Source organism: Methanobrevibacter wolinii SH (genome assembly GCF_000621965.1).
Lineage (GTDB): Archaea > Methanobacteriota > Methanobacteria > Methanobacteriales > Methanobacteriaceae > Methanarmilla > Methanarmilla wolinii.
In genome coordinates this window covers 1-57671 of record NZ_JHWX01000007.1, presented here as the reverse complement: position 1 = coordinate 57671, position 57671 = coordinate 1, and the positions used below count along the sequence as shown (strand labels likewise).

The 57671-nt window shown below is 23.6% G+C and carries 46 protein-coding genes, 2 tRNA genes and 1 rRNA gene (1 of these 49 running past the window's edge); 41 read left to right on the top strand and 8 right to left on the bottom strand.

The window, feature by feature from the left end:
* From dapB to T523_RS00240, 3 genes are all read left to right on the top strand, one after another.
* Positions 1–202: the 3' portion of a 4-hydroxy-tetrahydrodipicolinate reductase gene (dapB, locus tag T523_RS00250; RefSeq protein WP_042706846.1), read on the top strand. 620 nt of this gene lie to the left of the window's left edge; the window shows 202 of its 822 coding nt (coding positions 621–822); the start codon falls outside the window, past its left edge; its stop codon occupies positions 200–202.
* 39 nt (positions 203–241) lie between these two features.
* Entirely contained in the window at positions 242–1291 is a 1050-nt protein-coding gene (gene asd / locus T523_RS00245; protein WP_042706845.1) for an aspartate-semialdehyde dehydrogenase, read from the top strand.
* A gap of 304 nt (positions 1292–1595) precedes the next feature.
* Complete coding sequence (locus T523_RS00240; RefSeq protein WP_042706844.1) at positions 1596–3659, top strand: coiled-coil domain-containing protein; 2064 nt, start codon at positions 1596–1598, stop codon at positions 3657–3659.
* 1022 nt (positions 3660–4681) lie between these two features.
* Here T523_RS00240 and T523_RS00235 read toward each other — a convergent pair.
* Both T523_RS00235 and T523_RS00230 read right to left on the bottom strand, forming a co-directional pair.
* Entirely contained in the window at positions 4682–4945 is a 264-nt protein-coding gene (locus tag T523_RS00235; protein ID WP_394296268.1) for a hypothetical protein, read from the bottom strand.
* Between the two features lie 17 nt (positions 4946–4962).
* Complete coding sequence (locus T523_RS00230; RefSeq protein WP_042706842.1) at positions 4963–5250, bottom strand: hypothetical protein; 288 nt, start codon at positions 5248–5250, stop codon at positions 4963–4965.
* Between the two features lie 599 nt (positions 5251–5849).
* Between T523_RS00230 and T523_RS00225 the strand changes: the two genes are divergently transcribed.
* Both T523_RS00225 and T523_RS00220 read left to right on the top strand, forming a co-directional pair.
* Positions 5850–5924: transfer RNA gene (locus T523_RS00225), tRNA-Gly, on the top strand.
* A 2-nt stretch (positions 5925–5926) separates the two neighbouring features.
* Positions 5927–6000: transfer RNA gene (locus T523_RS00220), tRNA-Gly, on the top strand.
* 262 nt (positions 6001–6262) lie between these two features.
* On the opposite strand, the gene T523_RS00215 is transcribed toward T523_RS00220, so the two are convergent.
* Positions 6263–7744, bottom strand: a complete 1482-nt coding sequence (locus T523_RS00215) for a sodium-dependent transporter (protein WP_042706840.1) — start codon at positions 7742–7744, stop codon at positions 6263–6265.
* 967 nt (positions 7745–8711) lie between these two features.
* On the opposite strand from T523_RS00215, the gene mtrH reads away from it, so the two are divergent.
* Positions 8712–9653: a tetrahydromethanopterin S-methyltransferase subunit H gene (mtrH, locus tag T523_RS00210; protein WP_042706839.1), complete on the top strand. Its 942-nt coding sequence runs from the start codon at positions 8712–8714 to the stop codon at positions 9651–9653.
* Between the two features lie 719 nt (positions 9654–10372).
* On the opposite strand, the gene T523_RS00205 is transcribed toward mtrH, so the two are convergent.
* Both T523_RS00205 and thsB read right to left on the bottom strand, forming a co-directional pair.
* Positions 10373–11053 carry a class I SAM-dependent methyltransferase gene (locus T523_RS00205; RefSeq protein ID WP_084486328.1) on the bottom strand — a complete coding sequence of 227 codons (681 nt, stop codon included), beginning with the start codon at positions 11051–11053 and terminating at the stop codon, positions 10373–10375.
* A 469-nt stretch (positions 11054–11522) separates the two neighbouring features.
* A complete protein-coding gene (thsB, locus tag T523_RS00200; RefSeq protein WP_042706838.1) occupies positions 11523–13142 on the bottom strand; it encodes a thermosome subunit beta in 1620 nt (539 codons plus the stop codon).
* Between the two features lie 932 nt (positions 13143–14074).
* Between thsB and T523_RS00195 the strand changes: the two genes are divergently transcribed.
* From T523_RS00195 to T523_RS09325, 7 genes are all read left to right on the top strand, one after another.
* The gene (locus T523_RS00195) at positions 14075–15115 is read left to right on the top strand and encodes a hydroxymethylglutaryl-CoA synthase (protein WP_042706837.1); all 1041 of its coding nucleotides are present in this window, start codon (positions 14075–14077) and stop codon (positions 15113–15115) included.
* An 11-nt stretch (positions 15116–15126) separates the two neighbouring features.
* Entirely contained in the window at positions 15127–16293 is a 1167-nt protein-coding gene (locus T523_RS00190; RefSeq protein WP_042706836.1) for a thiolase domain-containing protein, read from the top strand.
* A gap of 235 nt (positions 16294–16528) precedes the next feature.
* Positions 16529–17089, top strand: a complete 561-nt coding sequence (locus T523_RS00185) for a TetR/AcrR family transcriptional regulator (protein WP_042706835.1) — start codon at positions 16529–16531, stop codon at positions 17087–17089.
* Positions 17090–17244: 155 nt separating this feature from the next.
* Positions 17245–17724 carry a flavodoxin gene (locus tag T523_RS00180; protein WP_042706834.1) on the top strand — a complete coding sequence of 160 codons (480 nt, stop codon included), beginning with the start codon at positions 17245–17247 and terminating at the stop codon, positions 17722–17724.
* Between the two features lie 164 nt (positions 17725–17888).
* Positions 17889–18515: a sugar O-acetyltransferase gene (locus T523_RS09330; RefSeq protein WP_042706832.1), complete on the top strand. Its 627-nt coding sequence runs from the start codon at positions 17889–17891 to the stop codon at positions 18513–18515.
* A 175-nt stretch (positions 18516–18690) separates the two neighbouring features.
* Positions 18691–19824 carry an aldo/keto reductase gene (locus T523_RS00170; RefSeq protein WP_042706831.1) on the top strand — a complete coding sequence of 378 codons (1134 nt, stop codon included), beginning with the start codon at positions 18691–18693 and terminating at the stop codon, positions 19822–19824.
* 220 nt (positions 19825–20044) lie between these two features.
* On the top strand, positions 20045–20596 hold the full coding sequence (locus T523_RS09325; protein ID WP_042706829.1) for an acyltransferase: 552 nt from the start codon (positions 20045–20047) through the stop codon (positions 20594–20596).
* 278 nt (positions 20597–20874) lie between these two features.
* On the opposite strand, the gene T523_RS00160 is transcribed toward T523_RS09325, so the two are convergent.
* Positions 20875–21534 carry a YczE/YyaS/YitT family protein gene (locus tag T523_RS00160; protein WP_156929567.1) on the bottom strand — a complete coding sequence of 220 codons (660 nt, stop codon included), beginning with the start codon at positions 21532–21534 and terminating at the stop codon, positions 20875–20877.
* Positions 21535–21795: 261 nt separating this feature from the next.
* Here T523_RS00160 and cobQ point away from each other — a divergent pair, with 261 nt between their 5' ends.
* The 3 genes from cobQ (at position 21796) to lonB (ending at position 26921) form a co-directional block, all read left to right on the top strand.
* Positions 21796–23367, top strand: coding sequence for a cobyric acid synthase CobQ (cobQ, locus tag T523_RS00155; RefSeq protein ID WP_042706828.1), 1572 nt, complete (start codon positions 21796–21798; stop codon positions 23365–23367).
* Between the two features lie 652 nt (positions 23368–24019).
* Positions 24020–24277: a hypothetical protein gene (locus T523_RS00150; protein WP_042706827.1), complete on the top strand. Its 258-nt coding sequence runs from the start codon at positions 24020–24022 to the stop codon at positions 24275–24277.
* A gap of 760 nt (positions 24278–25037) precedes the next feature.
* A complete protein-coding gene (gene lonB / locus T523_RS00145; protein ID WP_232228988.1) occupies positions 25038–26921 on the top strand; it encodes an ATP-dependent protease LonB in 1884 nt (627 codons plus the stop codon).
* A 125-nt stretch (positions 26922–27046) separates the two neighbouring features.
* Here lonB and T523_RS00140 read toward each other — a convergent pair whose 3' ends face one another.
* Positions 27047–27664 carry a 5-formyltetrahydrofolate cyclo-ligase gene (locus T523_RS00140; protein ID WP_042706826.1) on the bottom strand — a complete coding sequence of 206 codons (618 nt, stop codon included), beginning with the start codon at positions 27662–27664 and terminating at the stop codon, positions 27047–27049.
* 287 nt (positions 27665–27951) lie between these two features.
* Here T523_RS00140 and T523_RS00135 point away from each other — a divergent pair, with 287 nt between their 5' ends.
* The 24 genes from T523_RS00135 to T523_RS00015 all read left to right on the top strand — a co-directional run bounded on the left by T523_RS00135 (position 27952) and on the right by T523_RS00015 (position 55193).
* Positions 27952–29097, top strand: a complete 1146-nt coding sequence (locus T523_RS00135) for a hypothetical protein (protein ID WP_042706825.1) — start codon at positions 27952–27954, stop codon at positions 29095–29097.
* A 325-nt stretch (positions 29098–29422) separates the two neighbouring features.
* Positions 29423–29911 carry a helix-turn-helix domain-containing protein gene (locus tag T523_RS00130; RefSeq protein WP_042706824.1) on the top strand — a complete coding sequence of 163 codons (489 nt, stop codon included), beginning with the start codon at positions 29423–29425 and terminating at the stop codon, positions 29909–29911.
* A gap of 553 nt (positions 29912–30464) precedes the next feature.
* Complete coding sequence (locus tag T523_RS09210; RefSeq protein ID WP_052334565.1) at positions 30465–30734, top strand: transposase; 270 nt, start codon at positions 30465–30467, stop codon at positions 30732–30734.
* 324 nt (positions 30735–31058) lie between these two features.
* Positions 31059–31220 carry a hypothetical protein gene (locus T523_RS08920; protein ID WP_156929566.1) on the top strand — a complete coding sequence of 54 codons (162 nt, stop codon included), beginning with the start codon at positions 31059–31061 and terminating at the stop codon, positions 31218–31220.
* Between the two features lie 287 nt (positions 31221–31507).
* Positions 31508–33553, top strand: coding sequence for a hypothetical protein (locus tag T523_RS00115; RefSeq protein WP_042706822.1), 2046 nt, complete (start codon positions 31508–31510; stop codon positions 33551–33553).
* 522 nt (positions 33554–34075) lie between these two features.
* Complete coding sequence (locus T523_RS00110; protein WP_042706821.1) at positions 34076–34867, top strand: DUF4013 domain-containing protein; 792 nt, start codon at positions 34076–34078, stop codon at positions 34865–34867.
* Between the two features lie 499 nt (positions 34868–35366).
* Positions 35367–36260 (top strand): ribose-phosphate diphosphokinase, encoded by an 894-nt coding sequence (locus T523_RS00105; RefSeq protein WP_042706819.1) that lies wholly within the window; start codon positions 35367–35369, stop codon positions 36258–36260.
* A 137-nt stretch (positions 36261–36397) separates the two neighbouring features.
* The gene (gene hypA, locus T523_RS00100; protein WP_042706818.1) at positions 36398–36775 is read left to right on the top strand and encodes a hydrogenase maturation nickel metallochaperone HypA; all 378 of its coding nucleotides are present in this window, start codon (positions 36398–36400) and stop codon (positions 36773–36775) included.
* 310 nt (positions 36776–37085) lie between these two features.
* Positions 37086–37745 (top strand): hydrogenase nickel incorporation protein HypB, encoded by a 660-nt coding sequence (gene hypB, locus T523_RS00095; protein ID WP_042706817.1) that lies wholly within the window; start codon positions 37086–37088, stop codon positions 37743–37745.
* 376 nt (positions 37746–38121) lie between these two features.
* A complete protein-coding gene (locus tag T523_RS00090) occupies positions 38122–39000 on the top strand; it encodes a hypothetical protein (RefSeq protein ID WP_042706816.1) in 879 nt (292 codons plus the stop codon).
* 1490 nt (positions 39001–40490) lie between these two features.
* Positions 40491–41528 carry a DUF354 domain-containing protein gene (locus T523_RS00085; protein ID WP_042706815.1) on the top strand — a complete coding sequence of 346 codons (1038 nt, stop codon included), beginning with the start codon at positions 40491–40493 and terminating at the stop codon, positions 41526–41528.
* 436 nt (positions 41529–41964) lie between these two features.
* On the top strand, positions 41965–43047 hold the full coding sequence (locus tag T523_RS00075; RefSeq protein WP_042706814.1) for a hypothetical protein: 1083 nt from the start codon (positions 41965–41967) through the stop codon (positions 43045–43047).
* Positions 43048–43643: 596 nt separating this feature from the next.
* The gene (locus T523_RS00070) at positions 43644–44579 is read left to right on the top strand and encodes a 3-hydroxyacyl-CoA dehydrogenase (RefSeq protein WP_042706813.1); all 936 of its coding nucleotides are present in this window, start codon (positions 43644–43646) and stop codon (positions 44577–44579) included.
* 477 nt (positions 44580–45056) lie between these two features.
* Complete coding sequence (locus T523_RS00065) at positions 45057–45524, top strand: DUF1890 domain-containing protein (protein ID WP_042706812.1); 468 nt, start codon at positions 45057–45059, stop codon at positions 45522–45524.
* A gap of 43 nt (positions 45525–45567) precedes the next feature.
* Positions 45568–45876: a DUF1894 domain-containing protein gene (locus T523_RS00060; protein WP_042706811.1), complete on the top strand. Its 309-nt coding sequence runs from the start codon at positions 45568–45570 to the stop codon at positions 45874–45876.
* Positions 45877–46128: 252 nt separating this feature from the next.
* Positions 46129–47103, top strand: coding sequence for a methionine synthase (locus T523_RS00055; RefSeq protein WP_042706810.1), 975 nt, complete (start codon positions 46129–46131; stop codon positions 47101–47103).
* Between the two features lie 86 nt (positions 47104–47189).
* A complete protein-coding gene (locus T523_RS00050; protein WP_042706809.1) occupies positions 47190–47603 on the top strand; it encodes a hypothetical protein in 414 nt (137 codons plus the stop codon).
* A 422-nt stretch (positions 47604–48025) separates the two neighbouring features.
* Positions 48026–48751, top strand: coding sequence for a thymidylate synthase (locus tag T523_RS00045; protein WP_042706808.1), 726 nt, complete (start codon positions 48026–48028; stop codon positions 48749–48751).
* A 93-nt stretch (positions 48752–48844) separates the two neighbouring features.
* Complete coding sequence (locus tag T523_RS00040; RefSeq protein ID WP_042706807.1) at positions 48845–49195, top strand: VOC family protein; 351 nt, start codon at positions 48845–48847, stop codon at positions 49193–49195.
* A gap of 494 nt (positions 49196–49689) precedes the next feature.
* Positions 49690–50448: a precorrin-4 C(11)-methyltransferase gene (gene cobM / locus T523_RS00035; protein ID WP_042706805.1), complete on the top strand. Its 759-nt coding sequence runs from the start codon at positions 49690–49692 to the stop codon at positions 50446–50448.
* A gap of 720 nt (positions 50449–51168) precedes the next feature.
* The gene (locus tag T523_RS00030; protein ID WP_042706804.1) at positions 51169–53130 is read left to right on the top strand and encodes a heavy metal translocating P-type ATPase; all 1962 of its coding nucleotides are present in this window, start codon (positions 51169–51171) and stop codon (positions 53128–53130) included.
* A 275-nt stretch (positions 53131–53405) separates the two neighbouring features.
* On the top strand, positions 53406–53858 hold the full coding sequence (gene cfbA / locus T523_RS00025) for a sirohydrochlorin nickelochelatase (RefSeq protein ID WP_394296267.1): 453 nt from the start codon (positions 53406–53408) through the stop codon (positions 53856–53858).
* Between the two features lie 320 nt (positions 53859–54178).
* Complete coding sequence (locus tag T523_RS00020) at positions 54179–54625, top strand: hypothetical protein (protein WP_042706801.1); 447 nt, start codon at positions 54179–54181, stop codon at positions 54623–54625.
* A gap of 70 nt (positions 54626–54695) precedes the next feature.
* Positions 54696–55193: a hypothetical protein gene (locus tag T523_RS00015; protein ID WP_042706800.1), complete on the top strand. Its 498-nt coding sequence runs from the start codon at positions 54696–54698 to the stop codon at positions 55191–55193.
* Positions 55194–55222: 29 nt separating this feature from the next.
* Here T523_RS00015 and T523_RS00010 read toward each other — a convergent pair whose 3' ends face one another.
* The gene (locus T523_RS00010; RefSeq protein WP_042706799.1) at positions 55223–56245 is read right to left on the bottom strand and encodes an MraY family glycosyltransferase; all 1023 of its coding nucleotides are present in this window, start codon (positions 56243–56245) and stop codon (positions 55223–55225) included.
* Positions 56246–57405: 1160 nt separating this feature from the next.
* Between T523_RS00010 and T523_RS00005 the strand changes: the two genes are divergently transcribed.
* Positions 57406–57671: ribosomal RNA gene (locus T523_RS00005) — 16S ribosomal RNA — on the top strand; the annotation flags it as partial.

Here is a 57671-nt window from a genome sequence, read left to right as displayed (position 1 = left end):
AGGAGTACATTCTATTCGTGGTGGAGATATAGTTGGAGATCATACTGTACTTTATGTCGGTGACGGTGAAAGATTAGAAATTAAACATATGGCACATAAAAGAGCAGTTTTCATCTCTGGTGTAATTCGTGCTATTAGATATATACCTAATGCTGAAAAAGGTAAAGTATCTGGTATGGCGGATGTTTTAGGATTTAATTAGATAATCTTTAATTTAATTTATATTTTTTGAGTTGATTAAATGGTAAATGTAGGTATTCTTGGTGCTACTGGTATGGTAGGACAAAGGTTTATCCAACTTTTAGATAAACATCCTGATTTTGAAATTACAGCACTTGCTGCTTCTTCAAGATCTGCAGGTAAAACTTATGAGGATGCAACAACTTGGTATTTAGATGAATCTATGCCAGAATCAGTTAAAGATATTGTAGTAAGTGAGACTACTCCTGAAGCAATGTCTAATGATGTAGAAATTTTATTTTCATCACTTCCAACTGATTTTGCTGCTAAAGTTGAACCTCAATTTGCACAAGATTATATTGTAGCATCTAATGCTAGTGCAATGCGTATGGTTCCAGATGTACCTCTTGTTATTCCTGAAGTTAATCCTGAAGCTTTAGATTTAATTGAAGTGCAACAAAAAAATAGGGGTTGGAATGGTTTTATTGTAACTAATCCTAATTGTTCAACAATTGCATTAACTTTAACTTTAAAACCAATATATGATGCATATAAAATTAATAAAGTATATGTTTCTACTATGCAAGCAATATCTGGTGCAGGTTATAATGGTGTTCCTTCAATGGCAATAGTTGATAATGTTATTCCATATATTGGTAATGAAGAAGAAAAAATGGAAACTGAAACATTAAAACTTTTAGGAAACTTTGATGGAAAAGAAATTAAAGATGCTGACTTTAGTTTATCTGCTTCTTGTCATAGGGTTGGTGTTGTAGATGGACATACTGAAGCAGTATTTGTTGAACTTGATAAAGAAGAACCTATTGATGAAATTAAACAAACAATGTCTAATTTCAAAGGATTACCTCAAGAATTAGGATTATATTCTGCACCTAAAAATCCAGTTATTGTTAAAGAAGAATCTGACCGTCCTCAACCTAGATTAGATAGAGGAGCAGATAATGGTATGGCGGTTACTGTTGGTCGTGTTAGAAAAGATAATGCTATGGATAATAGTTTTAAATATGTTCTTGTAGGCCATAATACTATTCGTGGTGCAGCAGGTGCTTCAGTATTAAATGCTGAGCTTATTAATGAAAAATTCCTTTGAATTTATTCATTTATTTTTTTCTTTTTTTCTTAAATTTTTTTAAATCACTTATTCTTTATTAGTTTTTCTTAATTTTTTGTAATTAACTTTAAATATAATTAAAATAAATAATAATAATAGTTAATTCTATAAAAGTGTCTTATGTATTTATTAAAATATTATTTTAAAATTTTAGTTTATAATTTTTGAACAAATTTTAAAATTAATGTTAATTTTACTATATTAGAACTTTTATTATCTATTGGTTTTTTAAATTTTTATTAAAATTTAAAATTTATTTAATTAAGGTTTTTTGGGTATTAAAATGGCTTTTACGAATGATGAAACTGAAACATTACAAGCATTAGTTAGATCTTGTTTATTAGAGATAAATAGATTAAAAACAGATTTAGCTGCTTCTGAAAAAGAACGATTTGACTTAGAAAGTGAAAAAGTTCAGATTGCACATGATGAAACTATCAATGAATTAAATGCACAATTATCTAAAAAAGATAATGATTTTGCTATTTATAGAAATGATGTTCAAGATAAAATTGATGATTTGAAATCTGAATTATTTGAAAAAACTGAGGAATTAAATGTTAAAAATAAGATTATCATGGATAATGAGAATCTTATTAGTAATCAGGATGAAAAAATTCGTAAATTAAGCGATTTTGATGCTAATATTAAATCAGTTAGAACTGCTATTGAGGATGATATTTCTTCAATTAAATCTTCTCTTGAAGAGGTTTTAAATGGTTTTAGAGAAGGTGAAGAATTAACTGATGAAGAAATTAAAGAAAAATCTGATATTATAAACCAAAAAGATTCTGAAATTAAATCATTATCTAAAAATATTGAAGAATATAAAATTCAAGTTTTAAACCTCCAAAACCAATTAGATTCAAAAGATAATTTCATTGAATTAAAAGATGAATTATCAATTACTAAACATAAATTAGAAGAAAAAGAAATTGAATTAAACAATTATAAAGAAGATTCAATCCCAAAAACCACTTATGATGAATTAGTTAAAAAAGTCAATGACCTTAATAATTTAATAAAATCTAAAGATGAGATTATTGTAAGTTTAAAAGAATCGAATAGTAAAGTTCAAAATATCCAAAATGAATTAGATCATACTAAAGAATTACTTGAATCTAAAAATCATGAATTAGAAACGGTAAATAATAATATGGTTTCTTCTGAAGAGTATATGAATTTAAAATCTGAAGTTAATTCATTAAACACAATTTTAAATTCTAAAGAAACTGAACTTCAATCTTTAAAAGAGAATTCTATTTCAAAAAATGAATATAATTCTTTACAAGAGAAATATGATGAATTAGAAAATGATTATGTTCCTAAATCATCTTATGAAGAATTAGGTAATGAGTTACAACTTATTCGTGATGGTACTGTTGATAAAGATAAATATGAAAAAATATTAAAAGATTTTGAAAATTATAAAAAATTAGCAATACCTCATGAAAAATATGAGAATCTTCAAAATGAGTTATATCATTTAAAAGAATCTTCTGTTTCTAAAGAAGATTATACAAATATTGAAATTGAATTATCTAATATTAAAAATTTATCTTCTGAAAAAATTAAAAATTTAAAAGATGAATTAGATAATATTAAATCAAATTCAGTTTCTAAAGAAGAATATGATAGACTTAAACTAGAACTTGATTCTACTAAAGAAAGAGTTTTAAATAAAGATAATGAAATTGCATCTGTTAAAAATAATACAATTAATAAGGATGATTTTAACAAAGTTCAAAATGAACTCAATCAAGTTAAAAGAGTATTATCTGAAAGAAACAGTACAATTGAAAAACTAAATAAAAATACTGTAAATAAATCTGAGTATGATAAATTAGTGAAAGAAAATTCTCTTAAAGATCAAAAAATTGATCGTCTTGAAAAAATTAAAGATTTATTTACTGAACTTGAAGCTAAAAATAATGCTGATAGTAAAGATGTTGAAAAACTTCAAAATAAAGTTAAAGATATTGAATCAGGTAATGACGAAGATTTAATTAAAGAAAATGAGGTTCTTAAAGAGGAAATTCAATCTAAAGATAATGATATTGAAAGACTTAAAGAAATTGAAACTTTATATCATAAGTTAATTATTCCTCCTAAAAATGATTTAACTTCTTTCCAATCACAAGTATTTAATTTAATACCTGATGAACCATCTACTGCTGAAGAGATTCATAAATATATTAAAAGAGTAGCTTTTGATAAAATTTCACTTAAAAGTATTGAAAATATATTGAAAAAATTAATTAGAAAAGGATATATGGAATCTCATGAAGATGGTGATAAATTAGTATATACTAAAATAGCAGAGGATATTACTACTGATGAATCTTAGGGATATTCCTTATTTTTATTTTTTTATAATTTTTTCAATTATTTTTAAAAAATCTGTTTTTTGTTAATTTAAGTTTTTTTGTGGTTTTTTTTATTTTTTCTAGGTTTTTTCTATTTTTTTATTCAGGTTCTGTTTAAAAATATTTTATTTAAAATTTTATTTTTTAAATTCTTTTTATTTTTTAAATTGAAATGATTCACATCTTAAATTTAAATAACTTTAATGAATTATTTTTTTATTTTATTTAAGTTTTTTTTATAGGGATTATTTTAAATATTTTTTTAATATTGGATTTTATATTTCATCTTTGAATTGTTTTTTATTAATTTTTAGTTTGTATAGGGATAATGTTTTTAATTTTTAATTTTTATTTTATCTATTAATTTTTTTATAGTTTATATTAATAATTATTATTATTTTACTTATACTTTTAATTAAATTAATTAATTTATTATTTTTTAGTATCATGGATAATGTACTGTATATGCTTATATCTTTTTTCAATATTTTTTAAAATTTTATTCTTGGATGCATGTTTAAAATGTATTTATTTTTAGTTTTAATTTTCTCTTATTTTTTTTTTGAAAATTCGTTCATTTGGTTTTTAGTTTTAGAATAAACTTCTTTTGATTTTAAAACAAGATTTTAGGTTATGAATTTTAATTTTTTTAATAAATATTTGATCTTAATTGGGAATTTATCATAAAATTTTATAGTTATTTAATTCCAATAATAATATTTTAATTAAATTCAGTTATTATTAAAATTGTGGAATATTAAATATTTTTTAAAATTATTTGTAGAATTAGTTAAAAGGAGTTTCAATTAATATAATTTTTTTTTAAAAATAGTTTTAATTATAAATAGTTATTAATTTAAGATATTATCTTAAATTTAATATTCTATTATAAAATTTATTAAAAAGAATAAATAACTTTACGTTGTTTATTGAAAAATTACATTTTTTCTTAAAATAATAATAAGTAATTTCATAAATTTTAATTAGTTAAGTCATAATAAATCTAAATTATGTGAAATGCGCCTAACATTGATTGAATACCTAAAATAAATATTGCTAAACCACCAATAAATTCAATTGCATCTGCATGTTTAATAGCAGCAGCAGTACCATAGGTTCCAATGAGTAACCATATAATTACAAAAATTAAACTTAATCCACCTAAAATAATTGGATTAACTCCTGCAGTAACTCCTTGAGAAGCTAGTACTAAGTTTTCAATGTTTCCAAAGATTATTAAACCTAAAAATGGGGTAATTTCTTTCATTGACATTCTTAACACTCCTATTCTTTTTTATCTCCAATTACATGTGTTGCTTGAAGCATAGATTGTAAACCTAAAATGAAGATTGCTAAACCACCTATGAAATCAATTGCATCTGCATATTTAATAGCAGCAGCAGTAGCAAGAGTACCTATTAATAACCATATAATAACTGCGATTATACTTATTATACTAAGTTTTTTAACATTTGCACCAGCAACTACACCTTGAGATGCTAGAATTAAGTTTTCAATGTTTCCAAAGATTAATAATCCGAGGAATGGTATATATGCACTTAAATCAAACATTTTTACTCATCATCCTATATATTATAATTATTTTTAGATAAAAATAATATTATTAATATATTCTTATTATTTTTGTATTACTCTAAATTCTAGAGTAAATAATATTAAAAAGGAATTGAACCTTTTATAAATCACCAGATTAATATTTATTCCATTTTATTCTTTAATTTAATCTTTAAAAGATTAATAATCATATAATGATATAACTAAAAAGTAAATAAATATTTTATATTTACAACTAAAATATATAATTTTATTATATTTAAATGTTGTTGTAAAATAAGGTATATTGTTTATAATCTTAATTTAATTTTATTTTAAAAAATTAATAAGCTTTAATTGTTTTATTACTATGTTTATGGACTATGTTTTTTATTTTTAAAATTTTAAAGGATTTAAGAAATTTAAATTTAATATTAATCTTTTTTATTTATTTTAACATAATCTATACATTTTCATATACTTTTGAATATTTTGTTAAACAAATCTATTTTATTATTTATATATTTTTTCATTTGATTTTCCTATAAAAAATAGAAAAGTTTATATATTAGTAAATATAATATTATAATGTTGTATGAAATCATACAATTGATTATGCGGTGTTAGTCCAGCCTGGTTTAAGACTCTAGCCTGCCACGTTAGAGACCCGGGTTCAAATCCCGGACGCCGCATTGCATCCGTGGTATAGTCTGGTTATTACTTTGGCCTTCCAAGCCAAAAACCCGGGTTCGAATCCCGGCGGTTGCATATCTTTTTATCTATTTATTTATTTTTTATTTTTTCTTGTTTTATACGTTTTTTGTTTTTTATTTGTTTTTAGATTTTTTGAGTTTTCTAGATTTTTACATATGGTCTTTTTTTTAGAAATGAGGTATTTTAGATTATTAATTTTTAATAAATAATTTTGCATTGATCTAAGATCGTATATTTAAAATTAGTTTTTTTTAATTAAAGTTTAGAATTAGTCTTTTGTAAAAATAGTAAAAAATGTTTTAAAAATATGCAATTATTATTGCATATTTGTTTTTTTCTCTGGAAGTATAGTAACAATTATTGGACATACTATAAGTACAATTGCTAATAATCCTTCAACTAGTGCGGATATGAAATTATTACTTGTAATTAATCCATATACTCCATCTGCCCATAGACATATGAATATTAATGGGATTAAATATTTAATGAGGTATGTCCACCATATACCTAAATTATATTTTGAATAGTTTTTATTTATGATAGCTAATATTTTATTAGTATTATATAACCATCCAAAGGTTAAACATTCAAGTATTATTCCAAATAACACTGCAAATTCGTTAAGGAATGAATCAGTTATTGTTAATAAATAACTTCCTGTTCTAGTTGCATATATTATAGATATTGCAAATCCTATAATACAAAGGATAGTTACTATTTTTTCTCTTTTTATACCAAATTTATTGCTTATACCATATGAAATTGGTTCAAGTAATGATATTGTTGTTGTAATTCCAGCAAAGAATACACATAAAAAGAATATCGGTCCTAAGATATATGCAAAGTTTCCCATTACATTGAATATTGTTGGAAGTGCTACAAATATAAGTCCTGACCCTTGTGTTACTAAGTTGTTAAGTGCTTGTCCTTGGTTTAGTGACATGAATCCAAGGATTGAGAATATTCCTATCGCCGCAAAGAGTTCAAATCCACAGTTTGCAATGGTTACTATTATACCATTTTTAATGAGGTTTGTATCTTCTGGAAGATAACTTGTATATGTTGATGCAACTCCCCATCCTAAACTTAACGAGAATAGAATTTGTCCTGCAGCTGCAAGCCAGATTTTTGGGTTTGTTAATGCACTCCAGTTTGGAGTAAATAATGCACTGTATCCAATGCTTGCACCAGGTAAGCTGAGTCCATAAAATACTACAATTGCCATCATTATTATTAATGAGGGAATTAGTATCTGACTGTATTTTCCAATACCATTGTTAAGGTTTTGATGTGAAATATACCATATTATAAACCAAATTACTACTAGACTTATTGCTATTGGCCAGACAATGCTTGTAATTCCTGCTAGTGATGTTGTACTATGCAAAACTCCGGCTGTATAAAATGCATTAGGGTTTGTTCCCCATCCTTTAGTAAAACTAAGTAATAAGTAGATTAAGTCCCATCCAATAACTACTACATAATATGTTAGGATTAAAAATGAAGTAAAACATATAAACCATCCTATTACTTCTAGTTTACCTTTTACCTTTTTAAACATTTCTGGAACAGCAGATTTAAATTCATAACCTACTCCATATTCTAAATATAGGTAAGGTAATGCCATAAATATAATTGAAATAAGATATGGAAGTAAAAACGCTCCACCCCCATTACTGTATACAACATATGGATATCTCCATATATTTCCAAGACCTATAGCGGATCCTATCATGGCCATGAGAAAGCTTAAAGTGCTCTTCCATTGATTATTATTTTCTTCTTCCTTTTCCATATTTTCACCTAAGAATATTAAAAATAATATCCTTATAATTTTTTTATACTATAGAACTTTTGTTATTTATAATTTTTATACTTATTTTATTTTCTTTAGATTTTAATGTATTTTTTTGTTTTTAATTTTTTTTTAGTAATTAGATTTGCCTATCTTATTAAATTAAACAATGGATTTATATACTATTGATTATTTTTTCTTTTAAATTTTTAATATTTTGAATTTGTTGAAAAATCATTTATCTAAATTTTAAGTTTTTATATCTAATTAGATTGAATTATATCTTAAACTAAGAATTTTAACATTGTTATTATTCCTTTATTTTAAATTTAATTTTTTTATTTTTGCTTATTTATTATTGTTTATCTAAAATTTTTTTCTTTATATCATGTCTTCAATCTTTTTTATTTATTCAAAATATTTCCATTTATCTACATTTTATTTTATTCTTTGAAATGTATTTCTCTAATCGATTTTTTTATTAAGAAATTTAAACTAATGGTTTTTGATTTTAAAACTAATGGGAACTTATTTATCTTTTAATAAATAAGTTTATATACTATTAAATTTAAAATAACTTTTATCTCATTAATATTTTGAATTAATTAATGGTATACATGGTTGAATAAAAATTATACTTATTTTGCTTATTGTTTATTTCTTTTAATTTATTTTCAAACTATTAGGTATTGAACAATATTTTTAAAGTATATTTTAATTTTATTCAATTTAATTTTATTAATTTTAATATAGTTTTTTAAAATCTTAATATTCTTAATAAAATTATAATTTTTTAATAAAATTACCTTTATAAATATATTATTAATGCCATTAGAAGTATCTTATTAAATGTTTTGATGTTTTTTAACTTAAGATTCATTATTTTATCTTATTAAATGTTTTGATGTTTTTTAACTTAAGATTCATTAATATTTCTGAGATTATTTAAATTATTAGAGGATAAACTATGTTTAAATTTGATAAAGAACAGACAGTATTTGATTTTGCTGGCGTAAAAATGGGAGGTCAACCTGGAGAATACCCTACTGTTTTATGTGGTACTATTTTTTATGGTGGCCATAACATTGTCAATGATGAATTGACTGGTGATTTTGATAAAGATCGTGCAGAACAATTACTTTTAGATATGATTGAAATTTCAGACACAACTGGAAACCCTTGTATGGCACAAGTTTTTGGTCAAACTGAAGAAGCAATTACAAAATATTTAGAATTTGTTGGAGATATTTGTGATGTTCCTTTCCTTATAGATTCTACATCAGCAGATGCTAGAATCGCTGGAGCTAAATATGTTGATGAAGTTGGTTTAACTGATAGAGCAATATATAACTCTATTAATATGTCAGCAAATCAAGATGAATTAGATGCTCTTAAAGAATCTAAAATTGATTCATCTATTATATTAGGATTCAACCCAATGAATTCTACTGTAATGGGTAAAATGGCTATGTGGGAAAATGGTGACGATGGTGCTTATGAAAAAGGTTTACTTGAAGTTGCTGAAGATTGTGGTATTACTAAATTTATGATGGATACTGCTGTAACCCCTCTTGGTCAAGGTGGAGGAATCGCAGGAAGAACTTCATTTGCAGAAAAAGCTAAATGGGGTTACCCTGTAGGTTCTGGAATTCATAATATTCCATCTGCATGGGATTGGTTAAGAGATCACAAAAAAGAAACTGGTAATAAAACTATTTTCACAGTTTGTGATATTGGAGCTAATATTCTTCAAGTTATGGTTGGTGGAGACTTCGTTCTCTTTGGACCTATTGAAAACTCAACTTACTGTTTCCCAGCAATTGCTCAAACCGATATGTTTATTGCAGAAGCAGCTAAAGAATTAGGTACTGAACCTGTTGAAAATCATCCTATTAATAATTTATTATAAGTTTTTAATTTTTAATAAATTAAAAACGATTTAAGTAGATAAATATTAGTTATATTCTCCACACATTTTTGTAATTAATATTTATTTTCTTAACTATCAAACCTAAACTAAAATAGTAGTGTTAAATTGTTAATCCAATCATAAACACTTAATAGTTAACAGTTTAATTTCACTACTATTTTTAATCTTTAAAAAAAGTTTATAATTTTTGCTGTTTTTTGGTTTTTTTTCTAGAGAAGTGTTATTTTTTTTATTGTTTTTTCTAAAAAGTGTGTTTATTTTTTTTGCTGTTTTTTGGTTTTTTTTCTAGAGAAGTGTTATTTTTTTTATTGTTTTTGGTTTTTTCTATAAAAGAATGTTTATTTATATTTTTATTTACTAAAAAATTTATTTTTATATTATTAAGATTCTTAACTTTTAGAAAATTTTTCTTAAATTTAATTTTTAATTGTAAATATTGTTATATTATATAAAAAATAGTATTTTTAATAATCTTTTTATTATTTAAGCTTATTTAATTAGTTTATTTAGAAAGATAAATTTTATATTTTTAAAAGCTTTTAATATTATTTTTAATTTTATAAAAATAGTTTTTTATTATTATTTTTTAATTTAAATATTTTAAAAATATGATTAATATAATTAATTTTAAGTTTTTAAAATTAATATAATTAATCGTTTTTTAATTAATTCTAAAGATATCAATTTTAGATTAGTTTTTATATTTTTCTAGCTACAGCACATAACCAATGGGTGTCTTTTTTAGTAAAAGTTGTAACATTTCTAAATCCTGCATCATATAATAAGTGACCTAATTCATCTTCAGATAAAACAGTCATTCCAAGAAGTTTAATTCTTTCACCCATTCTTTCTTCAAGATTTTCATCTTTTGATTCTTCATTACAAATAAATATAGCACCATCTTCTTTAAGAACACGATAAATTTCTTTAAAATCATTTTTTAAATCTGGCCAGAAATAAATAGTTTCAAAACCAGTAACAATATCTAAACTATTATCTTCAAATGGAAGTTCTGATACAGATCCTTCATATATTTCAACTTGACCATTATCAATATTTTCTTTATTATATTTTTTAGATTCTTCAACACTTTTTGGAGAGTAATCTATACCATATACTTTTCCTTTAGTCATTTCTGAAAATCTTTTAACATTAACTCCACCACCACATCCAATATCTAAAATATCATCATCTTCACATATATTAAGGTGACTTACTCCCCATCTTGCAAGACTTTCATGTGATTTGTTCATTCTTTTAATCATTTGTTCTCCAAGTTCACCTTCTGGTTTACGGCAGTTAATAAGTAATTCATCACTTTCATTTTCTTTTATTCTTTTGATTTCTTCTTCGCTCATTGGTTTTTCTTTATTAACCATAATATAACCTTCTTTGTATAAACTTTTTATAAATTTTTTAATTTTTTTAAATAATTTAAATTTAAGTTATTTTTTTATTAAATTTGTTTTTAATGTATAAATCTTAATTATATATTTATATTTTTTAGATTATTTATATAAATTATTTAATTTAAATAAAAATAGTTAATAAAAAATTTAAGAATTATTTTTTTTAAAAAAACAGAATCTTATTGTTTTTCGTGTTTTAGTAAATTTTAAAATTATTTTTTTATTATAATTTTAAATCTTTTTTTAGATTATTATAATATTTTTTTTATTGCTTGCTATTATTTATTTAACTATTATAATAATTATAATAAGATTTTAGTTAGTTCTATAATAAGATTAATTTAAGTAAAAAAAGCAGTATGATTTAAAGTTGAAAAATAGTTTTAATAAAAAGATTAGAGATAGATTAAATCTATCTCTATGATTTGTCACATTGTGACTACATCATTCCTGGCATTCCGCCCATTTGTTGTTGAGCAGCAGCTGCTGCAGCAGCATCGTCACCAGATCCACTTGAGGAGATGACATCATCAATTCTTAAAATCATTTCAGCTGCTTCAGAAGCAGATTGAATTGCTTGTTTTTTAACACGTTTTGGTTCAATTACTCCAGCTTCTTTCATATCAGTAACTTCACCATTGAATACATTTAATCCCATAGTGGTTGATTTTTCATGAGCAGCTCTTAAATCTACTAATGAGTCAATACTGTCAATACCTGCATTTTCAGCTAATGTTTTAGGAACAACTTCTAAACTTTCTGCAAATGCATTTACAGCTAATTGTTCTCTTCCACTAATAGATTCTGCATAATCTTTTAATCTTTTTGCGATTGCTACTTCTGGAGCTCCTCCACCAGCAACAACTTGACCATCTTCAACAGTAGCAGCTACTACACCAATAGCATCTTCAATTGCTCTTTTGATTTCATCTGCAACATGTTTAGTACTACCTCTTACAAGGATAGTTACTGCTTTAGGTTCACTACAATTTTCTACGAAAATCATATTTTCTCCAGAAACTTTTTTCTCTGTTACAGATCCAGCATTACCTAAATCATCAGAAGTTAAATCTTCTACATTACTTACAATAGTTGCACCAGTAGCTTTGGATAATTTTTCAATATCTGATTTTTTAACTCTTCTTACAGCTAAAATTCCTTCTTTAGCTAAGTAATGTTGAGCTAAATCATCAATACCTTTTTGACAGAATAAAACATTTGCTCCAGCATCGGAAATTTTTGAAACCATGTCTTTGAGCATTTGTTCTTCTTGTTCAATAAATGCTTGCATTTGGTTAGGATCAGTAATTCTGATTTCTGCATCTACTTCAGTTTCTTTTACTTCAAGTGCAGAGTTTAAGATTGCAATTTTTGCATCTTTAATTTCAGAAGGCATACCTTGGTGTACTCTTTCTTTATCAATGATTACACCTTGTACTAATTTGGTATCTTCAACAACTGCTCCTTCTTTTTTCTCAATTTTAATATGATCAGTGTCTACTTCACCATTGTCAGCAACTTGTTCTACAGCTTTAACAACAATTTCTGCAAGAGGTTCACGAGCTTTTTCAGTTCCTTTTCCAGTCATAGCAGTCATAGCTACTTTTTCTAACATTTCAGTGTCAATATCACTAATTGCAATTTCATCTAAAATTTCTTGAGCTTTTTCAGCAGCTTGTCTGTAACCCATTGCAATAATAGTTGGGTGAATATCCATGTCAAGTAAATCTTCAGATTGTTTTAATAATTCTCCTGCAATAATAACAGCAGTAGTAGTTCCGTCTCCTACTTCATCTTCTTGTGTTTTTGCTACTTCTACAAGCATTTTTGCTGCAGGATGTTCAATATCCATTTCTTTTAAAATAGTAACTCCATCGTTAGTTACTACAATATCTCCAAGATTATCTACTAACATTTTGTCCATACCTTTTGGACCTAAAGTAGTTCTTACAGTTTCAGCAAGTACTTTTCCTGCTAAAATATTTGTTCTTTGTGCATCTCTACCTAATAACCTTTGAGTTCCTTCAGGTAAGACAAAAATTGGTTGTTGTTGTGCCATCATTTCACCTCAATATTTATAATGATTTAATAATCATAATCTAAATAGTTATTTTTTTTATTTAGATAATTAGGATGTTTTTAAAGTATTTTATGCTTTTTCTAGACTTATAGAAAATACTTTAATTATATTTTTATAAAATTTTTAAATTTTATTAAGTAAACATCTACATTATAAAGTGGGTTTGAGGTTATATAAATACTTTACGATTAAAAGTATATTTTAGTAACTAAATTAAATAAATTATACTTTTTTTAATTTTATTTAATTAATTATTTTAATTTTTTATTAGATTATTAAAATTTATTTTTTTTAAATATTAATACTTAATATATTTTATTTTACTTTATAATGTTCTATAATTAATTTTAGAAAAATAGTATTTTAATATAGTATATTAATATTTTATTTTTGTATAAATAATTATTATCTTTCTTTATTATAATAATATATTATAATATAAATTATTTTGAAAATATTTTTTATTAATTTATTAATATTTTTTGCTTGTTGAAATTTTTAAAATTTTTATAAATAAATTTTCTTAAAATTGATTTTCAAGTATTAACTTATTTAAAATTTTTATAAAAAATAGTTTTTAAGAGAGTTTTTTTTTAAATTTTTTATTTTTGTTTGATGGTAAGTAATTTTTATTTTAAATTTAAATGATTTTAATAAAGTCTATTTTTAAATAAAACATATAATTTATATGTTTAAAAAATCTTATTATATATTAATATAAAATTTTAGTTAATTATTTAACTAAATTTAAATAAATAAGAAATTTCAAAATTTTATGTTTTTCGATTTTTTAATCGTTAAATAAAAGATTTTTATAAATACAGAATTTTTAATTCTAATTATTATAATCAAAATTTTTTTTAATTTTTTATTTAAAAAATTTTTATTAATCAAATTTACGGTGTGATTTTATGGTAGGAATCGTAGGTTATGGTGCTTATGTACCTTCTTATAGAATAAAGGTAGAAGAAATTGCCAAAGTTTGGGGAGATGATGCTGAATCCCATAAAAAAGGTTTGGTTGTTAATGAAAAATCAGTACCTGCTCCTGATGAAGATACTGTTACTATTGCTGTTACTGCAGCAAGAAACGCATTAAAAAGAGCTGAAATTGATCCTCAGAAAATTGGGGCTGTTTATGTTGGATCTGAATCTCATCCATATGCAGTAAAACCAACAGCAACTATTGTAGCTGATGCTATTGGTGCTACTCCTGATTTAACTGCAGCAGATTTAGAGTTTGCATGTAAAGCAGGAACTGCAGGTATTCAAATGAATATGGGTTTAGTTGAATCTGATATGATTGAATATGGTTTAGCAATTGGTGCTGATACTTCACAAGGTGCACCTGGAGATGCTTTAGAATATACTGCATCTGCTGGAGGAGCAGCTTATATTATTGGTAAAAAAAATACTATTGCAGATATTAAAGATACATATAGTTTTACTACTGATACTCCTGATTTTTATAGAAGAGAAGGACAAATTTATCCTTCACATGGTGGTAGATTTACAGGTAAACCAGCATACTTTAAACATGTTTTAAATGGTGCAAAAGGAATGTTTGAAAAATCAAACACTAAACCTGAAGATTATGATTATGCTTGTTTCCACCAACCTAATGGAAAATTCTATTTAAGAGCAGCAAAAAAATTAGGTTTTACTCCTGAACAATATAAACAAGGTCTTTTAACACCTAATATAGGTAATACTTATTCTGGCGCAGTACCTTTAGGATTATCTAATATTTTAGATATTGCTAAACCTGGAGATAAAATATTTGTTGTAAGTTATGGTTCAGGTGCAGGTAGTGATGCATTTATAATTGAAGTAAATGATAGAATTGAAGAAGTAAGAGATTTAGCTCCTAAAACTGAAGATTATATTGCTGAAAAACATTATGTTGATTATGCAGTTTATGCTAAATACAAAGGAAAAATTAAAATGCAATAGGATGTGTTAAGATGAGAGATGTAGCAATTATTGGAGTTTCACAAACAAAATTTGGAGAGTTATGGGATTCATCATTTAGATCTTTAGTAGCTGAAGCAGGTATTGGTGCTATTAATGATTCAAATATTGGTGGAGACGATATCGATGCAATGTATGTTGGAAATATGTCATCTGGTCTTTTTGTAAACCAAGAACATATTGCATCACTTATTTCTGATCATATGGGTTTAAATCCTATTCCTTGTACTAGGGTAGAAGCTGCATGTGCATCTGGAGGTTTAGCTTTAAGACAAGGTATTTTAGCAGTAGCTTCTGGTTATCATGATGTTGTTGTTTCTGCAGGAGTAGAAAAAATGACTGATGTTGTAGATGCAACACCTGCTATTGCAACTGCTTCTGATGTTGAGTGGGAAGCTCAACAAGGTGCAACTTTCCCTTCATTATATGCAATGATAGCTAAAAGACATATGTATGAATATGGAACTACTAGGGAACAACTTGCAGAATTTTCTGTTATTGCTCACCATAATGCTTCAAACAATCCTAAAGCACAATTCCCATTTGAAGTAACAAAAGATAAAGTTTTAAATTCTACTATGGTAGCAGATCCATTAACCTTATTTGATTGCTCACCAGTTTCTGATGGTGCTGCAGCAGTAGTTTTATGTCCTGCTAAAGATGCGCATAAATATACAGATACTCCTATTTATGTAAAAGCTTCTCAACAAGCATCTGGTACTATTGCACTTCATGATAGACGTGATATTACTACTATTGATGCAACTAGGATTGCTTCAAGAAAAGCTTATAAACAAGCTGGAGTAAGTACTAAGGATATTGATTTAGCTGAAGTTCATGATTGTTTCACAATTAATGGATTACTTGCTGTTGAAGATTTAGGTTTCTGTGAAAAAGGTCAAGGTGGAAAAGTCATTGAAGATGGTCAAACACGTATTGATGGTGATTTCCCAATTAACCCATCTGGAGGATTAAAAGCTAGAGGACATCCACTTGGTGCAACTGGTATTGCTCAAGCTGCTGAAGTTGTATGGCAGTTAAGAGGAGATGCTGGTAAACGTCAAGTAGATGGTGCAGAAATTGGACTTACTCATAACGTAGGTGGTACAGGAGGAACCTGTGCTGTACACATATTTGGAAGAGAACCTAATAATAATTAGGTTATCTTTTTTTACTTTTTTTATTTTTTATTTAATTTTATTCATATTTTGATTATTCTAACTATTTTTTAAGCTAATAGATATATTCCTCTTATTTTTTTAAATAATTATATTATTTTTTAATTTAATTACAAATCTTTATATATTATAAGTTTTAAACTATATATTATACTGACCAGTCAGTCATTTTATTTTTTAAATTAATTTTTAAATAATTAATTTAAAGGGTGTTTATATGAATGATAAAGAAATTAAAATTCTTGAAACAGCTATAAAACTTTTTAATGAAAAAGGTTATGGTGCAACTACAACTGCAAGTATTGCAAGTTATGCAAATGTTGCAAAGGGAACAGTATTTAATTATTATCATAATAAAGAGTATTTATTTAATCAATCTTTACTTTATGCTAATAATGATTTAGTAAAATATGTTAGTAATTTAAAAGAGAAAAAGGATTTTAAAAAAGGCATGATTGAAGTTTGGGATAGAACAATTAATTATGGTTTAAAATATCCTAGTAAATTTAATTTTATAATTAAATATTCTAACTCTCCATTAATAAATAATGAAGTTAAAGATGAATTAAATAATCAAGGTAAGTTCTTTTTATATGTATATAACAAGTTTCATACAAAAGGTGAAGTTAAAGAACCATTTGGTTTATTCTGTAACTTTATGATGCAAGATGTTGTTGCAACTATTAATTATTTAAGGGAAAATCCTAATGAAAATATTGAAAAAATTAAAGAAATTTCATTTGATTTATTATGGGCTGGAGTAGGTATTGAAGTTTAAAGATATTTATTTTAAATTTAAAAATTATTTTATTTAAAAATTGACTTTTAAATAGTATACTAAAAATGATTTGTTTTTTAAATTTAAAGTATTTTAAAAGAAGTTTAAAAAATTTTAATTTATTAAATTATTTATAAAAAGTTAGAGGTAATACAATGACAAGTTTAGTAGCATATTTTTCAGCAAGCGGTATAACAAAATTTGTAGCAGAAAAACTAGCAAAAGTAACTAATTCAGATATTTATGAAATTGAACCCGAAGTAAAATATACTTCTGAAGATCTTGATTGGACTAATCCAAAAAGTAGAACTACTATTGAAATGAAAGAAAATAAAGAATTTAGACCTCCAATTAAAAATAAAGTAGATAATATAGATATTTATAATACTATATTTTTAGGTTTTCCAATTTGGTGGTATACAGCACCAACCATTGTTAATTCTTTCTTAGAATCTTATGATTTAAAAGATAAAAAAATTATAGTCTTTGCAACATCAGGTTCTAGTCAATTAGGTGAAACTATTAATGATTTAAAACCTTCTGCTCCTGGGGCTAAATTTATAGATGGGGATAGATTAAATTCATCTATTTCTGAGGATGATTTAAAATCTTGGGTTAATAATTTAAATTTATAAATATATTATGGTTTTGTTGAAATCCTCAAAATTTTTATAAATAAACTTTCTTAAGATTGATTTTCAAGTATTAACTAAGTTTAAATTTTTATAAAAAATTGGTTTCAACAGACCTTATATTATTAAATTATTAATTTCATTTTTATTATTACTTAGGTGTATTTATGGATAATAAATGGTCAATTAAAGGTCCTATGGAATTACATGAAGAATGGGGTAAAAAGTTTTCAAGAGCATTTAATATTTTATATAAATTAAATAATCTTGGCCCATCTAATATAAATCAAAAAAATGAGATATTAAAAGAATTATTTGGGGAAATTGGTGAAAATACAGAAGTTTTAATTCCATTTTATTGTAATATTGGTACTAATATTAAACTTGGAAAATCTGTGTTTATTAATCAAAATTGTATATTTTTAGATACTGATGATATTGAAATTGGTGATTATACACTGCTTGCTCCAGGTGTAAATATTATATGTGCAGATCATCCAGTTTCTACACGTGAAAGAATTTTACCAATTGATGATGAATTAGAAGATGAAAATTATTCTTATATTGATGATAATGGAAATTTTGATGAATCAATTAATTATACTTTTGTAAATACTAAAAAACCAGTTAAAATAGGTAAACGTTGTTGGATTGGTGTAAATAGTATTATTCTTCCTGGTGTAACAATTGGTGATAATGTGGTAATAGGTGCAGGAAGTGTAGTTACTTCTGATATTCCATCTAATATGATAGCTGTAGGTTCTCCTGCGAGGGTTATTCGTAAAAATCTATAAGTATTTTATATTTGAAATCTTAAAATTTAAAATTATTTCTTTTAATATATTAATTGATATAATTTGATTAAATTCTTAACTAAGATGATTTTTTAAATTAATCTTTTATATCTTATTGTTTTTTATTTAGGTTTATAATTTAAGTATATAATTTAAAATAAATGGGGAAATTATTATGAAAAAATTTGGATTTGGATTAATGAGGCTTCCACTTAAAGATGATGATGATCTAGCAAGTATTGATTATAATAAGGTTAATGAAATGGTTGATGAATATATTAAACGAGGTTATAATTTTTTTGATACAGGTTATCCTTATCATAATGGTTTATCTGAAGTTGCTTTTAGAGAATGTGTTCTAAAAAGATATCCACGTGAAGATGTAATAATCTCTGATAAAATGCCTCTTTTTTCACTTGAAAAAGAAGAAGATCTTGAAAGATTTTTCAATGAACAATTAGAGCGATGTGGAGTAGATTATTTTGATTATTATATGTTACATAACTTTTCAACATGGACTAAAAAAGTTACTTTTAATTTAAAAGCTTTTGAATTTATTATTAAAAAGAAAAAAGAAGGAAAAATTAAACATATTGGAATTTCTCTTCATGATAAACCAAAGCTTCTAAAATTAGCACTAGATAAATATCCAGAGATTGAATTTGTTCTTTTACAAATTAATTATTTAGATTGGCAAAGTAATACAATTGAATCAAGAAAATGTTATAATTTAGTTTGTGATTATAATAAAGATGTTTTTATTATGGAACCAGTTAAAGGTGGGAATTTATTAAATATTCCAACAAGTGTTAAAACTTTGTTTAAAGATTATAAAGAAGATTCAACACCTGCAGAATGGGCATTAAGATTTTGTGGAAGTTTGGACAATGCTAAAGTTATTTTTTCTGGTGTAAGTAATATGGAACAATTAAAAGAAAACCTTGATATTTTTGATAATTTTAAACCATTATCAAACCAAGAATATTATATGTTAGGTCAAGCAGCAACTTTAATTAATCAAGATGTAGTTGTAGATTGTACTGGATGTAATTATTGTGTAGGTGAATGTGACCATAATATACCTATTCCAAAATATTTAAGAACATATAATGATTACTTCAGATTACCTGAAGATAAAAATTTCTCAGCAACAGGATACTATAGAACACTTTCATTAAATCCAGAATATGGTAATGCTTCAGATTGTGATGCTTGTGGTGATTGTGTAAAACAATGTCCACAAAATATTAAAATACCTAAAATAATGGAAAAAATAGTTGAAGTCTTTGAAGAAAATGAAGAAAATTAAATTTTATCTCTTATTTTTTTATTTTAATTTAGTTTTAAATTTGTATATTTTATTGTTTCTAATTTAGTAAATTGGTATATTTTATTTTTCTAGAAGTATGTTGAAATTCTATTTTTATAAAGATTTAAACAATATTAATACTTTAAATCAAATTTAATAAAGTTAATTTTAAAAAATTAAGGAGTTTAAACAAGTTTATTAATAAAATTATGGTGATAATATGGAGTGTGAAGAATTAAAAGTAGATTTATTAGAATCATCTGAAAATCATGCTAAAAACATGGAAAAACTTAGAAAATTATTATTTAAATTTAATAATATTATTCCTAATACTGAAGAATCTCATAAAATATTAAATGAAATATTAGAAGGGAATATTGGTGAAAATTCAACAATTATAGCACCTTTAAATGGTGCAGCTTTAGATAAACTAAAATTAGGTAATAATGTTTTTATAAACAGTGGTTGTTTGGCAATGGCTCGTGGTGGTATTACTATTGAAGATAATGTAATGTTAGCATCAAATGTGCAATTATTATCAAATAATCATGATTTATATAATAGATCAATTTTATTATGTAAACCTATTTTAATTAAAAAAGGAGCATGGATTGGAGCAGGAGCTACAATTTTGCCTGGTGTTTGTATTGGTAAATATGCAGTTGTAGGTGCAAGTGCTGTTGTTACAAAAGATGTTCCAGATTATGGTGTTGTGGTAGGTAATCCTGCTAAGCTTATTAAAACTCTTGATAAATCTAAATTTGAAAATTAAATATTTTTAATTTTAATTTTTATTTAATAATTATCATCTAAAAGCAGATACTCTTTTTTATAACTTGTTTTAAAGTTATTTTGTTTAAAAATTAAATTTTTTTATTTTTTAGTTGAGAATATATTTCTTAATTTAAATTCTCTTAACAAACCTTATTTTATCTATGTTTAAATAGTTTTATTAGTGTGTTTATATTTTAAATTTAATTTTATTGGTAAATTTATCTTAAATGGTTTTATTAGTTGTTTTAAATTTAATTTTATTTAACAAACTTTATTTTATTTTAAAAATTTAAAATGTTTATTAATAAAATTATCACAATATTTTTTATAAAATCCAACAAGTGGACCTACAAATATTGCTGCAAATATTGTACCTTCTCTTACTCCAACAAGATTATTAGTATAATATAATGATATAATTACTGCAATAATAATTAATGATATGTCTACAAATGGTTTAATCTTTGAATATATGCTATTTTTAACATGTGCAATGGATAATACAAATCCATCAATTGGTAAATAGACTACTGCAGATTTTAATTGTAGATAAATTCCAAAAGCAAGAACTAATGCACCTACAATACAGAAAATCCATTGTGTAAAATAGTCATATGGATTTAAGCATTTTATTAAGTATAATGCTATGTCTATGAAGTATCCATATATAATAGCAATAAAAAATTGTAGATATTGTAATTTTGGAAATTTCTTTTTTAAAATAATTAATTCAAATAAAATAAGAATTATATTAAAAATCATTGAGTATGTACCAATACTAATAATAGGAAATATTATACTTAATACATTTGGAATTGCTACAAGAGGTGAAGTTCCAAGGCTTGCTTTTACTGAAAATGCTACTCCTAATGAAGAGATAAACAATGAAATTATATAAAAAATATATAATTTATAGTCTCTTAATTTTTTATTCATAGATTATATTATATTTTTTAGTTTATTTAAATAGTAGAATTATTAAATAATTTTTATTATTTATAAAAATTTAAACTATCTTTAAAATTTTAAATATAAAGTTAAATTGAATAAATATAAAAATTATAAGTATCAAAAATTAAGTTTAGTTTAATAATAATCTTGTTGGAATTATTTAATTATATTTGAAAAAATTAATATTATTTAAAATAACTTAGACATTAATTTCAACATAAAAAATATTTAATTATAGGTAAAATTATGACTAAAGCATTAATGATTCAAGGAACCTCTTCAAATGCAGGAAAAAGTCTTTTTGTAACTGCATTATGTAGAATATATATGAAAAGAGGATATAAAGTAGCACCATTTAAATCACAGAACATGTCATTAAATTCATATACAACTAGTGAAAATGGGGAAATAGGAATTGCACAGTATATACAAGCACTTGCTGCAAAAAAAGAAGCTACTGTAGATATGAATCCAATATTATTAAAACCTAAAGGAGATTTTAAATCACAAGTTATTATACATGGAAAAGCAGTTGGGGATATGGATTTTTATTATTATCAACATAAGTATCATGATACAGCAGTTAAAGCAATACATGAATCATATGATAAGCTTGCAGCAGAAAATGATATACTATTTATTGAAGGAGCAGGTTCACCTTCAGAAATAAATATGAGAAAAGAAGACATTGCAAATATGGAAGTTGCACATATGGCAGATGCAAATGTTATTCTTGTTGCAGATATAGATCGTGGAGGAGTATTTGCTGCAATTGCAGGTACTTTTGTACTTCTTGATGATAGGGACCTTGCAAGAATGAAAGCAGTTATTATAAACAAGTTCAGTGGAAATATTGATATATTAAAACCAGGAATTGATAAAATAGAAAAAATTATTAATGTACCAATTCTTGGAGTTGTTCCTTATGATAAAACATTAAAAATTCCTGAAGAAGATTCCCAATCATTAAGAGAACATAATTTTGTTGAAAGTGAAAAAGATATTAATATTGCTGTTATTAAACTTCCAAAGATAGCTAATTTCACAGATATTGATCCATTTGAAGTAGAACCTGATGTTGGTTTAAAAATGATAGAATTAACTGATTCACCTACATTACTTGATGATGTTGATGCAATTATTATTCCAGGTACACGTTCATCAACAGGAGATGCAAAAGAATTAATGGATAGTGGATTTGCAAGTAAAATTATAGAGCTTTCAGATAAGATACCTGTAATAGGTATTTGTGGTGGTTATCAAATACTTGGTAATGAAATTACTGATGAACATATGAAAGAATCAAATCTTAAAAATGTAAAATGTTTAGGACTTTTAAATATAAAAACAGAATTTACACATACAATTAAAGCAGCTTGTCAAACTAAAGCAATTATTCCAGATAATGATTATTTATGTGGACTTGCTAAAGTTTTATTTAAAGACCTTGAAAACACAGAAATCACAGGTTATGAGCAACATGAAGGTACAACAAAATTAATTAATCCAAGTATTGATACTACATTTCCATTATTTATTGTTAAAGAAGGGGTAGGTAATGATTATGATAGTCCTTTTGATGGTGCTACAGGGCAAGGATTATGTTTTGGAACATATATGCATGGAATATTCCATAACTACTCAGTACGTAAAAACTTTTTAAATTATTTACGTAAGAAAAAAGGAATTAAACTTGATGATGGAAGTAAAGATCCTTATGAAGATAGTATTGATAATGCAATAGAACAACTTGCAAAACTTATTGAAGATAATGTAGATATGGATTATATTGATAAACTTATCTTTGGTGAAGATTAAAACACTTAGTTTAATAATTTTGGAATCATTTATAGGATAGAATTTATTTTATTTAAATTATTGGTTTTAAATTATAGTTTTTAGTTTAAAATAAGTTTTAATTAGAGTTTTTTGGGTTTTAAATTATAGTTTTTAGTTTAAAATAAAATCTAATTAAGTTAAGTGATTCTAATATTTTAAATAATTTTTATAAAGTTTGAAAAATATTTAATTTTTTGATATTAAAATTCTAATTTTTTATAATTTTCTCTTTTTGACTCTATTTTTTTTAAAGATTTAAACAGTATTTAATAATTAAAAATCAAATTTAAAAATCTTTTAAAAAATTATAATGATTTTTAAGAAAATTCTATATAAAAATATTTTTTTATAAAAGTATACATGAATTAAAATTAGCTATTTCTAGTTTAAATATATTATAATAGAATAACATCACATATGATAATTTTTTAAAATAATTGAACTTTTAAAAAATTGTTTTAGATTAAAATAAAGATTTTAAAAATAAATTTAAATTTTATTTTAAACATAATTATAATAAAAATTTAAAAGTTTCTTATTTTATATAGTATTTTAAAAAATATCTAAAAATTTTTTAGATAAAAAGATATATTTATATACAGTTAATATCATATTATTAATTGTGAGTAAGATGTTAAGATATAAATATAAAATTAATTCTATTTCAATTTTAGTATTAAGTTTATTATTCCTAATTAGTCCGATATATGGGGAGTATAATACTAATCTCACAAATAATGAAATACATTTTAATATAGAAACAGAAGAAATCATTCATACTGAAGAAAGCAATGATAAAAGTTTAAGTAAAAATAATAATGATTTTATTTCAGATATATTAAATGAAGATCCACATAATCGTAAAAGAATTAGGAGATTAAGTAAATAAAAAAATAGTAATATATAATATTAAATTTTATATTTTTTTAACTTTTTTTTAATGTTTAAAATAATTATATTATTAACTTTACTTAATTGTCTAATTTAATATAAATAATACTTTTAAATAGAAAATCTTTTGATTTTATGATTTTAATAATTTTAAAAGTTTTTAAAATATAATTTATTGTATTAATTTTAAGTAAATAATTTAATAACTTTTATTTACTAAACATAATCTTTTTATATAAAACGAAATATAATTATAAAATGTATATATGTAATGTATAGGTATTATACTCAAGTTATAAATTTTAAGTATCTATTATTAAATTATTACTTTTAAATATTAATCCATTATTAATTTAATTTAATGTTTATTATATAAATGGTAAGATTTATTAATAAGATAAGAATACTTTATATAAGAGATTTATAATTATTGAAAAAATAAAATTTATAATTATATTAAATGGTTATTTATTTAACTTAAGTTATAGTTATTATTCACAAATATTTATGAGGTTTTTTATATGGATTTAGAAGATAATTCATCTAATGAAGAAAATCAAGTTACAAAATCATCATTAAAAAACACAAATGATATGTCCACAAATAGTGATGTTTCTGTAAATGAGAAAGAAAATGAGGATACTGTTTTAGGACCTCAAAACAAAGAAGAACCTGTAAAAATAGAAGAACCTATTAAAAAAGAAAAAACTGAAGAGGAAAAAACAGCAAAACTTATTAAAGAAGGTCACATTGATCCAATGATTAATTATGAATCAATTTCAAGTTCTGATGATATTGAAATTCCACCACTTTTAATTGATCAAGTAATTGGACACGAAGAAGCAGTTGAAACAATTAAAAAAGCTGCAAAACAAAGAAGAAATGTTTTATTAATTGGTGATCCAGGTGTAGGTAAATCTATGCTCGCTAAAGGAATGTCTGAGCTTTTACCTCCTGAAGTTTTAGAAGATGTATTGGTATATCCGAATATGGAAGATCAAAATAATCCTCTTATTAGGACTGTTCCTGCTGGAGAGGGTATTAAAATTGTAAAAAGTACTAAAACTTCTTCAAGTATTTATGAACAGAAAAAATCATTAATTATGATGGTTGTTGTAGCTGTTATTATTGCACTTGGATTCTTCTATAACGCAATTCTTGAGGCTATTATTGCTGCTGCATTTATATTTTTAATTGCACTTCAAATCAAACCTAAAAATCATAATTCAAGTCCAAAATTACTTGTTAATAATGCTAATAGAAGATTTGCACCATTTTTTGATGCAACTGGTGCTCATGCAGGTGCACTTCTTGGTGATGTAAGACATGATCCATATCAATCTGGTGGTCTTGGAACTCCAGCACATGAACGTGTAGAAGCAGGTATGATTCATAAAGCTAATAAAGGAGTTTTATACATTGATGAAATTGGTACAATGAGTATGAAAACTCAACAAGAGCTTTTATCTGCAATGCAAGAAAATAAATATTCAATCACAGGACAAAGTGAAAATAGTAGTGGTGCTATGGTTCGTTCACAAGCTGTACCATGTGATTTTGTTCTTGTAGCTTCTGGTAATATTAAAGTACTTGAAGGAATGCATATTGCATTACGTTCAAGAATTAGAGGATATGGTTATGAAATCTTCATGAAAGATACTATGGATGATACTCCTGAGAATAGGAAAAAACTTGCAAGGTTTGTAGCTCAAGAAGTTAAAAATGATGGTAGAATTCCACCATTTGATACTAGTGCAATAGATCAAATTATTCTTGAAGCTAAACGTAGAGCAGGTAAGAAAAATGCGCTCACTTTAAAACTTAGGGATTTAGGTGGTCTTGTAAGATCTTCTGGAGACGTTGCTAAAGAAGAAGGAGCTAAAAAAGTAAGTGAAGAACATGTTCTTAAAGCTAAAAAATATGCTAGAACTCTTGAAGAACAAATGGCGGATATGTCTATTCAAATGAGAAAAGAGTATAGTATGATTAATTCCACTGGTGGAAAAATTGGTGTAGTTAATGGTTTAGCTATTATTGGTGATAGAAGCGGAATTGTCATGCCTATAGCAGCACAAATGGCTCCTGCAAGCAGTAAAAATGAAGGAAAAATTATTGTGACTGGAAAACTTGGGGAAATTGCACAAGATTCAGTACAAAACGTTTCTGCTATTATTAAAAAATACACTCAGAAAGATATATCTAACTATGATATTCATGTTCAATTCTTACAAAGTTATGATGGTGTTGAAGGAGATTCTGCAAGTGTATCTATCACTGCAGCTGTAATATCTGCTGTAGAAGGAATCCCTATAGATCAATCAATGGCACTTACAGGTTCACTAACTGTTCGTGGAGATGTGATGCCTATTGGTGGAGCAACTGGTAAAATTGAAGCAGCGGCTGAAGCAGGAATTAAAAAAGTTCTTATTCCTAAATCTAACATGGGAGATGTCATGATTGAAGATAAATATAAAGACATGATTGAAATTATTCCTGTTGAAACTATTGATGATGTTCTTGATAATATTCTCTTAAATGGTAGTAGAAAAGAAAAACTCATGTCAAAAATTAAAAAAATAAGAGAATCTGTTTCAGACTCTGTTTCTGAATCATTATCTATAAACTCCCCACAATTACATTAAATAGAATTTTTATATTCTATTTTTTCTAATTTTTCATTTTAATTATTCTCTTTAGTTTATTTTTTGTTTAAGTATTTTTATGATTTGTTAAATTTTGTTATTGATTTTTTATATTTAAATAGGGATTAAGTGGTTCTTATTTTAAGTATTGTATCATTTGTAACAATCATATTTATTTTCATATCATGATCTTCTATAGGTATGTAACTAACTAATTGTAAATTATGTATTGTTGTAATTATTGGGGTTTTTGAATTTATTAATGATTTTTCATATAAGTCACAAATTTCTCTATCTCCATAACCTTTACCTTTTCCTATTCTATGGCCTTTTTTATCCACTGCAACAGATCCTTCAATAACTAAATCTATTTTAGGATAACTTTTAATTTTAGTTTGATATTTAAATGCATTTTCTTTATCTGCAGCTTCATTAGTATTTTTAATATTTTTTCCATCTAAAAATATATAACCTTTTGTTAAATTAGGACTAGCCATTATAAGATTCTTATTATCTTCAAGTGCAAATTTACGAACTGGAATTTGTGCTGAATCTGGGCTACAGAATATTGTTTTGGCATTTTTCCATTCATCAGTGTTTCTAAGTAGTTTGGCTGCTTTGGTTTTTCCTTTGAAATCTGGAATTTTTCCATAATCCCCATTTTTTCTTAAAGATAAGTCTTTTTCATATAATTTTTTCCAAATTTTATTTCTTAATATTTCTTTATTTTCGACTATGTTCATTTTTAACACTTTATTTCTTCTGTTTCTTTTTATTTTGAATTTTTATTAATCTTTATTTATTTTAATTTATTTTAATTTAATTGTATTATTTAATTCTTTTTTAAATTTTCAAACATTGTTTTTATTGATTTTTTAAACATTTTTTCATATTTGTGTAATTTTAATGGTTTAAATTGATTATTAACTATAATTTTTGGATTATTTTTGATTTATGTATGAAAATTTTTAGTAAACATTATATAAAATTATAAACTATCTAATATTATTAATATAAAGGAGAAATTTCTATGAAAAACTCAAAAACTTTAATATGTATTTCATTAATTTTAATTACATTAGTTGGAATTTCTGCAGTCTCTGCATCAAATAGTTTTGATGATAATAATTCTTCTTTATTATCTAATTCTGATGATTTTGATTTAAATGGATTGTTTGATTTTTCAAGTTCTGATGATTCATTTTCAGATAATTCTCAAGATTATGGTTCTGATAATAGTTTCGATTTAAATAATCTTTTATCATTATCAAGTAATGATTTTGATTTATTTGGTGATAGTTCATTATCATATCCATATGATAGTGTTACTTTAATTAATTTTACTCCTTATGCTTCTGTTGTTGGTAAAGATTTAGGAAATCTTGAAGTATATTGGAAAGATGGTAAAGTTATTGGTGTTACTCCTGAAGGCACATTTAATAAGAAAAATGGTAATGTTTCAACAAGTGATATGATTACTAATTATAACACTCAATTAAATCAATATTCTAGTTATTTGCATGGTAAATCTCTTTATTCTGTTAATAATACTAATAATTCAACTAATAGTAATTCAACAGTCAATCAATCTAGTAATTCTACAGTTAATTCATCTAGTAATTCTACATTTGTAAAACCATATGATAGGGTTACAAGAGTTAATACTAGTCCTTATGCTGCTTTGTTAGGTCATGATTATGGTACTTTAGAAATTTATTGGAAAGATGGTAAAGTTATTGGTGTTACTCCTGCTGGAGTATATGCTGCTTCAAAAGGTAATGTTCCAACAAGTGCAATGATTACTGGATTTAATGATAAATTAAATGGTTATGGTGCTTTATTACAATATATGGGTGATACCATATATGGTAACCCTGCAAGTGCAGGAGGTCCTTCATTAAATACAGATATTCCTGGAACTGGAAGTAGTTCTGCTTTAAATTCTAGTGTTGGTGGTGGTTCTGGTTTAGGTTCATTATTCTCATCAGGTTCAAATGTACCTAGTTCAAATATAAATCCTCTTAACAATTCAACTGTTAATAATTCAACACCTAATAATAACAATACTAATAATTCAACTACTACTGGAATGAAAAATACAGCTTTACCTATTGTTGCTTTAATTGGTGCTATTGCTGTTGGTGGTGTAGCTGTATATAAAGGTAGAAAAAGATAATTGATTTTTTCAATTATTTTTAATTTTACTTTAAATATTTATGTATGTATAAATCAATGCATTGATTTTATATTTTTTTATTTTTTTTATTTTAATTAATTTTTATATTCTATTTTAGTTTAATAATGATTTATAATATTAAGATCTGTTTTTTTTAATGTTTTGATATTTGTTATTGGATTTTGAATTATATTTTAGTTTTATACTATTTTTAGTTAAAATTAGAAAAAATTAGTATTTTTTTACTTAAATTTTAAATTTATTGAAATTTATTTTATAGTTTTTTACCAAAAGTTTATACCTAATGAATTATAGAAATATATAAATGGAAAAATTTAATAATAAAATTGAAAAACACTTAGAACTTTCAGAAATTGCAGATATGCTGAAAGAGTACAAGGAATATTACAATGTTTACAGACGTCTTTTATTAATTTACATGGTTGCAAATGGTGAAAGTATTGCTAAAGCCTCAAAAAACATTAATATTTCAAGAAAAACAGGTGAACGCTGGGTCAAACAATACAACAAAAAGGGTGTGGATGGTTTATTTTCAAATTATTCAAATTGTGGAAGAAAATCTTACCTAACTGACCAACAATTAAAAGAATTAAAACAAACAATAACAGGAAATGAAAAAAAATATAATTTAAAAGATGTAAAAAACCTAATTAAAGAAAAATACGGTATAACATATAGTGAAAAACAAGTATGGGTCATCACAAGACAAAAACTAAATTTAAACTATGGAAAACCATTCACTAAATACAACACACATCCAGAAAATCCAGAAGAAGATCTTAAAAAAAACTAAAAACAACAAATATTAAAACAGAATATTTTGCTTTTCTAGATGAAACATCATGTTAAAACGTTCCAAATGTCACAAGAATATTATATGCTCCTGAAGAAAAAAATATACAAATAAAACATCCAATAAAATTCAAAATAAATGTAACTGGATTTCAAGGAATCAATTGCAAATCATACATGGAAGCAAATACAAAAAAATAATGCATTTCAATTTGTAATTACATTATGTCATTACCGTATTAAAAACATGACCAACATATTAGGTAAACAATTAATCAAAGATGCAATAAACAATGAAAACTTATCCGATAAAAAAATAAAAATATTTATCCTCCAAATCCTAAATGAAATGGATTTGTTAAATAAAATTAATAATGAACTATATAATGATAATTCCAAACAAACGTCCATAGAAAAAATTCAAAAGATTTGCAGGAAAAGAAGACAACAACTCAAGAAAAATATGGAACGAAAAAAGATTAAGATTATTAAATAACCTATTAAATCCAAAAATAACTGAAATAAACTCAAAATAAAAAAGAATAAACATTATCTTGGATAACACAAGAACACATCATGCAAAAATTGTTGAAAAAGCTTGTGAAATATTGAACATAAATCTAATTTTTTTAAAACCATATTGCCCAGATTTAAATTCAATTGAAGATGTATGGCGTAAAATTAAATCCAAAGTATATAAATCAATGTATAAAAATTTAAACGAATTAATTCAAATATTTGAAGATGAATTCTATAAAATAATTGATTTAACATCATTTTACACAAATTGGGTCAATGAATATTTAGGTATAAACATTTGGTAAAATACTATAAATAGGTTTAAATTTTATTTTATAAAAAATTTTAACTATTTTTTTATTTTTTTTAAACTAAATTTTATTTTAATTGTATATAATATATTATTATTTAAAAATAATATATATTATTCATTTTTATTGAATTTTTTAGTAATATTTATATGTTAAAAAATATAATTATATTTATACATATTTAATATTTTATTGAAATATTGTTAGTAATAAATATGTATTGTTATAAGGGGGATATGTTCATTTTTAAATTTATGAGATATATGAAAAGATATCTTAATTAATATGTTTTTTTATTTTTCTATACCTTTCTTGTATATGTTTATTAATTTAATTTTTGAATTATGCTCTCTTAAAACTGGGGGAATAACTTTGAAAAAAGAAAAAATAATATTAATTATTACAGTTATTCTTATTTCTTTATTATGTATTGGAGCAATTAGTGAGTTAATACCGATGATAATTCATCAAGTCAAGTAGTTTCTGCTAATGTTGCAACTAATAACTCCCAATTAACTGAAGATAATTTTAATAATGGCAATTCTTTCAGTGATTTAAATAATAAAGTAATTAATGATGATACTGGAAATATTAATTTAGATGATAATTACACATATTCTGATGATTCTAGTCTTAAAGATACTGGTATCATTATAAATAAAAATGTAACAATTAAAGGCGCTGATGGTGCTGATGTTACTATTGATGCTAAAAATTCATCTAAAATATTTGTAATTAATAAAGGTGTAACTGTAACTTTAGATAGTTTGACCTTTATAAATGCTAATAATAAAGTAGGTAGTGCAATTACTAACTATGGTACTTTAATTTTAAAAAATTGTACCTTTATTAATAATAGTGCTGCTACTAAAGGTGCAGCTATCTATAATGAAGGATTAGTTAATGTATCTAATTGTAGTTTTGATGGTAATGATGTTACTGATAGGTCTAGGAATGTAGATAATGGTGGTGCTGCTATATTTAATAATAGGGGTACTGTTTTTGTTAATGGTTCTAGGTTTAGTAATAATCTTAAAAATCTTGTTATTCGTCAAAATGGTACTGGTGATTTTGTAGATGCTGCTATTTGTTCTCTTGATGGTGGTGTTTTTGTTTTTAATTCTGAGTTTGTGAATAATGGTGCTTGTTATGGTGGTGCTATTTATTCTGGTTCTGATGCTATTAGTAATCCTAATAATTTAACTGTTGTTAATTGTAGTTTTGTTAATAATACTGCTTTATTTGGTAGTGGTATTTATGTTTATAACACTGTTTTAAATGTTAGTGGTTGTTCTTTCTTGAATAATAGTGCTGTTGGTGTTGGTTCTCCTGGAACTAGTGCTAGTAGTGGTGGTGCTATTGCTGGTGTTTCTCCTAAAGAGGTTAATATTGTTGATTCTTTATTTGAGAATAATGTTGCTACTCAGGGTGGTGCTGTTAAATTTAATGGCGGTATTGTTGGTGTGAACAATTGTAGTTTTGTTAATAATACTGCTGAAGATGGTGGTGGTGCTATTGTAGTTAACTGGAATGGTGAATTGGATGTAGCTAATTCCACCTTTGTGAATAATAGTGCTAAAAACTATGCTGCTGCTATTTACAATGTTACTAAATCTTTATCACTTGAGAATAATACTTTTATTAATAATACACCTTATGATTTCAGTGGTTTTGAGTCTAATATGAATATTATTCTTAATAATATTGTTTATGGTGATGATGCTATAATTATAGTTAATTTAACAGGATATAATGATATCGGATTAAATAAAACTGTTAAAGTTACTATTAATGGTAAAGATTATGAAGTAACTACTGTTAATGGTATTGGAAAACTTTCAATAAGCGGTTTAGAAGTTAATAATAATATCAACGTTTTCGCTAACTTTATTGGTGATGGGGAATATAAATCTTCTAATGCAAGTTCTAGCTTTGAAGTTTCACAATCCACTACTAATATATCTCTTGATGCTGATGAGAATGGTACAATTATTGTAAAATTACTTGATGGAAATGGTAAACCTGTTTCTGATGCTCCATTAACTTATTCTATTAATGGTACTAATATGGGTAATTTAGTAACTGATGCTGATGGTAGTGTTGAAATCAATAACCTCACTGGTAAAATGGACTTTGTTGTTAATTATGCAGGTAATGAAAGTTATATTGGATCTGATTTAACCAAAGACATATTCATTGTTATGAAAGCTCCTGTTAGACATAACACCCAAATAATTTCATCCGATTTTAATCAAACTGCTGTTGATTTCTATCGTGGTGAACGTGGAGGTTACTTTACTGTTGTTCTTAAAGATGTTAATGGTACTGTATTAGCAAATAAACCAGTAAGTGTTGGATTTAATGGTGTAGTATATAATTTAACTACTGATGCAAATGGTGTGGCAAAACTTCAAATTAACCTTGCTTGGGAAGGTTTTTACACATTTGCTGTTGCATTCTTAGGTGATGATGATTATAATGGTAGTTTTGTTGTAAATAAAATCACTATTACTAAAAAATCTACTGTTTTATCTGTTCCATCTAAAACATTTAGTAGATATTCTAATAATAAAGTTTTAGTTATTTCTTTAAAAGGTAAAAAATCTGTTGGAAATACTTATATTAATGGTGTAGGTAAAACTGTTAAAGTTACTGTTAATGGTAAAACTTATACTGCAAGAACTAATTCAAAAGGTATTGCTTATGTAAAAGTTTCAATTAATAGAAGAGGAACTTACACTGTAACTACTAAATTTTCAGGTGATTATGCATTTTCACCAAAAACAACTACATCTAAATTATATATTAGATAAACACTTTTGGTAGTTTATTTTTATAAACTACCTTTTTTTTAACTTCTAAAAATTAGACTTTAAATTTATTTAATTTATAAATAATCTTTTATTAATTAATAACGATTTTGTTTAAACTAATATGAAATCCATTTTTCTATTGTTTAAATTTTTATATATTTTTGTATTTTTTTATTAAATTTGAAAATTTTTCAATTATATTATTAGCCTTTATTTTGTTTTTTTATTGATATTTAATTTATTTAATCAATATTATTTTTAATTTTATTTTATAATATTTAATTTTATTAAATTTTTTTCATTTTTTCATTGAATTTTATTTTTACTATAATTTATATATTTTTTAAATTTTTTATTTTAAATAATACAATATTATATTATTTTTATAAAAAAATTAAAATTTTTATAAATTTTTTAAAAAGATATTTATATAATAATAAACTATTTTTTATTATAGTTAAATTATATGGAATTTATAATTTCTATATAAACTATTTATAATTTAATTAAAAGGTGTCAAAGATGGTAAGTTTAACTCAAACATTTAAGGAAGGATTTGATTATGCTAAACAAGATTATAGATCTTACCTGATTATTGGAATATTTGGTATACTTGTTAGTTTAAGTTCTGTTCTTAATCAATTAGGTCTTAAAAATAGTGTAGTATTAAGTGTTTCTGGTATAATATCTTTTATATTTTCATTAATTATTTGCGGTTATGAATTACGTGTAATTAAAGAAAATATTAAAGGAAATGATATTTTACCCGAATTTTCATTTGAAGATGATTTGGTTGGTGGAATTAAACTGTTTGTTTTACAAATTATTTACTTTATAATTCCAGTTGTTATTATATGTATTACTGCAGGAGTATCTCTTATAGGAACTGTTTCTAAATATCCAAACTTAAATATAACTAATGTTAGTTCATTAAATAGTATTTCTCCAAATCTATTATATAGTATTCTTGGTGCATTAACTTTTACCATTATTATTGGTGTAATATTATTTATTATATTTGGACTTCTTTCAATGTTTGGTCAATGTAGATTAGCAAAAACTAATAGTTTACGAGAAGGTATTAGTTTTTCAAATTCTTATAATGAATTAAGAAAAGCAGGTATTTTACATACATTAGGATGGATTGTCCTATTAATAATTATTATGGTTGTAATTGGAATTGTTGGATCAATAATTAACTTAATTCCATTTGTTGGTGTAATAATTAGCAGTTTATTAATATTCCCATTAACAATATTATTAGTAAGTTCTGCATTAGGAAAATACTATAAATATGAAATTTTAGAAGAGTAACTTTTATTCTTCTATTTTTTTTATTTTTTGGTTTTAATATTTTTCATTGATTTTGGTTTTTATCTTATTTTTGGATTTAATTTTCTATTCAAATAAATATTTTTTCTTTATTTTGATTTTATAATTTGCTTTATTTAACATTTTAATTTGTTAAAATCTATTGTTTTTAAATTTAGAATAGTTTATACCATAAATTTAAGTAATTTCAACAAAGTCTATTTTTTTTGTTTTTAAATTTTGTGAAATAAAGTTTTTGAAATAATTTTAATATTCTTTATTATATTGGAATTTTGTTTAATTTTAATTTTTTATTAATATAATATGTTTTTAATCTTTAATTTTTAAATAATTATTTTTACTTTAATATTTTTTATTTTTAAAAATTTTTATTTTATTTTAATAATTTATAATAATTTTTATATATTTTAAAAAATAAATTATTATTAATTATTTTTTTTTAAAAATTTTATAATTTATTTTAATATATTATGGTGATAATTTGATTGTTAGTGGTTCCGCTTCTCAAAAATTAGCTGCTTCAGTGGCTAAAGAGTTAAATGATGTTTTTGTAAGAGTAGAAACTAAAAAATTTCCAGATGGAGAAAGATACCTTCGTGTACATGGGGATGTTGATAAAGAAGTTACTATTATTCAATCCACTGGTTATCCTCAAGATGAACATCTTGTTGAATTATTATTTTTAATTAAGAATCTTAAAGATTTAGGGGCAGAAAAAGTTCGTGTTGTTGTACCTTATATGGGTTATGCTAGACAAGAACGTAGATTTAATGATGGTGAAGCAATTTCTGCAAAAATTGTTTCTGAACTAATTGAACTTGCTGGTGCAGATGAATTTGTTTCTATTAATCTTCATGAGGATTGTGTAAGGGATTTCTTTAATATTCCTGCTTATAATCTTTCAGCAATGCCTGCTATTGCAGAGTACATTGATAAGGTTGTAGATGATCCTTTAATTATCGCTCCAGATAAAGGTGCTTTGGGATTTGCTGAAGAAATTGCAGGTATTTTAAATTGTAATTGTACTTATCTTAAAAAAGTAAGGTTAGGTCCAGATAAAGTAGAAACTACTATTGCTGAAGTTGAAGATGGGGAAAACAATAAAGTTAATATCTCTTCAGTAAAAGGTAAAGAAGCTGTTATTATTGATGATATTATAGCAACTGGAGGTACTATTGTTAATGCTATTAATATTTTAAAAGAGCAAGGTGCAAAAAATGTACGTGTATGTTGTGTACATCCAACTCTTGTAAATGATGCGGTTTCAAAAATTTATGCAGCAGGTGCTCTTAATCTTGCAGGTACTGATACTTTAAAATCTGATGTGAGTTTTATTTCTGTTGCTAAAATAATTGCAAATCATTTAAATGATTGATTAGTTTGAGATTTGTTGATATCCTAAATATAGTTAATAATTATTATAAATTTAAGAATGATTTTATAAAATTGGGATTTAAAATAAAATGTCTTTTTCAATGAAATCTTTTTTATTATTCTTTTGAGGTAATAACAATGCATGAATTATCAATGGCTCAAAGTATTATGGATTCTGTTTTGGATAATGCAGAAAAAAATAATGCAACTTCAGTTACTAGTGTTACTTTAGAAATTGGTACATTAGCTATGCTTAATCCAGAACAGGTTAAATTTTTACTTAATGTATTAAAAGAGGATACTATTGCAGAGAATGCTGAATTTATAATTGAGGAGATTCCTGTTAAAATTAAATGTAGGGATTGTGGTTATGAAGGTGGGGCTATTGTAGATGATACTGACCATTATGCTCCAATGGTTAATTGTCCGAAATGTAATACCTATAGGGTAGATATTACTAATGGTAAAGATGTTATTGTAAAAAATATTAGTATTGAAATACCTGAGGATAATTAATTTATATTTTCTTTTTTTTTATTGGTTTATTATATTTTTTAGTAGAATCTTTTTATTTATTAATTTAAATCTTTATTTTATTTTTTTATTTTATTTTTGATTCTCATTACTTTTTTTAAGTTTTTTAAGATATTTTATTACTTTTAAACTTGTTTAATAATAATTTTCCATATTTCAATAAAAATAGTTATATAAAAGAAATGTCATATTTATATAATAATGTAATATTCATATAATTATATTTATTAATATATTTTTATTACTTTAATATTAGGACATTTAGATTAAAAATTTAATTTGAGGAGATAAAATGCATAAAATAGCAGATGTTAAAGTTGCTGAAAACATAATGAAAGCTAATAAAAAATTAGCTGATGACAATCAAAAAATTTTTAATGATAATGATATTTTTTGTGTTGATTTTGTAGGGGCTATTGGATCTGGAAAAACATCTCTTATTGAACAATTTGTAGATGCAGTAGATGAAAATGTAGGGGTGCTTGCTGGAGATGTTATTAGTAAGTTTGATGCTGAAAGAATTGAAAAACACAATGTTCCTGTAGAAGGTTTAAACACTGGTAAGGAATGTCACTTAGATGCTCATTTAGTAGAACATGGATTAAGTCATTTACCATTAGATGATTTAGATTATGTTATCATTGAAAATGTTGGAAACTTAATCTGTCCTGTTGATTTTGATTTAGGTTCCCATATGAGGGTTGTTGTTGTAAGTGTAACTGAAGGTGATGATACTGTAGAGAAACATCCACTTATTTTCCAAACATCTGATTTAGTTATTATTAATAAAATAGATCTCGCTGATGCAGTAGGTGCAGATGTTAATAAAATGGTTTCTGATGCACATAAAATAAATCCTGATGTTCAAGTAATCACTATGAGTTTAAAAGAAAATAAAGGTTTAGATGAATTTATTGATGCAGTTGAAAAAGCAAAAGCTGAAAATAACTAATTTATTCCTTATTTTATTTTTTTAATTTTTAATTTTACTTACTATTAAACTATATTTTGCTATTGAAAACCTATTTATTTTTATTATTTTAATGTAGTTAATTAGACTATGCTTTTTTTGAATTTATTTTTTCGAGTATTATATTTAGATTTAAATTCTTAATTTTTTAAGTAAATTTTCTTAAATTTAATCTTAAATATTTATAGTTTAGATTTATAAAAAAATATGATTTAGAGCTTTAAAATTAAAAATGAATTTAGATAATGTAATAAGTTTATTATTTTATATTAATAAAAAAGTATATATATAATATTAATTATATTATATTAGGTTATATAGTATTTTTTTATTGTGTGTTAAAAAATATGTGATTATTATGGTTGATTATACAAGTGCTTATGTAAAAAAAATTAAAAATAAGAAAGGACAAATGGTTTTATCTGGAATATTTAATGGTTCTGATATTAAAGAGAATCAACATGTTTCAATTGTTGATTATAATGATTTACAAAATATTATTAAATCTGAAGGATTCGAAGATTCTGAAAATTTAATTAGAAAAAATCAAGAACTTAATGAAGAACTTGAATATCAAAAAAATAAAGTTAAAGAATATAAAAGAAAACTTGATGAGAAAGATGAAAATATTCTTAAACTTATAAATAAAATTGAATCTCTTAGGGAAAATAATGCATCTCATGATGGAGCATATTTTGAACATAAGTATATGGATACCCTAGAATATGTTGAACAATTAAAAGATGAAATTAATTGTCATAATCAACTTTTATTTAATGCTCAATTGAAATTTTACGAAAATATTGACAAAATAGTTGATGAAACTGTATCTCAAGCAAATCAAGCTATTTCTGAAGTTTATGATTCTAATTGTCAAAATTTTGATGATGCATTAGAAGAAATGGGTATTAATATTAGTAAACATAATAAATGTCTTGTTAATAATATTCAACAAGAAGTTAAAGAACAAAATAAAGAGTTACATGAAATGTCATTGTGGGATTTAATATTCCATAGAAAAGATTTTAATTTTTCAATTAATACTGAAGATTTAGAAGAAGATGTTGATACTAAATTTAAATCTCAATATAATTTATTTGAAAAACCAAAATTTAAGCTTGACTCTAATAAAATTAAAAAAGATCCTGATTTATATGATTTCCATAAATTATGGATTAAAACTAAAAAAACTAATGATTTTCAAAGAAATTTAATAGATACAAAAGACATTGATTAATTTTATTATTTATTTTTAGTTTTTTTTTATTAAAATTTTCATTATCTTTAAAATGAAATTTTAACTTTGATTTTCAAGTATTAACATTTTATAAAAATAAACGGTTTTTGTTTTGATAAATATTTTTATTTACTTATTTTTAAAATTTATAAAGATTTATTTATAATTTAATTTATTTTAAATTTATTTTCTTCTTAAACATTCTTATTTATGATTTAAATTTTAAAACTATTTATTTTTAATTTAAAGATTATTTTTTATTTTATAATTTTTTTTAAGACTTTTTATTAGTTTTTAAATTTTTAATTAATTTTTCTATTGAAATTCATATATTTTTAATAAAAAATTTAGGTATACCTAAACATTTATATATTAGTTTTAACTTACTATTATATAAGAAATTTAGGTGAAACTAAAAATTTAAAAGAATTTACTATTAGCATAACTGAATTTAAAACTCACATTGCCTTTCTATATAATCTTTTAAATTAAATATTGATTAACTCCATATATTGTTATATTAAATCAAATTATTTTACTTAAAATATCATATTATCTCTCTATTTTATTTTTATCTAAATTTCTTAATTTAAACACGAGGGTTAAAAGTTTTTTAAAAAGTCCCACTTAAATCATTTGTTTTTTCTCCACTTTTAATCCTTCTCAACTATTCAAATACTCTTTTTTTAGATTTTGTTTAAAATCTTTAATTTTTTAAATTTAATTAAATTTTAACTATTTTAAATTTTAATAAATTTTTTTATTTATATTTTAGAAATTTTAGTTTTTTTTAAAATGTATTTATTTTTTAAATTATGTGTGGATTTTATTTAAATTTAAATAATTTTTATAAATTTATTCTTATTTTGAATATTGATTATATTTAATTCTATGATTTAAAAATAAAATTATTTTATTGATTTTATAATATAAGTTTTTTTATTTTATATAATTTTTAATGGTTTTTATTTAATAAAAAATTTAGGTATACCTAAACATTTATATATGAGTTCTAACTTACTATTATATAAGAAGTTTAGGCATACCTAAAATTATAATTATCATTATATTCTTCTGCATGATTTTGATATTATAGTTTTCATTACACATATTATCTGCCGAAAAAAATTATATGCCAAATTTCTTTTAAAAAACAGTAGAATCAAAAGTTTATATCTAAAAAATTAAAAAAAGCCTTAAATCACACACTCTTAAATCTTACTTTTGATTCACACTCAAATGTTTTTTAACCTCTCTTTAAAAAACATATTAAATCATGAGTTTATTATAAAAAAGCCTTAAATCACATTTAAAATTTTAATAACTTTTGATTTAATTTATTAATGTTTTTTAAAGTAGTTTTTATTTTAATTTTTTACTTATTTTTAGCTTTTATCTTAATTTTTAATATATATTATTTAAACTTAAACAAAAACTTGTTTTAATAGGAAATTACAAATCTATAATTTAGTTTAATTATAAATTAATAAGTGGTTAAAATGAAGATTTGGATAGATATTACAAATGCACCACATGTACGTTTTTTTAGGGATGTAATCAATTATTTCAAAAATGAAGGGGAAGATGTAATTGTTACTACTCGTGATTTTGGTGATATTCATAAACTTATGGATATGTATGATTTAGATTATATTTCAGTAGGACATCATGGTGTTTCATTATATGAAAAACTTAAAGATTCAACAGAACGTATTAATGAATTGATTGATATTATTGCTCCTGAAAAACCAGATGTAGCAATGAGTAAACATTCAATTGAATTGCCGAGAATAGCTTATGGTCTTGGAATTCCGAGTCTATTTGTTCTTGATAATGAACATGCAACTGCAGCAAATAAACTTACACTCCCATTATGTAATACAATAATATCTCCAAATGTTATTGATATGTGGAAATTAATGGAATATGGTGCAGATCCAAATAAAATTATCCGTTATAAGGGTACTAGTGAATTAATGCATTTTAAACATTTTAAATATAACGAAAATATTTTTGAAGATTTAAATCTTGATTTGAAATTCGATAAAACTATATTTATGAGACCAGAACCTTCACTTGCATCTTATTTAGATACTGATTGTAGTAAATCTGTTTTAACTCCTATTGTAGAAAGACTTAAAGATTATGCTAATATTTTAATTTTACCAAGATTTAAAAAACAAGCTGAGATATTTGAAGGAATTGAAAATGTTACAATTCTTAATCCTCCTGTGGACACATCTAGTATTATTAAGAGAAGTGATCTTGTAATTGGTGCTGGTGGTACTATGAATAGGGAGGCCGCTATTTTACAAACACCTGTAATTTCATGTTATCCTGGTAAAACCTTATCTGTAGATCAGTATTATGTAGATAATGGGTTAATGTTTAGATCAATTGATAATGATGAGATTATTTCAAAAGCATTGGATTTAATAGTAAATCCCCATAAAAAAATAGATATAAAACATGATGACTTATTTAAAATAATTATTGACAATGTTTATAAACTTGCTGAAATTAATTAATTTTTTAATTTTGACATTACTAGTTATTTTTTTTATATTTTAGAAAAATCTTAATTTCTTTTATTTTTAAATTAAGTTTGTGTTTTTCAGTTTCTAAAAGTCTTTTTTATATTAAAATTTTTAGTTTATTATTTCTTGGGCTAATATATCAGATGGTAGATGGTTACCTTGGCATGGTAAAGGCCTCGGGTTCAAATCCCGATTAGTCCATTTTTAAATTTTTAATTTTTATTTATATTTTTATTTAATTTTTAAACAAAAACAATAGTTTTAATATAATTAAAATATAAATTAAATTAATATAAAATATATTATAATATAATACTATTTTATGTATTATTTAGGATATTTTAATATCAAATTTTATGTCTTTTAGATGTAATTTATTATTAATTTTTTCATATTTTATAAAAAAATTATTTCTTAGTGATAAAACATGTTATTGATTGCACAAAATCATTTACAATTAATTATTGAAATAGCGATTATTCTAATTGCTTCAATGATTTTTATTATAAATTTAGTTCCTTTATCACTTAGTGTAGTTACATTCTTATCTTTGTTCTTGTCAGGAGCATTCATGTTACTTTTTGCAGCGGATATTCTCATGCTGTTTTTATCATTTGGTCAAAATGAGTTTACTCATCCTTTTGGGCCTCTTGCTCTTGCATGTGTAATTACGGCACTATCATCGATGAAGGTAATGGAAGAATCGGGTGTAAATGTTAAAGGTCTTAAAAAACTTGTATACTTTATTATTATCGGTATTACAGTTTTTGGTGGAATGATGCACAGGTCTTTCCTTACTCTTTGGATTTTAGGTTTATTCATAGGATATACAATGATATCTAAATCTTTCAGACAAAAATCTGTTTTCACTTTAAAAAGGATTTTCATGTTTTTAGGTTTAGTTGTTGTAGCATTTGGTTTACTCCAAGGTTTATCTATGGTTTTAAATATGCCTATCTTCTCACCTATGTTAAGGATTGCAAGGATTGAAACATATTCTGGTAGTAGTATTAAGACTGTACTTACAAGTACTCAACTTATTGGTCATAATGTAAGTGCTTCTTATTGGGCTAATTCTACAGCAACTGGATTTGCTGAAGGTTATATTTCATTACCAATGCAATTTATATTGTTCTTTGGTTTACCATATCCTGTATTCTTTGGTACATTAGTAAATCAAAAAGATACAATAGATTACATGTTAAGTGGTATCTTTGGATATGCATTTGATTTCGGATATTTAGGTTTAATTGGCCTTATAATATTTGTTTTATTTGTAATTATTGTAGGTCTTAAGGTTTTAACAATATATCGTCAATTAAGGGAGAAAAAAAGCCAAAAATATTTAGGACGGGAAGTTCTTTTAATTGGTTGTCTTTCTGCATTTATTTCACAAACATTAGTTGGTTGTTTCATATTTAATAGGACTATTAATGGTTTGGCGTTATTAACATTCCTATTCTTGGCGGCTTTAGTTTTAGGACATTCGGTTGTTGTAACGAGACATTAGACTTTTTTAAGTCTAATTCTTAAACTTTTCATTTTTTATTTTTTTGTGTTTGTTTTTTTCTGGTTTTCTGGTTTTGTTTTTTTCTGGTTTTTTAGTTTTATTTTTTGAATTTTTAGGTTTTAAATTTGATATAAAATTATTTTTTGGGGTTTTTATTAGGAATTAAATTTAATTTTTTCTTGGAAATATATTTGATTCTAAAATTCAATTTTTATTAAATTAGGTTATTTTTACATAAATAAATTTTATCTTAAATTTAAAGGGATTTATTATTGCATAATTTTTAATTATTCTGCTTCTGAAAGTTTTTTAATCAAAAATTCATTTTTGTAGGAAATTTACTATATATATTATAATTTAATCTAAAATTTATATAATTAAATACATTATTTATTATATAATACTATTTTTTATTCAAGAATCAAATAGAAAAATTTTAATTAAATAAATTATATACCATTATTCACATAATTGTATAGATTTTAGTTTAATTTTTTAAACTAAAAATTAGGAAATATTTCATGTAAAAATCTATTTTTTACAGAGTGAACTTTTTAAAATGTTTTTAAAATTCTTATATCGATAAGGTGATTATTATGGATATAAAAAATGTTGTAGTAGCTGGTGGTGGAGTTTTAGGTAGTCAAATTGCATTTCAATCTGCATATAAAGGATTTAATGTAAAAATTTGGCTTAGAAGTGAGGGATCTATTGGAAGAGCTCAACCTAAAATTGACCGTTTAAAAGAAATTTATTTAAATACACTTGAAGCTATGAAAACTAACCCTGTTGCATATTGTAGAGGATTAGCTGATGAAAAAGATTTAAGTGATGAAGAAATTGATAAATTAAAGGAAAATGTTATAACTGCTTATGATAATCTTGTTTTAACAACAAGTTATGAAGAAGTAGGAAAAGATGCAGATCTTGTTATTGAAGCAATTGCTGAAGATCCTAAACAAAAAATTCCTTTTTATGAAGAATTAGCAAAACATCTTCCTGAAAAAACTATTATAGTTACTAATTCTTCAACTAGACTCCCTAGTGAATTTGCAGAATATACTGGTCGTCCTGAAAAATATTTAGCATTACACTTTGCTAATGAGATATGGAAAAATAATACTGCAGAAGTTATGGGTCATCCAGGTACTGATCAAAAATATTATGATGAAGTTGCAGAATTTGCATCTAATATTGGTATGATTCCTTTAAAACTTAAAAAAGAACAACCAGGTTATATATTAAATTCTATGCTTGTTCCATTTTTGAATGCTGGAGAAATGTTATATGCAAAAGGTGTTGCAGATCCTGAAACTATTGATAAAACATGGATGCTCGCAACTGGTGCTCCATCAGGTCCATTTAGAATACTTGATGTTGTTGGATTAGTTACTGCATACAATATTGTAATTATGAATCCAAAGGCTTCTAATCCTGATACTATTCCAGGTAAAATTGCTGCTTTACTTAAAGAAAAAATTGATGCAGGTAAAACTGGTGTAAATGCTGGTGAAGGTTTCTATAAATATTAAATATTTATATTATAAAGCTAGTATAACTCCTTTAATGAGTTTAAGGGTTGGTGAAGTTCTTTATAAATATTAAATTTTAGGAAGAAATTATTTAATTGAAGTAAATCTTTAAATTATTATATTTTTTCCTTTAATTTTTTATTTATTTCATCCTATTTCTGTTAAATAGTAATATTTTACTTTAAATATTTCGATATCGCTTTTTTATATTTATTTTTGAGTTTTTTTTTTTGTTTTGGGGTTTTGTTTTTATATTTATTTTTGAGTTTTTTTTGTTTTGGGGTTTTGTTTCCATATTTTTTTTAAATTTTAATACATTAAAAAATTATTTTTAAATGATTTTAATAATTTTTTAACAATTGTATTATATAACAATGTTTATAATTAAAGAATTATATATAAATATTATTAATGTATTATAATAATAAAATAATGATATTATAAAAAGGTTTTAAATTTATATGGAAGTTTTTTAATATGAAAGCATTATTATTACTAGGTTGTCCTGAGATTTCATCTCAGACACCTATGGCAATGTACACTTGTAGTAAATTAATTGATTTAGGTTATGAAGTAACTATTTCAGCAAATCCTGCAGCAGCTAAATTAGTTAAAGTTTCAGATCCAAAAGGATATTATAAACATAAAAATGTAAATATTGATAATTATCTTGATAAGGTTCAGGATGAAGATTATGATTTAATAATTGGGTTTGTACATAAGGATTCAGCAGCAACTTACTTTATTACTTATTGTACTTTAATGAAAAATACTAAAAAACTTGCTCTTGTATTTAATAGGGATCAATCTCTAGTTGATGAACTTGCAGAAATGGTTGATGAGTCAACAGATGCATATATTGCTACTGCTCGTGCTTATCACAATCCTAATCCTATTAAAGTAAGTTTAAATAAAGCTTTAGATGAAATTTTAAATAATCAATAAAATTTTTTGAATTTTATAAAAAAATAATTTAGAAGTGATAATTATGTCCTTTTGTCTAGATACATATTTACAACAATCTGATGATTATAAAATATTACTTAAACAATCAGGTTTTAAACAATGTGCTCAAGCAGTTAAAGATAATTCTAAACAGTTAGTACATGTTAATGCTGGTGAAAAAGTATTGGGTATTCGATTAATTGGTATACCACCAATACCAGTAGGAATTAATCCTGATAAAAAAACAGTATGTATTACTTATACAAAACCATGTAATGGTACATCAGCTATTGAGTTACCAGTATCTGATGATGATATTGATGATATAAAATCAAAAAGTATTGATTACTAATTTGATTGTTTATTTAATTTTGTTATTAAACGATTATTGGTTTATTTTTAAGTATTGTATTTTATTAAATATCTTATTTTTAGACTATGTTGAAAGGTTATTTTACTTAAAATTTTAATTTTCTAAAATACAATATTTTTAAATTTTATATTAAATTTAAAAAATCTCAACAAAGTCTATTTTTAATATATTTAGAGTTTAGAATTAGTTTTATTATTTTATAATTAATTTTTTTTATTAGGAGGTTATGAAATGTTAACAACTGTTGTTGGTAGTTTTCCATTTGAACTTAAAAATCCAAATAATTTTTCAGATAAAATAAAACACGTATTTGGAGTTTATGATTCTTATAAAATTGCGATTAAGGATATTGTAACTGCAGAACTAAATGCCGGTATTGATATTGTTGGTGATGGTGGTGTTCGTGAAAATATGAATATGATTAATATTTTCTCAAGGCATATGCAAGGTATGAAAATTGAAGGCGGTACAACAGTTATTAAATCTAAAATACTTCCTTCACATAATGATATTACTATTAAAGATATTAACACTGCAAAGAAAGTTCTTGACGATTATATAATTAAACATGAAGATGATTTAACAGAGGAAGAAATAGTTAATAAAGGTGTTAAAGGAATTGTAACTGGTCCTTCTACTATGATTTGTGCTTCTAGAATCGAATCATTTTATAAGAATAAAAATGATGCTATAATTGATTATGCACATGCATTTAATTCTGAATTAAAAGCTATTGAAGAAAAGACTGAAGCTAAATATATTCAAATTGATGAACCTATGTTATCTACAGGGATTGTAGATATGTCTGTTGCACACGAAGCTATTGATATTCTTACAGATGATATTGAGTTACCTATTGCTGTTCATGCGTGTGGCGATATATCTAAAATTTATAAAGATCTTGCTAATTTAAATGTTGATATTTTAGATTTGGAGTTTGCTGGAAATTATGATAATTTTAAAATACTTAAAAATAATATCTCTAAATTTAAAGGTAAAAAATTTGGTTTTGGCTGTTTAAACTCTGCTATAGATCAGGTAGATGATAAGTATAGAACCAGGGACTTAATTCATAAAGCAGTCAATGTCCTTGGAGAAGATAATATAATTCTTGATCCTGATTGCGGTCTTGGTAAATTAAGTCGTGAAAATGCATTTAAAAAACTTCAATTGATGTGCAATTTGAATAAAGAGTTTAATTCTTAATTTTATGATTTATTAATTTTTTTCTAAAATTGTTATTTTTTAGACTTTACTTTTTTAATAAAAATTTTAAATGTTTGTGGGATATTATGGAATATGATTATTTTGATATGGATTCATGGCAAAATTGGGCGGATAACTCTAAACATATGTTTCGTGGAATTGCTGAAGGGGGGAAAATCGGTTTTTTACTTGATGGATTTGATGATTTAATGATTCTTTTGACTGTTGGTGTAGATAATATAAGTGTTTCAGTTATAAATAACCTCACTGATGTTGAACTTGATGCATCATATGCAGATATTGTGTTTACTATTAATCCATCTGATGTTGAGGATATTTTAGAGGATTATGATTTTGAAATATTTAATGAGCTTCTTGAAAAACAGTATATACATCTTTATAATCTTATAGACTTTGAAGCTCTTGATTATAATGGTTATGAACATTTTCTTTCAAGGCTTGGTTTTTATATTGATGGATGTTACTATTGTGGATTATAATTTTTTACATTACACATTTCTTATCTGATTTTTTCTTGAAAAGCATCTGATTTTATATTCAATCCCGTTTTTCATTTATTTTTAGGTATGGTGGTTTTTTGAGAAGTAACTATTCTGATGTTGGACTTATTTTAAATGAAACAGGTTTTTATAATTGAAGTTTTCTCTATTTTTTTTAACTATTTTTAATAATTTTTATTATTAAAAAATAAAACAAGTTTTTTTTATAATTGGAGTTTTCTCTATTTTTTTTAACTATTTTTAACTATTTTTAATAATTTTTATTATTAAAAAATTTTTAGTAATTCTTATTATTGATTATTTATAAACATATATAATAATATAAACTCTATTTAACTATGGATAATATTATTATTTTAATATTTTTTTTTAAAATTTAGAGTTATTAGGTTAATGATATTATGGTTTATGTTGTTGAAAATGATGATATTGCAGATTGCTGGGAAGATCTTGTTAAACTAATTTATTCTAAAGGTCATTTTGTAAATGATGAAAGAGGTTCTCTTACAAAAGAATTATTAAATGTTGTAACAAGAATTAAAACCCCACTTGGAAAACAAAGTAATGGGTTTTTTGGTTTAGGCAAAGAATATGTTAATATTGAAAATATTAAAATTCCTGAAGGTTATTTTTGGGCAGGAGATAGAGTAAAAACATATTCAGAACAATTTTTAAGTAGAGATAATCCTGGATTTGTATATACTTATGGTAGTAGATTAAGAAACCATGAAGATTATCTTTCAGATGAAAAAGATGGAGAAGGTTATACTGGAATAGATCAAATTAAAGTTGCTATTAATAGATTAAAAAATTGTAAAGAATCTCGTAGAGCTATTTCAGTAACTTGGGATCCTCATTTAGATACTGTAAATGAAGAAGTTCCTTGTTTAATTCTTGTTGATTTTAAGATTAGGCATAATAAACTTTATACTACTGGTCTTTGGAGAAGTCATGATATTTATGGAGCATGGTTTGCTAATGCAGTAGGTCTTACTTATTTAGCTCAACATGTTGCTGATGAGGTTGGTGTAGAAATTGCACCTATTACTATTCATTCTATTAGTGCTCATATCTATGAAAATAATTTTGAGGATGCTGAAAGACGTTGTGAGAAAGATAATGATTAATTATTATTTATAACTTAATTTTAGATTTGAATTTCATATTTTTAAGTTTTTTATAAACTTTTATATCTTAAAATAGTTTTTTGGTGATTTAAAATGAAAATTAAGTATAGTACAAGAATAGTAAGTGATATGAATAAATCAATTGATTTTTATAAATTACTTGGTTTTGAAGTTGAAGAGACTATTACTCCTCCAAATGGTTCTTTAATTACCTTGATGAAAGGTGAAGGTGATGTTTTAATAGAACTTATTAAGGATAATGTTAATAGTCCTGGTTTATTTGCTACTGGTATGCTTGTTGATGATATTAATAAAGAGGTTGAATCTTTAAAAAGTAAAGGAATTGAATTTAGTTTAGAACCTACTGAAATATCTGTTGGTTATATGGCAATGTTTCAAGATCCGGATGGAATAAATATTGTTATAATAGAACATACTAAATAATTTTATAGTTATTTATTCTAAATTCAATTTTTATATTTTTTTTAATTAATTATCTTAATTTTATTTTATAGCTATTTAATGACTATATTGTTATTTCTTGAAATTCTTTAAAAAATAAGGTTTTTAATTGACTTTTTATTTTAATTCTTATTATTAAAATAAGATATATAGTTTATTTTAAAAAACTTAATTATTGTAATTATTAAATAAATTATTAATTATTATTTTAGAGTTTTTATTGTGATTAGTATATGGTTTATTTTAAAAACTTAATTATTGTAATTATTAAATAAATTATTAATTATTATTTTAGAGTTTTTATTGTGATTAGTATATGGTTTATTTTAAAAACTTAATTATTGTAATTATTAAATAAATTATTAATTATTATTTTAGAGTTTTTATTATAGGGTTTATTTTAAAAAAAATTCGTTATTACAATTATTAAATAAATCATTAATTAAATTAAATAAATTTTTAAAACTGTGATATTTATGGAAGGTAAAGTTGTTTTTATTGGTGCAGGTCCTGGTGATGTAGAACTTTTAACAATTAAGGGGTATAAAATTATACAAAAAGTAGATGTTATTATATATGCAGGATCACTTGTTAATCCAAAAATATTAGAATATAATGAAAATGATGCGAAAATTTATAATAGTGCATCAATGAATCTAAATGAAACTACAGAAGTTATTAAAAATGCATGTTTTGAAGGTAAATTAGTTGCACGTGTACATACAGGAGATCCATCTATATATGGTGCTATTGCTGAACAAATTAGAGAACTTAAAAAATTAAATATTAATTATGAAGTAATTCCTGGTGTAAGTTCTGTATTTGGTTCTGCTGCTGCACTTGAAACTGAGTTAACTCTTCCAGAAGTTTCTCAAACTGTTATTATTACTCGTCCTGAAGGAAGAACTCCAAAACCTAAAGGTGAAAGTCTTGCAAGTTTATCAAAACATCATGCTACAATGTGTATATTTTTAGGTGTTTCTATGATTGATAAAGTTGTTGATGAACTTCTTGTTGGTTATGAAAAAGATACTCCTATTGCTGTTGTTAAAAAAGCAACTTGGCCTGATCAAGAAATACTTAGGGGAACTCTTGGAGATATTGTAAGTAAAGTTCATGATGCTAATTTTACTAAAACATCTATGATTATTGTTGGTGATGCTTTAGATACTAATGCTGATTTTAATCCATCTAAATTATATGATAAAGATTTTAAACATGAATATAGACATTAAAAGTTCATATATTCTTAAATTAATTATTTTAATATAATTTAAGTAATTAATTTTTTATTAATTTTTTATATTAAAGTATTACTTCATTTTTCTAAAATATATTTTATTCTTTATATTATTTTTTCTTAATTTTTATTATTACTTTTTATTTTATTTCATTTTTTTAAAATATTTATTTTAAACTAATATATTATTTAATTATTGGTTTATAGTTTATTTTTATATTCTTTAGCTATTTTTATTTCTTTTTAAAATTTCAATATCAAGTTAACTTTAATAATTTTAATCATAATTCCAATAAACTTTATATACTATTCTTTATTTATATTATATTGATTATTTCTAAAATAAAGATTTAATTTAGTTTTATTTTATTTGTATTTAATTTAGATTTAATATATTTTAAATTAATTAATTGTTATTTATTAATTTTAAAAATAAAGAAATATTTTAAATTTAATTTATTTAAATTAAAGTAAACTTTATTAATTATGTATTTTTAATAAATTTAGTTTGATTATTTAAAACTTATTTATTAAAAATTTTAGTATTCCTTTTAGATTATCTATTATTTTATTAAATTAATTTATTTTTTAATTTTTAAGTTAATTAGTGGTTAAATTGGAATTATGAAAATTTTTAATAGGTTTTAAGTTTATATATTGTTAAATTGGAGTTATAAGAATTTTTAATAAGTTTTTAAGTTGATTAGTGGTTAAAATGAGATTAAGAGAATTAATAATAAATGAGTATAAAAGAAATGGGATAATTATATTAATCTCAATTGTTTCAATCTTTTTAAGTTTTCTAAAAATAAAATTAGGTTTATTTGATTTTGCATGGATTGGAATTTTATTATGCGGTATTCCTATTATAAAAGATGCAATAATAGGCCTTGTTTTTAATCATGATATTAAAGCAGATGTTTTAGTATCTATAGGTATTATATCATCAATAATTATTGGAGAAGTATTTGCAGCAAGTGTAATTTCTATAATTATGGCAATTGGAGGATATCTTGAAGATTATACTGTAAATAAAACAGAAAATAGTATGAAGTCTCTTTATGATTTAAATCCAATTAATAGTAGAATTATTATTAATTATAATAAAACTAATGAAGAAGAAGTATTTACAGATATTGATGCTGTTAAAGTTGGAGATATTTTAAAAGTTTTACCTGGAGAAACTATTCCTGTTGATGGTATTATAATAAAAGGTAGTACTACAGTAGATGAATCTCCTTTAACTGGTGAAAGTATTCCTCAAGATAAAAAAATAAATTCTAGAATTTTAAGTGGAACTATTAATACTTATGGTACTTTTTATATGAAAGCATTAAAAGAAGGTAAAAATAGTTCTATACAAAATCTTATAAATCTTATTGAAGAAGCAAAACCTGAAAATGCAAATATTGTAAGACAAGCAGATAAATGGGCTACTTGGATTGTATTTATTGCAATAATTATGGCTTTAGGAACTTGGTTAATAACAGGTCAAATAATTCGTGCTGTTACTGTACTTGTTGTATTTTGTCCATGTGGTTTAGTACTTGCAACACCAACTGCAATTGTAGCAGCAAATGGTAATCTTAGTAAATTAGGTATTTTAGTAAGAAATGGTAAAACAATTGAAATATTATCTAAGATTAATAATATTGCTTTTGATAAAACTGGAACATTAACTTATGGAAAACCACGTATTATTAATATTATACCATATGGAAATATTACAAAAGAAGAATTAATTTCTCTTAGTTCATCTATTGAAAAAAATTCTGAACATCCAATTGCTAAATCTATTAATGAAACATTTAAAAAAGATTATAATTTAAACTATCTTAATGTAGATAATTTTAAAATGATTTTAGGTCAAGGAGTTAAAGGAAGATTACTTGATAAAGATTTAAATCAAAAATTAAATGATTATAAAAATAATAATCAAAATGAAATATTTATTGGTAAAAAAGAGTATATCTTAAATTATACTAAAGTTCCTAATGATTTATTAAATAAATATGAAAATTCAACTATTGTATATATTTCTACTAAAAATAAATTTTTAGGTGCTATTGTTCTTTTAGATGTATTAAGATCTGATTCAAAATCAGTGATTAATCAACTAAATAACTTAGGTATTAATTCTATTATGCTTACTGGTGATAACTATAAAACTGCTAAAAGTATTTCATCTCAAGTTAATATAGGGGATTTTAAATCAAATTGTATGCCTGAAGATAAACTTAATATAATTAAAGATTATCAAAATTCAGATAAAAAAATTGCTGTAATTGGTGATGGTATTAATGATGGACCTGCACTTAAAAAAGCAGATGTAGGTATTGCAATGGGTGGAATTGGAAGTGATATTACAGTTAATGCTTCTGATATTACTCTTATAAATGATAATATTAAATATTTACCTCATTTATTTAAGATATCTAGAAAAACATTAAATAAAATAAATTTTAATATTGCTCTTTCATTAGCTATTAATTTTACTGCAATGTTTTTAGCTATTTTTGGAATAATCAATCCAGTAATAGGTGCACTTATTCATAATTTAGGTTCTGTTTTAGTAATAATTAATTCTTCTTTATTACTAAATTATGGTATTAATAATAAAGATAATAAAAGTCATTTATTTAATTTAAATAAGGATTATTTTAAATCTAAAATATAATATCTTTAATTTTTAAATTAAATTTTAATATTATTTTTTTAATTATTTAATTTTTATTCTATATTATTATAAAAATGTTTTAAATTCTTTAAACTTATTTAATTATTACTTAAACTCTTTAATTTTAATAAAAGTAATACTTATTTTTATTTTATTGAATTTAAGTAAAAAAGTATTTAAAAGCTAATGTACAATACTATTATTATACAATAATATTGTATTAACAAAATTTAAATTGTTATTAAATTTTTAATTAATTAAAATTATGTGATATAATGAGTGAAAATAAAACTGGAATTTTACTTCTTTCACATGGAAGTAAATTAGAAGATGGAGCAGTAGTAATTAATGCTTATAAAGATATGTATACTAAAAATCATCCTGATGCTATCGTTGAAGTAGGTTTCATGGAAATTAGAAAACCTTCTATTCCTGATGCTTTTGAAACTTTAAAATCAAAAGGAGATTTAGATAAAATTATTGTTGTTCCTGTTTTCGTTGCTAATGGAATGCATACTAAAAGAGATATTCCTAAAATATTAGGTTTAGAACCAAAAGTTAAAGAAGAACATCATGAACATAGTCATAATGATGAACATCATCATCATCACCATCATCATGATATAGAAACAGTTGATTTTGATGGAGAAATTGTTTTAACTGAACCTTTAGGAATTGATGAAAGAATTTTTGGTATTATTGAAGATAGAATTGATGAAGCTTTATAACTTCATAATTCTTAATTTTTATCTTATTTTAAAACTTAATCATAAACTTTAGATGATTTTTATTAAATTGTGTTATAATTTAGCTATTTTTAAGAAATTATATATTTCATGCTTTTTTTTGAAGTTCTTCTAATTTTTAGAGCACTGTATTTAATTTAATTTTTCAAGTATTAAATTATTATAAAAAATAGAATTTTAACAGACTTTATTTTATTTTAAATTTAAAATTATTTTTAAACTTAATATTGATTTTTAATTATATTCTATTTTTAATGTTTAAATTATTGAATTTTATAATTTTAATTATTCTAAGTACTTTTATGTTTTTAAAAGACAATAATGGAATAATATCTCTAGATTTTTTATTTTCTATTATTATTCTTATTATAATTACAAGTTTATTATTTGGATTTTTATATTCAAATTTATCTAATGTATTTACAATTAAAGAAAATTTAGAGGAGCGCGTAATAGCAGATAATATTTCAGTTTCTATAAATTCAGTATCTTCTAATGAAATAGGGTACTCTAAAATAATTCATTTAAAATCTGATGTAGTAGGTTATCCATATTATATTAAAATTTCAAAATATAATGTTAATGTTTATGATAAATTTAATCGTGGTGAATCAGCTATTTCTCCAATTAATATTAAAACTAAAAATGGTGGAACTCCTCCATATTTTTTAATGAATTCTGGATTTTCTTATAAATTAACAAAAATAGAAGATAATAATATTACATATGTCATGTTTTATCGGGTTTAATTTACAATTGTGGTTTATGTTAGATAGTATAGGATAATTATCTGTGGAGTGTTGGGAGGTATTGTGTTTTATGTTAGATAGTAAAGGACAATTATCTATAGAATATCTTTTTCTTTTAATTATCTTACTTATGATTGTTATAACTAGTATTCAAGTAATATCTGAAGAAAATGAATTAAATATTGCATTGAATTGTGCAAAATCCGGGGCTTATGAGGCAACATTAATTAATAGTATATCTGTTTATTCAATTAAAGAGTATAATAGTTTATATACTAATCGTCATATATTTAATCCAAAAAAAGTTAAAATATTAAAGATTGATTATTATAAGACTAATTATAATAATAGTTTTAAAAAAACAAATATTTTAATAAGGGTTACAGCTACCTCTGATTTTAATCTTAGTCTTAGTGAAAAATCTGTTTTAGGTCAGGTAATAAATAACCGTATAAGAAGATCAATTGTTTATGGTTTTCATAATGAAGATAAAACAGATGCACCATATTATAATATTTGTTATTCTAATAATTTTGTATATAAAACTGATGATGTAGTGTGGGTTTAAATATATTTAAAAGTAAAAAATAGAAATATTTAGAAAAAATTAAAAGTATATAATGAGTTTTTAATTTTTAAAATATGTGCAAGTGATGCATTTCCTGTAAGAATTGGCATATATATAGCAACAAGAATACCTAATATACCAAATATTATACCGATTCCCCAAATAATTTTAACTGCATTTTTTTCTTTAATTGGATGTCTTAAAACTAATCTAATCATAGATTTAAATCCAGTTTCTGGTCTTACTAATTCTTCATTTTCATTAATTTGAGTAGGTTTTTGTTCTGATCTGTTCATTACTCCTGCACTATAAAATTTAAGAGATGCATCAATTATATTTGGAATCATAATAATAAATGCTACAAGTTTCACACGTCCAATAAGTGCAATTACTGCAATTGTAGCACCAATTACTAATGTTCCAGTATCTCCAGGGAAGACTTTTGCAGGTGCTTTATTATAATATAAAAATGCTATAAGTGAACCAAGTAAACTCATACTTAATATTGTAACATCATATTTTCCAAGAATTAAACATGATATTGTAAGTGATATCATTGAAATAATTCCAAGACCTGATTCAATACCATTTAAACCTGCAAGCATATTTGTAAGATTACTTGCTATTGAAACGATTATAGGTATTAAAATTAAATAAAATATTCCACTATTTTTTGGTGCAATCCATATTAATGGTAAACCTGCTAAAAATAGTAATATTAATTTTTCATATGATTTTAATGCAAGTATATCATCAACCATTCCAATCATACCAACAAGTAAAATTACAACAAGTGCAATTGATAACTCAAAGGTTAAATCAGGGTGTAATATTATTCCTATAAATATACCTATAATATAACCAAATAATATTCCTAATCCACCCATTTCTGCTACTAATGGTTTCATACTTTTATGGATATCTTTTCCAACAATATTTGCTTTTTTTAATCTTCTAATAAGATGAGGCATTATTTCTCTTGTTAAAAACCAAGAAACTAAACCACAAATTATGGCTATTACTGTAAGTGGTATTCTTGTAATTGTAAACATTATTTTACCTTTTTATTTTTTCTAATTATAATGGATTATTTAATTTTATTTTAATAAATCTTTTGTTTATTAGCTATTTGAAATTTAATGTTTAATTTTTATTAATTATTAATTATTTAAGTACTCATATTTTTATTAAAAATATTTTATTAATTGTTTTTTTAATATTTTTTAAATTTTTATTAGTTTTTTATTAACTATTATACTCTTATTTTTACTATAATCTTTGTATAAGTTTTTATTTTTTTATTAAAAAAGTCTCTTATTATATCTAATTTTATGCATATATATTTTCCTATTTAATTTTTATAAAAATCCTTATTTTTTCTTTAATTTTTTAAATATTCGATGAAATAAGTTATTTTTAAGTATATTAAAATTTGTTCAAAATTTATTTTTTATTATTTTATTTTTACTTTATTTATATTATTTTTTTTAATTTTTTTAAACAGTGTTTATTATTATTTTTATAAACTTTTTTATTACTTTTTTTTCTAATTTTTATATTTTTAATATTATCTATTGAATTTATTTATTAAGTTTTATTTTTCATTAGATTAGTTGTTTAATTTATTATTAATATTTATTTTATTATTAATTTGATATTAATTTTAATTTATTATTTTTAATAAATTTTAAATTTTTATTTTATTATTAATAGATTTTATTAAATTTTTAATTTTAAGGTAATATTAAAACTTAATTTATGATGTTATTTTATTTAAATATCATTAAATTTAATATTTAATTTAATAACTATTAATTAAATTTTTCTTTTTAATATTTTTATTAGTTTTTGCAATTATATCTATTTGATTTTGAGTGTGTTGTTACTTTCTGTATAGTATGTGCTATGTGTTATATGGCGTTGGTTTAAGTTAAAATGTATAATCACATTATGACTATGATGACTGTTTTTCCACATATAGCAAAATTTTATGTTTATATCAATTACTTATTGTAATTGTTTATTTGTGAGGACCTGATACTTGGTGTTGGGTTTGATGTTGGTTTAGTAGATGTGGTGATATTTGATTGTTGTGTTTTTTTTCTGTTTTTTTTTGGGAAGGAGAATATTTTGCAATTGGATTTTTTTTATGTAATACTCGTCTATAATTCTTTTTTTTATGTACTTCTGTGTGTATGTATGTTTTCTGTCAAATCTGTTTGATCCTGGCAGAAGCTACTGCTATTGGGATTCGATTAAGCCATGCAAGTTGAACGAACTTTTTGGTTCGTGGCGTACGGCTCAGTAACACGTGGATAACCTACCCTTAGGACTGGGATAACTCCGGGAAACTGGGGATAATACTGGATAGGCAATTTTTCCTGTAATGGTTTTTTGTTTAAATGTTTTTTCGCCTAAGGATGGGTCTGCGGCAGATTAGGTTGTTGGTTGGGTAATGGCTTACCAAGCCTATAATCT

Bases quoted from the DNA above. Each gene is read 5' to 3' on its own strand.
- T523_RS00130 (WP_042706824.1), top strand. From the start codon at position 29,423: ATGGAAAAATTTAATAATAAAATTGAAAAACACTTAGAACTTTCAGAA.
- T523_RS00240 (WP_042706844.1), top strand. From the start codon at position 1,596: ATGGCTTTTACGAATGATGAAACTGAAACATTACAAGCATTAGTTAGA.
- T523_RS00070 (WP_042706813.1), top strand. From the start codon at position 43,644: ATGGATATAAAAAATGTTGTAGTAGCTGGTGGTGGAGTTTTAGGTAGT.
- hypB (WP_042706817.1), top strand. From the start codon at position 37,086: ATGCATAAAATAGCAGATGTTAAAGTTGCTGAAAACATAATGAAAGCT.
- T523_RS00150 (WP_042706827.1), top strand. From the start codon at position 24,020: ATGTTAAGATATAAATATAAAATTAATTCTATTTCAATTTTAGTATTA.
- T523_RS08920 (WP_156929566.1), top strand. From the start codon at position 31,059: ATGTTTATTAATTTAATTTTTGAATTATGCTCTCTTAAAACTGGGGGA.
- T523_RS00190 (WP_042706836.1), top strand. From the start codon at position 15,127: ATGAGAGATGTAGCAATTATTGGAGTTTCACAAACAAAATTTGGAGAG.
- T523_RS00235 (WP_394296268.1), bottom strand. From the start codon at position 4,945: ATGAAAGAAATTACCCCATTTTTAGGTTTAATAATCTTTGGAAACATT.
- T523_RS00030 (WP_042706804.1), top strand. From the start codon at position 51,169: ATGAGATTAAGAGAATTAATAATAAATGAGTATAAAAGAAATGGGATA.
- T523_RS00020 (WP_042706801.1), top strand. From the start codon at position 54,179: ATGTTTTTAAAAGACAATAATGGAATAATATCTCTAGATTTTTTATTT.
- T523_RS00065 (WP_042706812.1), top strand. From the start codon at position 45,057: ATGAAAGCATTATTATTACTAGGTTGTCCTGAGATTTCATCTCAGACA.
- T523_RS00110 (WP_042706821.1), top strand. From the start codon at position 34,076: ATGGTAAGTTTAACTCAAACATTTAAGGAAGGATTTGATTATGCTAAA.
- T523_RS09325 (WP_042706829.1), top strand. From the start codon at position 20,045: ATGGAGTGTGAAGAATTAAAAGTAGATTTATTAGAATCATCTGAAAAT.
- T523_RS00180 (WP_042706834.1), top strand. From the start codon at position 17,245: ATGACAAGTTTAGTAGCATATTTTTCAGCAAGCGGTATAACAAAATTT.
- T523_RS00015 (WP_042706800.1), top strand. From the start codon at position 54,696: ATGTTAGATAGTAAAGGACAATTATCTATAGAATATCTTTTTCTTTTA.
- T523_RS00205 (WP_084486328.1), bottom strand. From the start codon at position 11,053: ATGGTTAATAAAGAAAAACCAATGAGCGAAGAAGAAATCAAAAGAATA.
- T523_RS00055 (WP_042706810.1), top strand. From the start codon at position 46,129: ATGTTAACAACTGTTGTTGGTAGTTTTCCATTTGAACTTAAAAATCCA.
- T523_RS00010 (WP_042706799.1), bottom strand. From the start codon at position 56,245: ATGTTTACAATTACAAGAATACCACTTACAGTAATAGCCATAATTTGT.
- T523_RS00140 (WP_042706826.1), bottom strand. From the start codon at position 27,664: ATGAACATAGTCGAAAATAAAGAAATATTAAGAAATAAAATTTGGAAA.
- thsB (WP_042706838.1), bottom strand. From the start codon at position 13,142: ATGGCACAACAACAACCAATTTTTGTCTTACCTGAAGGAACTCAAAGG.
- T523_RS00215 (WP_042706840.1), bottom strand. From the start codon at position 7,744: ATGGAAAAGGAAGAAGAAAATAATAATCAATGGAAGAGCACTTTAAGC.
- mtrH (WP_042706839.1), top strand. From the start codon at position 8,712: ATGTTTAAATTTGATAAAGAACAGACAGTATTTGATTTTGCTGGCGTA.
- T523_RS00230 (WP_042706842.1), bottom strand. From the start codon at position 5,250: ATGTTTGATTTAAGTGCATATATACCATTCCTCGGATTATTAATCTTT.
- T523_RS00160 (WP_156929567.1), bottom strand. From the start codon at position 21,534: ATGAATAAAAAATTAAGAGACTATAAATTATATATTTTTTATATAATT.
- lonB (WP_232228988.1), top strand. From the start codon at position 25,038: ATGATTAATTATGAATCAATTTCAAGTTCTGATGATATTGAAATTCCA.
- cfbA (WP_394296267.1), top strand. From the start codon at position 53,406: ATGAGTGAAAATAAAACTGGAATTTTACTTCTTTCACATGGAAGTAAA.
- T523_RS09330 (WP_042706832.1), top strand. From the start codon at position 17,889: ATGGATAATAAATGGTCAATTAAAGGTCCTATGGAATTACATGAAGAA.
- T523_RS00195 (WP_042706837.1), top strand. From the start codon at position 14,075: ATGGTAGGAATCGTAGGTTATGGTGCTTATGTACCTTCTTATAGAATA.
- T523_RS00040 (WP_042706807.1), top strand. From the start codon at position 48,845: ATGAAAATTAAGTATAGTACAAGAATAGTAAGTGATATGAATAAATCA.
- T523_RS00170 (WP_042706831.1), top strand. From the start codon at position 18,691: ATGAAAAAATTTGGATTTGGATTAATGAGGCTTCCACTTAAAGATGAT.
- cobQ (WP_042706828.1), top strand. From the start codon at position 21,796: ATGACTAAAGCATTAATGATTCAAGGAACCTCTTCAAATGCAGGAAAA.
- T523_RS00050 (WP_042706809.1), top strand. From the start codon at position 47,190: ATGGAATATGATTATTTTGATATGGATTCATGGCAAAATTGGGCGGAT.
- T523_RS00185 (WP_042706835.1), top strand. From the start codon at position 16,529: ATGAATGATAAAGAAATTAAAATTCTTGAAACAGCTATAAAACTTTTT.
- T523_RS00060 (WP_042706811.1), top strand. From the start codon at position 45,568: ATGTCCTTTTGTCTAGATACATATTTACAACAATCTGATGATTATAAA.
- T523_RS00075 (WP_042706814.1), top strand. From the start codon at position 41,965: ATGTTATTGATTGCACAAAATCATTTACAATTAATTATTGAAATAGCG.
- hypA (WP_042706818.1), top strand. From the start codon at position 36,398: ATGCATGAATTATCAATGGCTCAAAGTATTATGGATTCTGTTTTGGAT.
- T523_RS00045 (WP_042706808.1), top strand. From the start codon at position 48,026: ATGGTTTATGTTGTTGAAAATGATGATATTGCAGATTGCTGGGAAGAT.
- T523_RS00090 (WP_042706816.1), top strand. From the start codon at position 38,122: ATGGTTGATTATACAAGTGCTTATGTAAAAAAAATTAAAAATAAGAAA.
- T523_RS00135 (WP_042706825.1), top strand. From the start codon at position 27,952: ATGAAAAACTCAAAAACTTTAATATGTATTTCATTAATTTTAATTACA.
- asd (WP_042706845.1), top strand. From the start codon at position 242: ATGGTAAATGTAGGTATTCTTGGTGCTACTGGTATGGTAGGACAAAGG.
- cobM (WP_042706805.1), top strand. From the start codon at position 49,690: ATGGAAGGTAAAGTTGTTTTTATTGGTGCAGGTCCTGGTGATGTAGAA.